This window comes from Pimelobacter sp. 30-1 (genome assembly GCF_018831735.1).
Taxonomy (GTDB): Bacteria; Actinomycetota; Actinomycetes; order Propionibacteriales; family Nocardioidaceae; genus Nocardioides.
In genome coordinates this window covers 470,984-527,443 of sequence record NZ_NHTS01000006.1, presented here as the reverse complement: position 1 = coordinate 527,443, position 56,460 = coordinate 470,984, and the positions used below count along the sequence as shown (strand labels likewise).

General features: G+C 75.3%; 56 protein-coding genes (2 of these 56 only partly in view). 36 read left to right on the top strand and 20 right to left on the bottom strand.

What is annotated here, in order from left to right; translation table 11 throughout:
• Both CCO04_RS17475 and CCO04_RS17470 read right to left on the bottom strand, forming a co-directional pair.
• A protein-coding gene (locus CCO04_RS17475; protein ID WP_215815390.1) for a CBS domain-containing protein crosses the window boundary here: on the bottom strand, positions 1–280 show its 5' portion. Its footprint begins 155 nt before the window's first position; 280 of the gene's 435 nt are visible here — the first part of the coding sequence; the start codon lies at positions 278–280; its stop codon lies off the left edge, out of view.
• A 10-nt stretch (positions 281–290) separates the two neighbouring features.
• A complete protein-coding gene (locus tag CCO04_RS17470; protein WP_215815389.1) occupies positions 291–1,187 on the bottom strand; it encodes an inositol monophosphatase family protein in 897 nt (298 codons plus the stop codon).
• A 79-nt stretch (positions 1,188–1,266) separates the two neighbouring features.
• Between CCO04_RS17470 and CCO04_RS17465 the strand changes: the two genes are divergently transcribed.
• Entirely contained in the window at positions 1,267–1,713 is a 447-nt protein-coding gene (locus tag CCO04_RS17465) for a DUF2231 domain-containing protein (protein WP_215815388.1), read from the top strand.
• A gap of 148 nt (positions 1,714–1,861) precedes the next feature.
• Here CCO04_RS17465 and rsgA read toward each other — a convergent pair whose 3' ends face one another.
• From rsgA to CCO04_RS17450, 3 genes are read right to left on the bottom strand one after another with little or no spacing between them, the layout of a single operon-like run.
• Positions 1,862–2,869, bottom strand: coding sequence for a ribosome small subunit-dependent GTPase A (gene rsgA / locus CCO04_RS17460; protein WP_215815387.1), 1,008 nt, complete (start codon positions 2,867–2,869; stop codon positions 1,862–1,864).
• Positions 2,869–4,167 carry a 3-phosphoshikimate 1-carboxyvinyltransferase gene (gene aroA / locus CCO04_RS17455; RefSeq protein WP_215815386.1) on the bottom strand — a complete coding sequence of 433 codons (1,299 nt, stop codon included), beginning with the start codon at positions 4,165–4,167 and terminating at the stop codon, positions 2,869–2,871. Before aroA ends, rsgA begins: the two co-directional genes overlap by 1 nt.
• A 13-nt stretch (positions 4,168–4,180) precedes the next feature.
• Positions 4,181–4,699, bottom strand: coding sequence for a DoxX family protein (locus tag CCO04_RS17450; RefSeq protein ID WP_215815385.1), 519 nt, complete (start codon positions 4,697–4,699; stop codon positions 4,181–4,183).
• A gap of 50 nt (positions 4,700–4,749) precedes the next feature.
• On the opposite strand from CCO04_RS17450, the gene CCO04_RS17445 reads away from it, so the two are divergent.
• The 28 genes from CCO04_RS17445 (at position 4,750) to CCO04_RS29865 (ending at position 36,248) form a co-directional block, all read left to right on the top strand.
• Positions 4,750–5,529, top strand: coding sequence for an SOS response-associated peptidase (locus CCO04_RS17445; RefSeq protein ID WP_215815384.1), 780 nt, complete (start codon positions 4,750–4,752; stop codon positions 5,527–5,529).
• On the top strand, positions 5,526–6,185 hold the full coding sequence (locus CCO04_RS17440; protein ID WP_215815383.1) for an alpha/beta family hydrolase: 660 nt from the start codon (positions 5,526–5,528) through the stop codon (positions 6,183–6,185). The genes CCO04_RS17445 and CCO04_RS17440 overlap by 4 nt, the downstream gene beginning before the upstream one ends.
• Before the next feature lie 14 nt (positions 6,186–6,199).
• Positions 6,200–6,928, top strand: coding sequence for a sigma-70 family RNA polymerase sigma factor (locus tag CCO04_RS17435; protein ID WP_374197012.1), 729 nt, complete (start codon positions 6,200–6,202; stop codon positions 6,926–6,928).
• Positions 6,928–7,218 (top strand): mycothiol system anti-sigma-R factor, encoded by a 291-nt coding sequence (rsrA, locus tag CCO04_RS17430; protein WP_215815381.1) that lies wholly within the window; start codon positions 6,928–6,930, stop codon positions 7,216–7,218. Before CCO04_RS17435 ends, rsrA begins: the two co-directional genes overlap by 1 nt.
• Positions 7,219–7,397: 179 nt before the next feature.
• Positions 7,398–9,038 carry a GTPase domain-containing protein gene (locus CCO04_RS17425; protein WP_215815380.1) on the top strand — a complete coding sequence of 547 codons (1,641 nt, stop codon included), beginning with the start codon at positions 7,398–7,400 and terminating at the stop codon, positions 9,036–9,038.
• 87 nt (positions 9,039–9,125) lie between these two features.
• Entirely contained in the window at positions 9,126–10,601 is a 1,476-nt protein-coding gene (locus tag CCO04_RS17420) for a dynamin family protein (RefSeq protein ID WP_215815379.1), read from the top strand.
• A 262-nt stretch (positions 10,602–10,863) separates the two neighbouring features.
• Complete coding sequence (locus CCO04_RS17415; protein WP_215815378.1) at positions 10,864–11,427, top strand: RNA polymerase sigma factor; 564 nt, start codon at positions 10,864–10,866, stop codon at positions 11,425–11,427.
• On the top strand, positions 11,421–12,017 hold the full coding sequence (locus CCO04_RS17410) for a hypothetical protein (RefSeq protein ID WP_215815377.1): 597 nt from the start codon (positions 11,421–11,423) through the stop codon (positions 12,015–12,017). Before CCO04_RS17415 ends, CCO04_RS17410 begins: the two co-directional genes overlap by 7 nt.
• A 9-nt stretch (positions 12,018–12,026) precedes the next feature.
• A complete protein-coding gene (locus tag CCO04_RS17405) occupies positions 12,027–14,630 on the top strand; it encodes a CHAT domain-containing protein (RefSeq protein WP_215815376.1) in 2,604 nt (867 codons plus the stop codon).
• A gap of 63 nt (positions 14,631–14,693) precedes the next feature.
• Positions 14,694–15,089: a hypothetical protein gene (locus CCO04_RS17400; protein WP_215815375.1), complete on the top strand. Its 396-nt coding sequence runs from the start codon at positions 14,694–14,696 to the stop codon at positions 15,087–15,089.
• Positions 15,086–15,754, top strand: coding sequence for a sugar transferase (locus CCO04_RS17395; RefSeq protein WP_215815374.1), 669 nt, complete (start codon positions 15,086–15,088; stop codon positions 15,752–15,754). The genes CCO04_RS17400 and CCO04_RS17395 overlap by 4 nt, the downstream gene beginning before the upstream one ends.
• A gap of 23 nt (positions 15,755–15,777) precedes the next feature.
• A complete protein-coding gene (locus CCO04_RS17390) occupies positions 15,778–16,743 on the top strand; it encodes a hypothetical protein (RefSeq protein ID WP_215815373.1) in 966 nt (321 codons plus the stop codon).
• Between the two features lie 6 nt (positions 16,744–16,749).
• On the top strand, positions 16,750–17,790 hold the full coding sequence (locus CCO04_RS17385; RefSeq protein WP_215815372.1) for a glycosyltransferase family 4 protein: 1,041 nt from the start codon (positions 16,750–16,752) through the stop codon (positions 17,788–17,790).
• Positions 17,791–17,801: 11 nt separating this feature from the next.
• Positions 17,802–19,142, top strand: coding sequence for a polysaccharide biosynthesis tyrosine autokinase (locus CCO04_RS17380; protein WP_215815371.1), 1,341 nt, complete (start codon positions 17,802–17,804; stop codon positions 19,140–19,142).
• 11 nt (positions 19,143–19,153) lie between these two features.
• The gene (locus CCO04_RS17375) at positions 19,154–21,244 is read left to right on the top strand and encodes a glycosyltransferase (RefSeq protein ID WP_215815370.1); all 2,091 of its coding nucleotides are present in this window, start codon (positions 19,154–19,156) and stop codon (positions 21,242–21,244) included.
• Entirely contained in the window at positions 21,241–22,620 is a 1,380-nt protein-coding gene (locus tag CCO04_RS17370; protein ID WP_215815369.1) for an O-antigen ligase, read from the top strand. The genes CCO04_RS17375 and CCO04_RS17370 overlap by 4 nt, the downstream gene beginning before the upstream one ends.
• Complete coding sequence (locus tag CCO04_RS17365; protein ID WP_215815368.1) at positions 22,617–23,180, top strand: hypothetical protein; 564 nt, start codon at positions 22,617–22,619, stop codon at positions 23,178–23,180. The genes CCO04_RS17370 and CCO04_RS17365 overlap by 4 nt, the downstream gene beginning before the upstream one ends.
• Complete coding sequence (locus tag CCO04_RS17360; RefSeq protein WP_215815367.1) at positions 23,177–24,004, top strand: polysaccharide deacetylase family protein; 828 nt, start codon at positions 23,177–23,179, stop codon at positions 24,002–24,004. The genes CCO04_RS17365 and CCO04_RS17360 overlap by 4 nt, the downstream gene beginning before the upstream one ends.
• Entirely contained in the window at positions 24,001–25,146 is a 1,146-nt protein-coding gene (locus CCO04_RS17355; protein ID WP_215815366.1) for a cellulase family glycosylhydrolase, read from the top strand. The genes CCO04_RS17360 and CCO04_RS17355 overlap by 4 nt, the downstream gene beginning before the upstream one ends.
• Before the next feature lie 5 nt (positions 25,147–25,151).
• On the top strand, positions 25,152–25,814 hold the full coding sequence (locus CCO04_RS17350; protein ID WP_215815365.1) for a hypothetical protein: 663 nt from the start codon (positions 25,152–25,154) through the stop codon (positions 25,812–25,814).
• A 2-nt stretch (positions 25,815–25,816) separates the two neighbouring features.
• A complete protein-coding gene (locus CCO04_RS29505; protein WP_215815364.1) occupies positions 25,817–28,660 on the top strand; it encodes an oligosaccharide flippase family protein in 2,844 nt (947 codons plus the stop codon).
• A complete protein-coding gene (locus CCO04_RS17340; RefSeq protein ID WP_215815363.1) occupies positions 28,642–29,751 on the top strand; it encodes a glycosyltransferase family 4 protein in 1,110 nt (369 codons plus the stop codon). Before CCO04_RS29505 ends, CCO04_RS17340 begins: the two co-directional genes overlap by 19 nt.
• Positions 29,748–30,818, top strand: coding sequence for a glycosyltransferase (locus CCO04_RS17335; RefSeq protein WP_215815362.1), 1,071 nt, complete (start codon positions 29,748–29,750; stop codon positions 30,816–30,818). The genes CCO04_RS17340 and CCO04_RS17335 overlap by 4 nt, the downstream gene beginning before the upstream one ends.
• Positions 30,815–31,642, top strand: coding sequence for a hypothetical protein (locus CCO04_RS17330; protein ID WP_215815361.1), 828 nt, complete (start codon positions 30,815–30,817; stop codon positions 31,640–31,642). Before CCO04_RS17335 ends, CCO04_RS17330 begins: the two co-directional genes overlap by 4 nt.
• Position 31,643: 1 nt before the next feature.
• Positions 31,644–32,684, top strand: coding sequence for a UDP-glucose 4-epimerase GalE (galE, locus tag CCO04_RS17325; protein ID WP_215815360.1), 1,041 nt, complete (start codon positions 31,644–31,646; stop codon positions 32,682–32,684).
• A 20-nt stretch (positions 32,685–32,704) separates the two neighbouring features.
• Positions 32,705–33,799, top strand: a complete 1,095-nt coding sequence (locus CCO04_RS17320) for a GNAT family N-acetyltransferase (RefSeq protein ID WP_215815359.1) — start codon at positions 32,705–32,707, stop codon at positions 33,797–33,799.
• A complete protein-coding gene (locus tag CCO04_RS17315; RefSeq protein ID WP_215815358.1) occupies positions 33,796–35,253 on the top strand; it encodes an oligosaccharide flippase family protein in 1,458 nt (485 codons plus the stop codon). The genes CCO04_RS17320 and CCO04_RS17315 overlap by 4 nt, the downstream gene beginning before the upstream one ends.
• A gap of 119 nt (positions 35,254–35,372) precedes the next feature.
• A complete protein-coding gene (locus CCO04_RS29865; protein ID WP_215815357.1) occupies positions 35,373–36,248 on the top strand; it encodes a helix-turn-helix transcriptional regulator in 876 nt (291 codons plus the stop codon).
• On the opposite strand, the gene CCO04_RS17305 is transcribed toward CCO04_RS29865, so the two are convergent.
• A complete protein-coding gene (locus CCO04_RS17305) occupies positions 36,245–38,014 on the bottom strand; it encodes a sigma-70 family RNA polymerase sigma factor (RefSeq protein WP_215815356.1) in 1,770 nt (589 codons plus the stop codon). The two genes, CCO04_RS29865 and CCO04_RS17305, sit on opposite strands and share 4 nt — an antisense overlap.
• A 204-nt stretch (positions 38,015–38,218) precedes the next feature.
• On the opposite strand from CCO04_RS17305, the gene CCO04_RS17300 reads away from it, so the two are divergent.
• Positions 38,219–39,184, top strand: coding sequence for a helix-turn-helix domain-containing protein (locus tag CCO04_RS17300; protein ID WP_215815355.1), 966 nt, complete (start codon positions 38,219–38,221; stop codon positions 39,182–39,184).
• Positions 39,185–39,208: 24 nt separating this feature from the next.
• Here the strand turns inward: CCO04_RS17300 and CCO04_RS17295 are convergent, their stop codons facing one another.
• The 6 genes from CCO04_RS17295 to CCO04_RS17275 all read right to left on the bottom strand — a co-directional run bounded on the left by CCO04_RS17295 (position 39,209) and on the right by CCO04_RS17275 (position 44,250).
• Positions 39,209–40,435: a hypothetical protein gene (locus CCO04_RS17295; RefSeq protein ID WP_215815354.1), complete on the bottom strand. Its 1,227-nt coding sequence runs from the start codon at positions 40,433–40,435 to the stop codon at positions 39,209–39,211.
• A complete protein-coding gene (locus CCO04_RS17290; protein ID WP_215815353.1) occupies positions 40,432–40,941 on the bottom strand; it encodes a SigE family RNA polymerase sigma factor in 510 nt (169 codons plus the stop codon). Before CCO04_RS17290 ends, CCO04_RS17295 begins: the two co-directional genes overlap by 4 nt.
• A 175-nt stretch (positions 40,942–41,116) precedes the next feature.
• Positions 41,117–41,191, bottom strand: coding sequence for a 50S ribosomal protein bL37 (locus CCO04_RS30100; RefSeq protein WP_370249596.1), 75 nt, complete (start codon positions 41,189–41,191; stop codon positions 41,117–41,119).
• A 47-nt stretch (positions 41,192–41,238) separates the two neighbouring features.
• Positions 41,239–41,607: a thioesterase family protein gene (locus CCO04_RS17285; protein ID WP_257750321.1), complete on the bottom strand. Its 369-nt coding sequence runs from the start codon at positions 41,605–41,607 to the stop codon at positions 41,239–41,241.
• Between the two features lie 5 nt (positions 41,608–41,612).
• Positions 41,613–43,274, bottom strand: coding sequence for an acetolactate synthase (locus tag CCO04_RS17280; RefSeq protein WP_215815352.1), 1,662 nt, complete (start codon positions 43,272–43,274; stop codon positions 41,613–41,615).
• Positions 43,275–43,467: 193 nt separating this feature from the next.
• Entirely contained in the window at positions 43,468–44,250 is a 783-nt protein-coding gene (locus tag CCO04_RS17275) for a DUF2785 domain-containing protein (protein WP_252373359.1), read from the bottom strand.
• 207 nt (positions 44,251–44,457) lie between these two features.
• Here CCO04_RS17275 and CCO04_RS17270 point away from each other — a divergent pair, with 207 nt between their 5' ends.
• Positions 44,458–45,936: a sensor histidine kinase gene (locus tag CCO04_RS17270; protein ID WP_215815350.1), complete on the top strand. Its 1,479-nt coding sequence runs from the start codon at positions 44,458–44,460 to the stop codon at positions 45,934–45,936.
• A 35-nt stretch (positions 45,937–45,971) separates the two neighbouring features.
• Here the strand turns inward: CCO04_RS17270 and CCO04_RS17265 are convergent, their stop codons facing one another.
• The gene (locus tag CCO04_RS17265; RefSeq protein ID WP_038678054.1) at positions 45,972–46,226 is read right to left on the bottom strand and encodes a WhiB family transcriptional regulator; all 255 of its coding nucleotides are present in this window, start codon (positions 46,224–46,226) and stop codon (positions 45,972–45,974) included.
• 204 nt (positions 46,227–46,430) lie between these two features.
• Here CCO04_RS17265 and CCO04_RS17260 point away from each other — a divergent pair, with 204 nt between their 5' ends.
• On the top strand, positions 46,431–46,865 hold the full coding sequence (locus tag CCO04_RS17260) for a hypothetical protein (RefSeq protein ID WP_215815349.1): 435 nt from the start codon (positions 46,431–46,433) through the stop codon (positions 46,863–46,865).
• Here CCO04_RS17260 and CCO04_RS17255 read toward each other — a convergent pair.
• From CCO04_RS17255 to sodN, 5 genes are all read right to left on the bottom strand, one after another.
• Positions 46,841–47,665: an RNA polymerase sigma factor SigF gene (locus CCO04_RS17255; RefSeq protein WP_215815348.1), complete on the bottom strand. Its 825-nt coding sequence runs from the start codon at positions 47,663–47,665 to the stop codon at positions 46,841–46,843. The two genes, CCO04_RS17260 and CCO04_RS17255, sit on opposite strands and share 25 nt — an antisense overlap.
• Entirely contained in the window at positions 47,662–48,078 is a 417-nt protein-coding gene (locus CCO04_RS17250; RefSeq protein WP_215815347.1) for an anti-sigma factor, read from the bottom strand. The genes CCO04_RS17255 and CCO04_RS17250 overlap by 4 nt, the downstream gene beginning before the upstream one ends.
• Positions 48,079–48,252: 174 nt before the next feature.
• Entirely contained in the window at positions 48,253–48,828 is a 576-nt protein-coding gene (locus CCO04_RS17245; protein ID WP_215815346.1) for a hypothetical protein, read from the bottom strand.
• A 238-nt stretch (positions 48,829–49,066) separates the two neighbouring features.
• Positions 49,067–49,828 carry a hypothetical protein gene (locus CCO04_RS17240; RefSeq protein ID WP_215815345.1) on the bottom strand — a complete coding sequence of 254 codons (762 nt, stop codon included), beginning with the start codon at positions 49,826–49,828 and terminating at the stop codon, positions 49,067–49,069.
• 345 nt (positions 49,829–50,173) lie between these two features.
• The gene (sodN, locus tag CCO04_RS17235) at positions 50,174–50,581 is read right to left on the bottom strand and encodes a superoxide dismutase, Ni (RefSeq protein ID WP_215815344.1); all 408 of its coding nucleotides are present in this window, start codon (positions 50,579–50,581) and stop codon (positions 50,174–50,176) included.
• A gap of 58 nt (positions 50,582–50,639) precedes the next feature.
• Between sodN and sodX the strand changes: the two genes are divergently transcribed.
• From sodX to CCO04_RS17215, 4 genes are all read left to right on the top strand, one after another.
• On the top strand, positions 50,640–51,002 hold the full coding sequence (gene sodX / locus CCO04_RS17230) for a nickel-type superoxide dismutase maturation protease (RefSeq protein WP_215815343.1): 363 nt from the start codon (positions 50,640–50,642) through the stop codon (positions 51,000–51,002).
• 75 nt (positions 51,003–51,077) lie between these two features.
• Complete coding sequence (locus CCO04_RS17225; RefSeq protein ID WP_215815657.1) at positions 51,078–52,193, top strand: NADP-dependent malic enzyme; 1,116 nt, start codon at positions 51,078–51,080, stop codon at positions 52,191–52,193.
• A gap of 21 nt (positions 52,194–52,214) precedes the next feature.
• Positions 52,215–53,189, top strand: coding sequence for a zinc-binding dehydrogenase (locus tag CCO04_RS17220; RefSeq protein ID WP_215815342.1), 975 nt, complete (start codon positions 52,215–52,217; stop codon positions 53,187–53,189).
• A 205-nt stretch (positions 53,190–53,394) separates the two neighbouring features.
• Positions 53,395–54,879: an MDR family MFS transporter gene (locus tag CCO04_RS17215; protein WP_215815341.1), complete on the top strand. Its 1,485-nt coding sequence runs from the start codon at positions 53,395–53,397 to the stop codon at positions 54,877–54,879.
• 62 nt (positions 54,880–54,941) lie between these two features.
• On the opposite strand, the gene CCO04_RS17210 is transcribed toward CCO04_RS17215, so the two are convergent.
• Both CCO04_RS17210 and CCO04_RS17205 read right to left on the bottom strand, forming a co-directional pair.
• Positions 54,942–56,021 (bottom strand): alpha/beta hydrolase, encoded by a 1,080-nt coding sequence (locus tag CCO04_RS17210; RefSeq protein WP_308281301.1) that lies wholly within the window; start codon positions 56,019–56,021, stop codon positions 54,942–54,944.
• Positions 56,022–56,093: 72 nt separating this feature from the next.
• Positions 56,094–56,460, bottom strand: the 3' portion of a protein-coding gene (locus tag CCO04_RS17205; RefSeq protein WP_215815340.1) for a hypothetical protein. The gene runs 236 nt beyond the window's last position; the window shows 367 of its 603 coding nt (coding positions 237–603); its start codon lies off the right edge, out of view — the gene reads right to left on this strand; the stop codon is at positions 56,094–56,096.

The window sequence follows — 56,460 nt, the reverse complement described above, 5'->3', positions numbered from 1 at the left end:
GCATGACCTCGTCGAGGTCGTCCTCGGGGGAGCAGGTGCGGACCTCGGCGGTCATGATCGCCGAGACGACGTTGTTGATCACCGTGCCGTCGCTGTGCAGGTGCCGTACGACGTCGCGCTCGGAGACGATGCCGTCGAGGGCGGTGCCGTCGGCGCTGACCACGACGGCGCCGATGTTGTGCTCGGCGAGGGTGGCGAGCAGCTCGCGCACGCCGGCGTCGGGACGGATGGTCACCACGTCGCGGAGCGACTTGGACTGCAGGACGTCAGCGATGCGCATGTGACGCAGGTTACTTGCTGTCGTCCTCGTCGTCACTGGTCCGCTGGCGGTGCGAGCGCAGGTCGGAGACGCTGCCGGGCCCCGAACGCGGCCAGTCCGGGTCGTCGCCGGCGTCGGTGACGCTGCCGAGGAAGGACAGCGCGGCCTCGTGCAGGTGGCCGTTGGTGGCGAGCGCGTTGCCGCCCCAGGGGCCGTCGCTGCCGTCGAGCGAGGTGAACCGGCCGCCCGCCTCGCGCACGATGATGTCGAGGGCGGCCATGTCGTAGACCTCGAGCTCGGGCTCGGCGGCGAGGTCGACGGCGCCCTCGGCGAGCAGCATGTAGGACCAGAAGTCGCCGTACGCGCGGGTGCGCCAGACGCGGCGCATCAGGGCGAGCAGGTCCTCGCCGAGGCCGCGGTCCTCCCAGCCGCTGATCGAGGAGTACGACAGCGAGGCGTCCTCGAGCCGTCGTACGTCGGAGACGCGGCACTCGGTGGCCTTCATCAGCGACCGCCCGGTCCAGGCGCCCTGGCCGGCCGAGGCCCACCAGCGGCGCTGGAGGGCCGGGGCGGAGACCACGCCGAGGACGACCTCGTCGTCGACGGCGAGCGAGATGAGGGTGGCCCACACGGGGACACCGCGCACGTAGTTCTTGGTGCCGTCGATCGGGTCGACGATCCAGCGGCGCTGGGAGTGGCCGGAGGTGCCCTGCTCCTCGCCGGTGACGGCGTCGCGGCTGCGCGCCTTGGAGAGCGTACGGCGGATCGACTCCTCGACCGCCTGGTCGGCGTCGGTGACCGGGGTGAGGTCGGGCTTGCTCATGACGTGGAGGTCGAGGGCGCGGAAGCGCGCCTGGGTGAGCGAGTCCGCGTCGTCGGCGAGCAGGTGCGCCAGACGCAGGTCGTCGGTGTAGTCGGGGGCAGCCACAGGGGCACCCTAGCCGTCAGGGCGCGCCGCACCGGCGTGGGTCTGGTTCGGAGCCGGGTGGGTAGTGCACTCTTCAACCATGGAGATCAACGGCGTTCCCCTCCACCCGCTCGTGGTCCATGCCGCCGTGGTGCTCACCCCGGTCGCCGGCCTCGTCGCCGTCGGGTACGCCGTCCCCTCCTGGCGCGACCGGCTCCGCTGGCCGCTGGTGGTGCTCGCGGTGCTCGCCGCCGCGGCCGTCTGGGTCGCCTACCTCTCCGGCGAGAACCTGCGCACGGACCGCTTCGGCGCCGTCACCGGCACCCTCGCCGACCGGATCGCCGACCACGAGACCTGGGCCAAGCGGCTGCGGATCGGGGCCTCGGTGTTCGCGGTGGTGGCGCTGGCCGCGGCCTGGTTCCACGGCCGTACCGGGGCGACCCGGGCGGTGCTGACGCTGCTCACCGTGGTCGCGGGGCTCGTCACGCTGGTGCTCGTCGTGCTGACCGGCGACGCCGGTGCGCAGGCGACCTGGCGCATCGACTGACGGGTCGCGCGGGTCGCCGGTCGCCGCGAGAAGCCGAGCTTTCGGCGAGCCGGCCGTCTGGTCGCCCGGAGGCCCGGCGCCACAGCGGCCTCGACCGCGTGCGCGGCAGCGCGGCGCGAGGTACGAGCGACGCGCTCGCGCCGTCGGTTCAGTAGTCCGTCACGGACCGCGCGGCGAGCAGCCGCCGGAACGACGCGACCCGGACCGGGTCGGCCTCGCCGCGGGCGATGGCCTCGTCGAGCCCGCACTCGGGCTCCTCCTCGCCGTGGGTGCAGCCGCGGGGGCAGTCCTCGGTCATCTCGTCGAGGTCGGGGAAGGCCTCGATGAGGTGCTCGGGCTGGACGTGGGCGAGCCCGAACGAGCGGATGCCGGGGGTGTCGACGATCCAGCCGCCCTGGCCCCAGGTGGGCAGGGGGAGCAGGACGGCGGAGGTGGAGGTGTGCCGGCCGCGGCCGGTGACGGCGTTGACGTGGCCGGTCTCGCGGCGGGCGTCGGGGACCAGGGCGTTGACGAGCGTGGACTTGCCGACGCCGCTGTGGCCGACCAGCACGCTCACCTGGCCCGAGAGCCGCTCCTTGACCTCGTCGAGTCCCTGGATGGTGCGGTCGGGGCCACGGTGGGTGACCACCCACGGCACCCCCAGCGAGCGGTACGTCGACAGCAGCACCTCGGGGTCGGCGAGGTCGGACTTGGTCAGGCAGAGCAGCGGCGCCAGCCCCGCGTCGTACGCCGCGACGAGGGCGCGGTCGATCAGCCGGGGGCGCGGCTCGGGGTCGGCGAGGGCGGTGACGACGACGAGCTGGGTGGCGTTGGCGACGAGGACGCGCTCGACCGGGTCGTCGTCGTCCGCGGTACGGCGCAGGATGGTCTGGCGCGGGGTGACCTCGACGATCCGGGCGAGGGAGCCGTCGGCGCCGGAGACGTCGCCGACGACGCGGACCCGGTCGCCGACGACGACGCCCTTGCGGCCGAGGGGGCGGGCCTTCATGGCCATCACGACCTGGTCGCCGACGAGCAGCGTGAACCGGCCGCGGTCGACGGTGACGACGACGCCGTCGACGGCGTCCTCGTGGGCGGGGCGTTCCTTGGTACGGGGACGGGTACGCCGGCGCGGACGGTCGTAGTGCTCGACGTCGTGCTCGTCGTACCGGGGCATCAGAGGAGCCCGGACCAGAAGTCCGCGAAGTCGGGGAAGGTCTTGCTCGTGGTGGCGACGTCCTCGACCAGGACGCCGGGGACGGCGGCGCCGACGATGACGGCGGCGTGGGCCATCCGGTGGTCGGCGTAGGTGTGGAAGACGCCGCCGGTCAGCGCGGCGGGACGGATCGTGAGGCCGTCGGGGTGCTCGTCGAGGTCGGCGCCGAGGCGGCCGAGCTCGGCGGCGAGGGCGGCGAGCCGGTCGGTCTCGTGCCCGCGGATGTGCGCGATCCCGGTGAGGTGCGAGGGGGTCTGGGCGAGCGCGCAGAGCGCGGCCACGGCGGGGGCGAGCTCGCCCACGTCGTGCAGGTCGGCGTCGAGGCCCTGGAGCCCGCGCCACCCGTCGGCGGGTCCGGTGACGCGCAGGCCCTCGGCGGTCCGCTCGACGGTGCAGCCCATCCGGGCCAGCAGGTCGCGCAGGGCGTCGCCGGCCTGGGTGGTCGCCTGTGGCCAGTCGCGCACGGTGACCGAGCCGCCGGACACGGCGGCCAGGGCGAGGAAGGGGGCGGCGTTGGAGAGGTCGGGCTCGATCGCCTCGTCGTGGGCCGCGACCGGACCCGGGGCGACCGTCCACCGGTCGGCGTCGCTGTCGTCGACCGCGACGCCGCGGTCGCGCAGCATCGCGATCGTCATCTCGATGTGGGGCAGCGAGGGGATCGGCTCGCCCTCGTGGCGTACGTCGACGCCTCCGGCGAACCGCGAGCCCGCGAGCAGCAGCGCCGAGACGAACTGCGAGGACGCCGAGGCGTCGACCACGACGGTCCCGCCGGCGACGGTGCCCGCGCCGTGCACGGTGAAGGGCAGCGCGCCGTCGGCGGAGTCGATCCGCATCCCGAGCCCGCCGAGGGCGGTGAGGATCTCGCCGACCGGCCGCTTGCGCATGTGGGCGTCGCCGTCGAAGGCGACCTCGCCGCGGACCAGGCCCGCCACGGGCGGGACGAACCTCATCACGGTGCCGGCCAGCCCGCAGTCGACCTCGGCCCGGTCGCCGGGCACGGAGCCGTCGAGCGGCGTCACCGCCCAGTCGTCGCCGGTGGTGTCGACGTGCGCGCCGAGCGCGGTCAGCGCCTGCGCCATGAGGAGGGTGTCGCGCGAGCGCAGCGCCCGGCGTACGACGGACGGTCCGTCGGCCAGCGCGGCCAGCACCAGGGCCCGGTTGGTCAGCGACTTGCTGCCGGGGAGGGTGACGGTCGCCGCGACCGGAGCGGTCACGGTGGGGGCGGGCCAGAGGTCGGCGTGCTGCGCGGGAGTCGTCATCTCCCGCCTGAGTCTAGTGAAGGTGCGCCTTGGCCTTGGCCTTGGCGCCGAGGAGCGCGGCCTCGCGCCGGGCGTCGTGACCGGCGTGCCGGGTGCGCCAGGCCAGGCCCGGCTTCCCAGCGGTGTCGAGCGCCGCGATGAGCAGTCCGCCGGCCAGCGCCGTGTTCTTGAGGAAGTGGGTCAGCTGCTCGCGCCGCTCGTCCTTGTCCGTGGCCTCCCAGAACCGGTGCCGGGCGGCCGTCGACGGCACGAGCGTCGCGCCCAGCACCGCGGACGAGAGGTGGGGGAGCCGTCCGGTGGCCAGCCCGAAGCCGGCCACCACCTGGATCACGCCGCTGGCCCGCACCCACAGCACCGGGTCGCGGGGGACGTTCACGCTGTCGGGCGTCGCGCCGTCGACCACGGGCACGACCTGCTCGGTCACCGGCGCCGCCTGCTGCGCGAGCGCCGGCGCCTCCTTGAGGTCCTGCACGCCGTTGGCCAGGAAGTACGACGCCAGCAGCGGCCGGGCGATCAGTCTGCTCAGTGCCATGGCCGGTCGGTACCCAGACGTGGTCGGTGCAGACCGCTAGATTGACCGCCATGTGCGGGCGCTATGCCTCCAGCCGGAGCCCCGAGGACCTGGTCGAGGAGTTCGAGGTGCTCGACCCGCGCCTCGAGCAGGCCATCCCCCCGTCGTGGAACGTCGCCCCGACCGATCCGGTCTACGCCGTCCTGGAGCGGCTGGCCAAGGACGGCAGCGAGGAGCCCGTGCGCCAGCTGCGCGCGCTGCGCTGGGGCCTGGTGCCGTCGTGGGCCAAGGACGCGAGCATCGGCAGCCGGATGATCAACGCCCGGATGGAGACGGTCGCCGAGAAGCCCGCCTTCCGCAAGGCGTTCGCCGCCCGGCGCTGCATCCTGCCGGCCGACGGCTACTTCGAGTGGTACGAGACCCAGCAGAAGACGCCCAAGGGGAAACCCAAGAAGCAGCCGTTCTTCATCACCCCCGGCGACGGCTCGGTGCTGGGCATGGCCGGGCTCTACGAGATCTGGCGCGACCCGGCCAAGCCCGAGGACGCCGAGGACCGCTTCCGCTGGACCTGCACGGTGCTGACCACCGAGGCCACCGACGACCTCGGCCGGATCCACGACCGGATGCCGCTGATCGTGACCCGAGAGCGGCGCCACGAGTGGCTCGACCCGCGCACCCCCGCCGGTGAGCTGCCCGCGCTGCTGCGCCCGGCGCAGCAGACCGGCCTGACGGCGTACCCGGTGGGGACGGCGGTGGGCAATGTCGCCAACAACGGGCCCGAGCTGGTCCAGCCCGTCCCGCTCGAGGACGCCGGGCCCGAGGACGACGACGGACAGGGGACCCTGCTGTGAGCGACGAGCGCATCGTCGCGACCGACCTCGGCGAGGGCCGGCTCGTCGTACGCCGGGCGCGCAGGCCGATCGCGACGCTCCTGGTCAGCCACGGTGCCGGCGGCGGCATCGAGGCCCGTGACCTCGTCGCCCTCGCCGCCCAGCTGCCCGGCCAGGGGATCACCGTCGCCCGGTTCGAGCAGCCGTGGCGTCGCGCGGGCCGCAAGGTCGCCACCCCGCCGCCGACCCTGGACGTCGGTCTGCGGGCCGCCGCGGCCGCGCTGCGGGTCCGCACCCCGCTGGTCGTCGGCGGTCGCTCCGCCGGAGCCCGCTCCGCCTGCCGCACCGCCGTCGAGCTCGGCGCCGCCGGCTGCCTGGCGATCTCGTTCCCGCTGCACCCGCCGGGCAAGCCCGAGCGCTCCCGGCTCGACGAGCTGGCCGGCGCGGGCGTGCCGACGTTGGTGGTCCAGGGGGAGCGCGACCCGATGGGCCGCCCCGAGGAGTTCCCCGACCCGTTGCCCGGGCGCACCGACCTTGCCGTCGTCCCCGGTGCCGACCACGGGCTCGCCGTGCCCAAGAAGGGGCCGGTCAGCGAGGACGAGGCGATGGGCATCGTCGTCGAGTCGGCCCTGGAGTGGATCGTGCGCGAGGTCGTGGGGAATGAGGGCACCCCCTGAGGCGTTCTGCCTCCATGATCGCGACGCTGGAGCGCCCCACGACGGGAAGCACCGTAGGCTGGGACGCGATGACCGAGACTTCCGATCTTTCGTCCCTCGACACCGACCTCGACGCCACCCCTGAAGGTGCCGGCGAGGAGGTCGACGTCGCCACGGAGACCCCCGAGGCGCGCGCGGCCCGGTTCGAGCGCGACGCGCTGCCGTTCCTCGACCAGCTCTACGGCGCCGCCATGCGGATGACCCGCAACCCCGCGGACGCCGAGGACCTGGTCCAGGAGACCTTCGCGAAGGCCTTCTCGGCGTTCCACCAGTTCCGGCCGGGCACCAACCTCAAGGCGTGGCTCTACCGGATCCTGACGAACACCTTCATCAACAACTACCGCAAGAAGCAGCGCCAGCCCCAGCAGGCGCTCGCCGGCGACACCGGCGACGTCGAGGACTGGCAGCTCGCCCGTGCGGAGTCGCACACCTCCACCGGCCTCAAGTCGGCGGAGATGGAGGCGCTCGAGCACCTTCCCGACAGCCAGGTGAAGGACGCCCTGCAGCGCCTGCCCGAGGAGTTCCGGCTGGCGGTCTACCTCGCCGACGTCGAGGGCTTCGCGTACAAGGAGATCGCCGAGATCATGGACACGCCGATCGGGACCGTCATGTCCCGCCTGCACCGCGGCCGTCGTCAGCTGCGCGACATGCTGTCCGACTACGTCCGCACGGGCGGCGACGCCCCCCTCGACGGAGGTCTGTGATGTCCGAGCACCTCGACCACGTGCACGTGAGCGACGACCCCAGCAACGCCGAGTGCGCCGACTTCCTCGAGCGCATCGTGCGGCTGATCGACAACGAGCTCGAGGCCGGTGACTGCGCGGTCGTCCGCGCCCACATCGACTCCTGCAGCCCCTGTCTGGAGCGCTACGACCTCCAGCGCACGGTCAAGGCGGTCGTGGCGCGCTCCTGCGGCGAGACCGCGCCGGCCGAGCTGCGCGAGCGGGTGCGGATCCAGATCCAGCAGATCCAGGTCCGGATCACCGACTCCTGAGCCTCCGGGGGCTCGTGAGGACCCTCGCCGGGCCTCGTTCTCGGATCTGGTCACGCCGCTGACCCCGGTCCGTGTCCTCCGGGACCGCACCGGGTTGTGCTGGTGCGGCCCGCGCGCGGCCGCACGGGCACCTCGGCCCCGCGGCGCCGGGTACGACACCGGAAGCGGGCCTTGCGGAAGTGACAGCGGTCGATGCGAACCCGGCACCGGCACGCCTCCGGCCCGCCCCTGCCGACCCGGCCGCCCCTGCTGACCCGGTCGCGCTCGCCACGGCGCTGCGCACGGCCCTGCTCGCGGCGCCGCTGCCCCTCGCGCTGCCGGGCACCTGGGACCTGCGCGGACGGCGTACCCAGCTCCTGGAGCAGCTCGACGACTACCTGCTGCCGCGGCTCAGCGCGCCGGAGCGGCCCATCCTCGTCGTCGTCGGCGGCCCGACCGGGGTCGGCAAGTCGACGCTGGTCAACACCCTCGTCGGCGAGGTGGTCTCGCAGTCGAGCATGATCCGCCCGACCACCCGCTCGCCGGTGCTGGTCCACCACCCCGACGACGCGCGCTGGTTCGGGCGCGACGGCGTGCTGCCGGCCTTCGAGCGGGTCGGCGTCCCGACCCACGACCCGGGCTCGGTCCAGCTCGTCGCGACCCCGGCGGTCCCGCCCGGGGTGGCCCTGCTCGACGCCCCCGACTTCGACTCCATCGACCTCACCAACCGGGCCCTGGCGACCCGGCTGCTGGCGGCGGCGGACATGTGGCTCTTCGTCACCTCCGCGGCCCGGTACGCCGACCAGCTGCCCTGGGAGCAGCTCGACATCGCGCGCGACCGCGGCACCCCGCTCCTGGTGGTGATGAACCGGATCCCGGCCGAGGACCTGGCGACCGTGTCGGCCGACCTCACCGCCCAGCTCGACCAGCGGGGGATCGGCCGCGGCAAGCTGGTCTTCGTCCAGCACGGCCCGGTCGAGCAGGGCCTGCTGCGCTCGCCCCAGGTCGGCGAGATCCGGGGTGCGCTCGACGAGCTCTCCGGATCGCCGGCCACCCGCCGCTCGATCGCCCGGCAGTGCGTGGCGGGCGCGGTGGTCCAGGCCGCGGCGGTGGCGGCCGAGGTGGCCGACGCCGCCGAGCGCCAGGTGGCCGCGATCGGCGCGCTGCTCGGGGCCGTCGACGACGCCTACGCGAGCGCGCGGACCGGGCTGCTGACGGCGCTGACCGACGGCACGGTGCTGCGCGGGGACCTCCGCTCGCAGTGGAGCGACCTGGTCGGCACCGACGACGCGCTGCCGATGGCCGAGATGGTCCGCCGGGTGCGCGAGCGCCTGCTCGCGACGCCGGCCGAGCACCAGGAGGCCCGGCTGGTCCGGCTCGAGCTCGCCCTCGACCTGGCCCTGGAGGGACTCGTCGTCGACCACGCCGAGCGCGCCGCGGGCGAGGCGGCCCGCCGGCTGCGGGCCACCGGCCACGGCGACGCCCTGCTCAGCTGGAGCGACGAGGACCTCACCCGGCCCGGACGGCGCCTGGCGGCGCGCGCTCGTAGCGACATCGCGGCCTGGCGCCGCGGCCTCGGGGCCGGCGACCCGGCCGCGCGCGGCATCGCGGCCGCGCTCGCGGTGTGCGCCGTCGCGGCGCCGGGCGCGGACCAGGGGAGCGGCCCGGTCGCGGCCGCCCGGTCGGGGATCCGGACGACGGTCGCCGACCTGCTCGCCGGTGAGCGCGACCGCTACCTGGCGCCCGTGCGGAGCTGGCGACTGACCCCCGACGCGCCGGGGCGGCTGCGGGCCGCCGGGCACGGGGTGGTCCGGGTCGGCAGAGACGGCCGAGACGGCTGAGGGAGACGCAGCACCATGAGGGAGGGAGTGGGGATGGGAAGCGGAGGACTGGGAGCAGCATTCCGGGAGGCACCGGCCGCGGGAGGTGTGCCGGAGCGACCCGGGGCGCGCGACGGCGCCCTGCGCAGGAGGGTCGACGGGCTCGAACGAGCGGTCGCCGAGGCGCGCGGCCACCTCGACGACGTCCTGCTGGACGACGTCGCGGCGGTCGCGGAGCGCTCGGCGGGACGGCTGCGGCTGTCGTCGGCGCACACCGTCGTCGCGATCGCGGGCGCCACCGGGTCGGGCAAGTCGACGACCTTCAACGCCCTGGCCGGCGCGGAGCTCTCGACAGCGGGGGCCCAGCGGCCGACCACGTCGGTCGCGACCGCGCTGGTCTGGAGCGACGAGGAGCCCGGGGACGGCGAGGGCGAGGGTGACGACGTCGCCGCGCTGCTCGACTGGCTCGGCGTCCCGGCGGCCGGACGGTTCCACCGCCCGTCCCTGGCGACGAGCACGCCGCGGGCCGCGCTGCCCGAGGGACTGGTGCTGCTCGACCTGCCCGACCACGACTCGATCCGCACGGCACACCACGACGAGGCCGAGCGCGTCGTCGCGCTCGCCGACGCGCTGATCTGGGTGGTCGACCCCCAGAAGTACGCCGACGCCGCGATCCACCAGCGCTTCCTGCGGCCCCTGGCCGGGCACCGCGATGTGACGATGGTGGTGCTCAACCACCTCGACACGGTGCCCGAGGAGAACCGCCCCGACCTGTTGCGCGACCTGCGCAAGGTGCTCGTCGCCGACGGGATGCGCGACCCGCGGATCCTCGGCGTCAGCGCCCGCCACGGGACGGGCATCGAGGAGCTGCGCGCCGCGATCCGGCGCCGGGTCGAGGACCACCGCGACGCCGAGCGGCGCGCGCTGGCCGACCTGGCGGCCGCGACCGACCGGCTGCGGGCCGCCGCGGGCGAGGCGCCCGGCGCCGTCCCCGACGTGTGGGTGGCCGACCTCGAGCGCCGGGTCGCCCAGGCCAGCGGCACCCGCCGGCGCGGTCCGGTCGACCGCTCGGCGGTCAACGCCGCGGTGCGTGCGCTCGCCGACGAGGCGACCCGCGACCTGACCGACGCCTGGGGCGCACCCGTCCGGGCGGCCGCGACCGCCCACCTGGACCGCACCGCCGACCGGCTCGACGCCGAGCTCGCCGCGCTCCCCGCCCCGGTGGCACCGCGCCCGGCCGGACCCTGGGCCGGTGCCCGGCTCGCGGGACTGGCCGCGGCGGGCCTCGGGCTGCTGCTGCTCGCCGGCTCGCTCACCGGCCTGCTCGGACTGCCGGCCGGGGTCGGCATCGGCATCGGCTTGCTCGCGGTGGGCCTCGCGCTCGCCGGCGGCGCCCACCGGGTGGTGACCGCGGCGTCGGCCCGGGCCGGCCTGCCCACGGCGGGCGACGACGACGAGAGCGGCCGGGTGATCGCGCGGGTGCTGCGCGCCCAGGTGCTCGATCCGGTGCGCGCCGAGCTGTCGTCGTACGGCCGGTTCCGGGCAGGTCTGGACACGGCTGCCGCGTCGCGGACCGGCCGGTGATCCGGTGCCGTCCGGCGACATATCAGGTATGAGAACGCCGCGGCCGGTTTCCGTGACAGCCGGTCACGCTTCGCGTTCTGTTGACGAGCGGACTCGGGACCTGCTCGCCCCACCCATCGAGAGGGAGCCACGCGCCGATCGCGCCGGTGCTCCCGCGCCCGAAAGTCGACACCCCACGATGACGTCCCGGTCCTCCGAAGCACTGGCCGCGCCCGGTCCCCGGCGCGCGGCAGACCGGCCGAGCCACCCTTCCTCGGCCACCGTGATCCCGCTGCGCGCACCCCGTGCGCAGACCGCCGAGCCCACCGACGCCGAGCTGCTGGAGCGCTGCCGGCGCCGCGACGGCGAGGCGTGGAACCTCCTGGTCGCCCGCTACGAGCGCCTGGTCTACTCCGTCGCCCGCCGCAACGGCCTCTCCGAGGAGGACGCCGCCGACGTCACCCAGGGCACGTTCGTCGCCCTGCTCGACGCGCTCGGCCGGATCCGCGACGAGGAGCGGCTCGCGTCCTGGCTGATGACGGTCACCCGGCGCCAGTCCTGGCGGGTGCGCAACCTCAGCCGGCGCGACATCCAGCTCGACGAGGCGCCCGAGGCGGTCGACGACTCCTCGGAGGACTGGGCTGCCGTCCTGGCCCTGCACGACGCGCTCGCCGAGCTCGGCGGCACCTGCCGCAGCCTGCTCGAAGCGCTCTACCTCGACCCGGAGAGCCCCAGCTACGCTGAGATCGCGGAGCGGTTCGGCCGGTCGATCGGCGGCATCGGCCCGCTCCGCGGGCGCTGCCTGGAGAAGCTGCGCGCGATCCTCACGGAGGGCGAGGCATGGTGACCCGGCGCCCGACGTTCACCGAGATCGTCGACTGGATCGAGGGCCGGCTGCCCGACGAGCGCGCCGACCAGGTCGCCGCCGAGGTCGCCGCCGACGAGGACTCCGCCGGTGCCGCCGCGTGGATGACGCAGTTCCTCGCCGACGCCCGCCGGCTGCCCCTGGAGACCCCGCCGCCCGAGCTGAGCGCGCGCCTGCGCGGGCTCTTCGACGATGCCGCGAACCTGCCGCCCGAGGTGCGCTGGGCCACCGCGCACCTGCTCTACGACACCCGCGAGGCGATGACCGGCACCCGGTCGGCCGACCTGCTCGACCACACCCACCTGGCGTTCGAGACCGAGCACGGGCGGTTCGTCGTCGAGGTACGACGGGCGGGGGCCGGCGAGGTCGACCTGCACGGGCTGCTGCTCCTCGACGAGGGCGCCGCCGCGGCCGACGTCACGCTGCTCGAGGACGGCACCGTCCGGCGCCGGGCCCGGACCACGGCCGACGGCCGGTTCGAGCTGCTCCAGGTGCCGCAGAGTGTGGACGAGCTGCGCATCGCGGTGCGCGACGCGCGGGTCAGCGCTCCGCTCGACCTCACCCGAGCCTGAGCGACGGTCATGGTCACCGAGGTCGTCGAGCCTCGCGAGCATGCGCTCGCGCGGCTGATCGACGAGGCGGAGGAGCTGCGGCACCGCGACGTCGAGCGCTGCGTCGCGCTCCTGGACGAGGCCGCGGCCCGTGCCGACGGGCCGCACGACCACGAGCACCGGGCCCGGCTCGAGGGCGTCCGCGGCGAGCTCTGCCTGCTGCGCGGCGACCTGCTCGGCGCGATCACCGGCTACCAGCGCTCCCGGATGGCCTGGCTCGCGGCCGGGCGCTCGCTCGAGGCGCGCGGGGCGATGCTCGGCCGGACCGCGACGATGCTCGCCGCGGGGGAGTACGCCGACGTGGTGCTCGTCGTCCAGCGGATCCTCACCGGCATCGAGCAGGGCAGCACCGTCGACGAGGAGCTCGCCACCCGGCTCCACCTCACCGCCCACCGCCAGCTCGGCAGCGCGCACGCGGCGCGCGGCGACCTGGCCGCCGCGGTGCGCCACTTCGACCTGTCCGACGACCTCGCCCGCCGGCTCGGCGACCGCTTCGAGGTGGCCCGGATCGCGCTGCAGCGCGGCCAGGTGCTCGTCGCCGACGGGCTGGTGCACCGGGCCATCGAGCTGCTCTGCGACGCGCGCCGCGAGGCGCTGGAGCAGGGGGCGACCCGGCTCGCGGCCGCGGCCGTCGTACCGATCGCGGAGGCGCTGGCCGCGGCCGGCAGCCCGATCGCGGCGATCGAGCTGCTGGAGCGGGTGGGCCCGCTGCTCGCCGAGCTCGGCGCCGGCCTGGCCGAGCGGGACCGGGCACTGGCCGAGGCGCTGCTCAGCGTGGGCCGGGCCGAGGAGGCCTACGACCGGGGCCGCGCGGCCCGCGACGCCTTCTGGGACACCGGGCGGATCGCCGCCTGCGCCCGCGCCGAGCTCGTCTGCGCCGTCGCCGCGCAGCGGGTCGGCCGGGCCGACCTCGCGCACCACGCGCTCACCGCCGCCGAGCAGCTGGCGAGCGAGTGCGGCGACGTCGTGGTCCGGGACGAGGCCCGGATCCTGCTCGCCCGGAGCGCCGCGCCGCGGAGCGCGGCGGTGCTCCAGCTCGTCGGCCTGCTCCAGGACGACACGGCGACCGACACGTCCCGGGTCCGCGCGGCCATCCTGCTGGCCCGCGCGACCCGGGATCCGGACGAGGCCGAGGCGCGCATCGCGGCCGCCTCGGCCGAGGTGGACCGGCTCGGCCGGCCCGAGCTCCGCCTGGAGCTGCGGATGGTCCGGGCCCGGCGGCTCCAGGAGGCGGGCTGCACCAAGCAGGCCGCCGAGGAGCTGCGCGCCGCCTGCGAGATGGGCCACCTGCTCGCCCAGCGCCCGCGCCTGGGCGGCGGCCACGGCGGGCTCGTCGCCGAGGCCAGCGACCAGCTCATCGACGTCCTCCTCGAGGACGGCGGCCACGCCGCGCTGATCGAGGCCTGGCAGCGGGTGCGTTCCGCGAAGGCCTCGGCGTTCGCCACCCTGCGCGGGCACGCCCAGGGCTGGCAGGTCGACGAGGCCGCCGGCTCGGCCACCGACATCGACAGCCTCATCGAGAGCGCCCGGCACCGGGTGGCCGTGGGCCGCACCGCGCCGCTGCCGGACCCGGCCCCCGTGCCCGAGGGACCGGCCCTCGAGCTGTGGGTGAGCGGTCCCGACGTGATCGCGTTCGTGGTCCGCGAGGGCCAGGTCCACGTGCGCCGGCTCCCCGGCGCCGGACGCGAGACCGCCCGGCTGGTGGCTGCCTGGCAGCAGGAGTGCCACCTCGTCTCGGCGGTCGGCGCGACCTCGGCCTCGTCGCCGTCGCTCGACGCGCTGTACGGGCAGCTCGTGCTCCCGCTCGAGGACCTCCTCGCCGACATCGGCGCCGAGCCGGTGCCCGTCGCCGGGCACCGGCACCTGCTGGGCATCCCGTTCGACGCGCTCCTCGACGTCGGCGGTCCCTGGCGCCGGCAGCTGACCCACGCCCACGAGTCCGACCACGAGCCCGCGGGCGACCTCGGCGGGTTCGAGCCCGCGGAGCGGCCGTGGGCCGGACCGGACGGCGTCCGGGTGCTCGTGCTCGCGGTGCCCGACGACGAGGCGCCGGCGATCGCGACCGAGGCGGAGATGATCGCGGCCACGCTGGTCCGCTCGGAGATCCGGGTCGGCGCGGCCGCCACGGCGCGGGCCCTGGCCGGACGGCTGGCCTCGGTCGACCTCGTGCACGTGGCGGCGCACGGCCGCTTCCACCCGGGCAACCCCCTGTTCTCCGCGCTGCGGCTGGGCGACGGCTGGCTCACCGCCGGTGAGCTGGTCGACGGCCGGTTCGACATGCGCGGGCGCGTCGTCGTCCTCAGCGCCTGCGGGTCGGGGCGCGCCGCGCACCACCTGCAGCGCCCGATCGGCCTGGCCTGGGCCTGCCTCAGCGCCGGCGCCGCGGGCGTGGTGGCGTCGCTGTGGCCGGTCGACGACGAGGTCACGGTCACCTTGATGGCCCGCTTCTACGAGCGGATCGCGGCCGGCGACACCCCGCGCACGGCACTCGGGGTCGCCCGCCAGGCCGTGGCGCGGACCCATCCGCACCCCTACTACTGGGCGGCGTTCCGCTACTTCACGCCCGCGTCCTGAGCCGGCTGGAAAAAAGTTCGGATCCGGTGGATCAACCGGGCTCCGCCCCCGCACCAGTGCTGTGTGACGCAGCCTGACAGCGACTCGAACCCGGCCCCGGACTGGCCCGCCTTTCTCCCGCACCGGGAGATCGACCGCCTCCTGGAGCGGCTCGAGCACGCCGCCGTGGTCGGCCCGGCCGAAGCGGCCCGGCTGCTGCGCCTGGTCACCAAGGAGGTCCAGCGGCTGCGCTCGATGGCGCTGCGGCTGACCACCGAGAAGCTCGCCGAGGCCGATCGCGAGGCGCGCGGCATCGTCACCGAGGCCCTCGGCCACGCCGACTCCCTGCGCCACGCCGGGCTGACCGTGCTCAACGCGCGTCTCGACGAGGCGGACCGGTTGATGGCGACCGTGCGCGAGGCCTACCGGGTCGAGCTGCGGGCCGCGGGACTCGGCGCGACCGGCAGGGCCGAACCGTGAGTGCGCTCCCCGAGCCCGGACCGGCCCTCGCCGAGCGGCCCGCGGCCGTCGTCGAGGTGCTGCCGCACGGCCGGCTGCGCCGGGTGCTCGAGTGCACCGTCGCCGCGAGCGCGCTGCTGGTGCTGGCCCCGGTGCTGGTGCTCGTCGCCCTGCTCGTGCTCACGACCAGCCGCGGGCCGGTGCTCTTCCGCCAGGAGCGGGTGGGCCACGGCGGACGCCGGTTCGTCGTCCTCAAGTTCCGCACGATGCGCCGGGACGCCGCCCGGACGGCCGAGGCGCTCTTCGCCGTGGCCAACGACGGCTCCGGCCCCCTGGACAAGCTGCGCCGCGACCCGCGGGTCACCCCGGTCGGGAGCTGGCTGCGGCGCTCGTCGCTCGACGAGCTGCCCCAGCTGTGGAACGTCCTCAACGGGACCATGGCGCTCGTCGGCCCACGGCCGACCACCCCGCGCGAGGTCGCCCGGTTCGCCCGGCGCGAGCACCGGCGCTGCGCCGTACGGCCCGGGGTCACCGGGCTCGCCCAGGTCAGCGGCCGCAGCGACCTGGCGTGGGACGACGCCGTCGACCTGGACCTGCACTACATCGACCACCGCTCGCTCGCGCTGGACCTGCGGATCCTGCTCCGCACGCTCCCAGCGGTGCTCCGCGCGCGCGGCGCCTACTGACCCACCAACCGAGGAGACCCACGATGTTCAACCGACCTCGCCCCGGCGATCGCGCCGCGCAGGAGGCTGCCGCGGCGTTCGACGACGTCCTGGCGGAGCTCCAGGGTGGTGCGGACGCGCCCGAGGCGACCCCGACCTCGGGGCCGCCCACCTCGCCGCCGCCCAGCTCGCCGCCGCCGTCCGCGCCTCCGGCCGAGGCCCCGGCACCGGCGCCGGCACCGCTGTCGGTCACCGAGCACGCCGCGACCCTGCGGGCGACCCGGGACGCGCAGCAGCAGGCCCAGGAGATGCTCACGATGGCCGCCCAGGCGCGCAACGACGCGACCGAGCAGGCCGAGCAGATCGTGGTCGAGGCCCGCGACGTCGCCGACCGGGTCCGCGCGGACGCGGACGCCGAGGCCGAGCGCACCCGCCGCGAGGCGATCGACTGGGTCAAGGCCCAGCGCGCCCGGGTCGAGGTCGCCACGGACACCCTGACCAAGGAGGCCGAGCGGGACGCGGAGAACATCCGCACCGAGGCCATGCGCGCCGCGATGGCCGAGGCCGAGCAGACCGCACGCCTCTACGTCGGCGAGGCGGCCGCCCGCGGCGCCCGCGACGCCGAGGAGATCCGGGGCCGGGCCCGCGAGGTGCTCCACCAGGCCGCGGACCTCGGCGCCGGTGTGCAGACCTCGATGACCGAGGTCGCGCACGCGCTCGACCTGGCCATGGCCGCGGTCAAGGACCAGCTCCGGGCCATCGACGCCCTGCTCGAGGAGACCCGGCGCAACCCGCCGGTCCCGGACGTCGCGGCCGCCGCGGCCGCGGGGGACGCCGAGCCCGAGGCCGAGACCGAGACCGAGCCTGAGACCGAGGGCGACGAGCCCGCGGTGGACGCCGAGGCTGCCGAGCCCGAGCCCGCGACCGAGGCAGCCGAGACCGAGACCGAGGCCGGCCGCAGTGGCCGCCAGCTCGGCGCGATGTTCCGCGGCGCGTCCGACGAGGACTGATCGATCATGCGCGTCGTCCACCTCGTCGAGTCCCTGGGGGGAGGAGTGCTCAGCTCCGTCCTCACCATGGTCGACGCGACCCCGGACATCGAGCACCACCTGGTGACCTGGCCGCGCCGCGACCACGCGGACACCGGCGACGAGCGACGCCCGTTCCACACCACCGGCGCGCTGCCGCGGGGTCCGCTCGCGGCGGCCCGGGCGCTGCGCGCCGAGGTGGGCGAGCTGGCGCCGGACGTGCTCCACGCGCACTCGTCGTACGCCGGGATGCTGGCGCGGGGCGGCGAGCTGGACGTCGACGTGATCTACAGCCCCCACTGCTTCGCCTTCGAGCGGCGCGACATCGGCGCCGTGCACCGGGCCGGCATCCGGCACATCGAGCGCGCCCTCGTACGACGCACCGCCGTCCTCGTCGCCTGCTCGCCCCACGAGGCCGTGCTGGCCCGCAACCTCGGCCACCGCCGCGTGGTGACGGTGCCCAACCGGGCGCTCAACCCGCCCGACGTCCGGGCCCGCTTCGCCACCCCGCTCCGGGTCGTGACCGCCGGCCGGATCAGCTCCCAGAAGGACTGGCGCCACCTGCTGGCGGCCAAGCGATCCTTCGACGACGCCGGCGTCCGGCCGGCCCAGTGGGAGTGGCTCGGCGGCGGCGAACCCGGTGCCGAGGCGGCCCTGCGCGAGGGCGGCATCGCCGTGTCCGGGTGGCTCTCGCGCGACGAGGTGGTGCGCCGCCTGGCCGCCGCCCAGGTCTACGTGCACACGGCCGCCTGGGAGGGCGCGCCGGTGAGCATCATCGAGGCCGCCACGGTGGGCCTCCCGATCGTCGCCCGGCGGATCCCGACGCTGGAGAGCCTCGGCGTCCCCGGCCTCGCCGCCTCGCCGGAGGACCTCGCGCTCCGCGTGGCCGGCCTGCTCGACCCGGGCCAGTGGTCGGCCGAGCAGGTGAGCTCGCTGGCCTTCGCCGCCGACCACTCCGCGTCGGCGCAGCGTCGCCGGCTCGGCACCGCGTACCAGCACACCCCCGCAGCAGCACTGATCCTCAGTTAGGACCGACCACCATGCCCACGACATCCCTGGACCCGATCGAGCACGCCGACGCGCGCTCCCTGACGGTGCGCGGCGGCCTGCGCGCCGCCGGCGCGTTGCTGTGGCGCCGCAAGTGGGTGGTGCTGCTCGTGTTCGCCCTCGTCGCCAATGTCGTCGCCGCCGGCCTCGTGCTCGCCCAGCGCGAGTACACCGCGACCGCCCGGATCGCGGTCACGCCCAAGGCCGAGCTGGCGCCGTCGGCGGTCAGCTACACCGACCTGCTCGGCACCATCGCGGACGTCGCCTCCTCGCGCCCGCTCCTCGACGAGGTGTCCGGCGACGTCGCGGGACGCTCGTCGGCCCGGCTGGCCGACGAGGTGCGCGGCGAGGTCGTCGAGGGCACGGTGATCGTGCAGGTCTCCGTGCGCGACGCCGACCCCAAGAAGGCCGCCGAGATCGCCAACCTGGTCGCCGAGGCGCTGCCGGCCCACGACCCGAGCAACGGGTCCTTCGACTACAAGGTGACCGAGTCGGCGGTCGCCCCCGACACGTTCAGCTCACCCAACATCCCGCTGACCAGCCTGGCCGGCCTGGTCCTGGCGCTGCTGCTCGCCGCGGCCGCCGCGGTCGCGGCGGACCGGATGTTCCGCACCGTCACCGACCCCGACGAGATGGGCGAGGTCTCCGAGACCGCCGTGCTCGGCGTGATCCCCAAGCCGGCCGACCCGGCCGGGGTGCCCGCGCTCGAGCTCGACGCCGAGGAGTTCCAGGCGATCCGCGCGCTGCGCATCGCTGTGGAGTTCGCGAGTGCCGAGGACCCGAGCCGGCTGCTCGTCGTCGCCTCCGCCAGCGGCTCGGACCCGTGGGCGGGCTGGACCGAGATCAACCTGGCCACCGCGCTCGCCGAGGTCGGCCACCGCGTGCTCGTGGTCAACGCCGACCGCGACGGCGCCGTCCACCCCGCGCTGGACTCGCCCGGCGAGCCCGGCCTGTACGACGTGATGGCCGGGACGTGCACCTTCGACGAGGCCGTCATGGTCGGCCCGACCCCGCAGGTCCACGTGCTGCCGGTGGGCCACGCCCACCTCGCCGCGCCGAGCCTGCTCGAGATGCGCTTCCACGGGCTGCTCCAGGACACCGAGGACGCCTACGACGTGGTGATCGCGCACGCGCCGCCGGTGTCCGGCTCCGAGGACGCCCGGATCATGGCGATCCACGGCGCGATGCTCCTCACCGTCCCCTCCGGCCGCGTGCACCCGCGCTACGTACGCCGTGCGGCCGAGCACCTGCGCGGCATCCGGCTGCGGATCCTCGGCAGCGTCCTGCTCGGGGTCCGGCCCGCCCGCCGGCGCCGTCGTACCCGCGCGTTCTGAGAGGACCGACCATGTCCCAGCTCCGGGTCTGCGTGGTGCAGGCCGGCGGCGTCCTCGGTGGTGCGGAGCGCTGGCAGCTCCACCTCGCCGACGCCACCGACCGGCTCGACCTGACCGTGGTGGCGCTCGGGGACGGTCCGGCCGCCGCGCAGTGGACCGCCCGCGGTCACGAGGTCCGGGTGCTGCCCGCCGAGCGCTCGGCGGCCGGCATCGCCCGCTCCCAGGCGCGGCTGCTGCCGCACCTGCGCCGGATCGCGCCCGACGTCGTCGTCGCGCACGGCGTCAAGGCGGGCCTGGTCACCGCGCCGGTGGCCCGGCTGCTCGGTGTCCCGGTCGCGTGGGTGCGCCACGACGCGTCGTTCTCGGGGCGCGTCGTGGCGCTGCTCGACGCGCTCACCGACGGGCAGGTCTCGACGAGCTCCTGGCTGACCGAGGGGCGCAGCCCGGGCAACGCCCTGGTCCTGCCGCCGCCGCGGAGGGAGCTCCCGCTGGCCCGGCCCGCGGCCCGCGCCCGGCTCGGCGTGGACCTGGCCGAGGGCCGGCTGCTGCTGGGCATGGGGACCCGGCTCACCGCCTACAAGGGCGTCGAGGACGCCGTCCGCGCGCTGGCCGAGCCCGGCGCGGCCGGCTGGGAGCTCGCCGTCGCGGGCATCGCCGACCCGGCCGAGCCGGGGGAGCGGGACCGGCTCACGGCACTCGCCACGACGCTCGGTGTCGGGGCGCGGGTGCGGTTCCTGGGCGAGGTGCCCGACTTCGGGCGGATCGTGACCGCCTTCGACGCGGTCGCCGTGCTCACCCGGCCGACGCCGGCCGAGCCGTGGGTGCGCGAGGCGTTCGGGATGGCGGCGCTCGAGGCGGTCACCGGCGGCGTGCCGGTGGTCGCCGTACCGCCGGTCGACGAGGTGGCCGGTGACGGCGCCGTCGTCGTCGCGCCGGGTCGCCCGGACGCGGTGGCCGCGGCCCTCGCCCGGCTGGCCGACGACGAGGCCCGGCGTGGACTGGGCGAGGCCGCGACCCGCCGGGCGGGCGCCTTCGCGGACGCCGCCGAGGCGGCCGGCACGTTCGTGGACTTCCTGGCCGCCCTGGCCCACCGGCCCGGCGCGGGCCACGACCCCGAGGGGCCGCCGATCAGCATCGTCACGACCGTCCTCGACGACCGCGCCGCGCTCGGCTCGCTGCTCGGCGCGCTGCTGCCGCAGCTGGGACCGGACGACGAGCTCGTCGTCGTCGACGGCGGCTCCACCGACGGCACCGCCGAGCTGCTCGCCGACCTGGCGCTCCGCGACCCGCGCGTGCGGCTGCTCGTCGAGCCCGGCGCGGGGATCTCGCAGGGCCGCAACCTCGGCATCGCCGCGGCGACGCACGACGCGATCGCCTGCACCGACGCGGGATGCGCGCCGGTCCCCGACTGGCTGGGCGCGCTGCGCCGGGCCTTCGACCGGCACCCCGAGATCGGGCTGTGGACCGGCACCTACAGCGTCGAGGCCGATCGGGCCTGGGAGCACGCCCTCGCTGCCGTCGGCTACCCGATGATCGAGGAGCTCGCCCGGCCGACCCCGCTCGTGCGCGTCTACGGACGCTTCCTGGGCCGCAGCTTCGACCCGACCATGCCCACCGGCCGCTCGGTGGCGTTCCGCCGCGAGGCCTGGCGCGCGGCCGGCGGCTTCCCCGAGGACCTCGCGACGGGCGAGGACGTGCTGTTCGGGCGCAGCGTCGTCGCCGCGGGAGCGCGCGCCGCGATGGTGCGTGACGCGGAGGTGGTGTGGGCCCAGCGGCCGACCTTCCGGGCCAACCTGACCATGTACCGCCGCTACGGCGAGGGCAGCGGCTACTCGCTCGACCGCCGGCTGCTCAGCCGCGACCTGGCCCGCGTGGCGGCGTACGGCGTCGCGGCGGTGGTCGCCGTGCGCGGCGGGCGCCGGTCCCGGGGGCTCGCCGCCGCCGGTGGTGCCGCCTACCTCTCGCTGCCGGTGGCCCGCGCGCTGCGCGGCCCGGCACCGGTGCGGACCGTGGCCCTGGTGCCCGGCGTCGCCGCGGCCCGCGACCTCGCCAAGGCGTACGGCGCGGTCTCGGCCGCGCTGCGCGGGAGGCCCACGTCGTGAGCCTGCCCACCCTGAGCCCCCTGCCCGGCTACCGCGCCGTCGTCCTCGACCGGGCGCGGCCGCTGGCCGGCGGTGTCGGCGGGCGCCCGCTGGCGCTGGCCGTGGCGCTGGTCATCGTGGTGCTGCCCTTCGGGGACACCGCGGTGCCGGGGGCCGGCCTGAGCCTGACGTACGTCGCGATGGCCGTCCCCGCGCTCCTGGTGCTGCGCCTGCTGGTGCTCGACCGGATCGGGCTCCCGCCGTCCCTGGTCTTCCTGGGCCTGGCGCTCAGCGTCGCCGGCGGCGTCGTGTCGGCCGCGACCGGCGTGGACCCCGACCGGGCGGTGCCCAGCGTCGTGATCTCGCTGCTCACGCTCGGCTACGGCCTGGCGATCGTGGTGGCCTTCCGGCCCGGCAGCGAGGTCGACGCGATCGACCTGCTCGTCGTCGTGGGCGGTGTGGTCGCCGCGATGGCGCTGACCTCGGTGGGCTCGGCCGGGGCGCTCCAGGCCGCGGAGGGAGGCAGCGTCGTCCTGGGCCGGCTGACCGGTCCGTTCGCGCAGCCCAACGAGCTCGGCATCTTCTGCGCGGCACTGCTGCCGCTGACCGTCGTCGCGCTGGTCTCTGCCGGTTCCCGCCGCCGGACCGTCGTGCTCGGGCTGGCCGCGGCCTGCCTGGTCGGGGCCTGGGCGATGAGCATGTCGCGCGGCGCCTGGATCGGCGGCGTCGTCGCCCTCGTCGGTCTCGCGATCTGCGAGCCGGCCACCCGGCGGGCCCTCGCGGGCGTCGGCGCCACGGTGCTCGCGGCGGCCGCTGCTGCGGTGGTGCTGCCGGCCTCGACGCCGGTCCTCGGCGTCGTCGGGGCCCGGCTCCGCTCGCTGGGCGACCCCACCCAGAACCAGTACGACGACCGCCCCCTCATCTGGGCGGAGGCCTGGCGCCAGGCCTCGGAGCACCCGTGGTTCGGCGTCGGCCCGAGCGGCTTCAAGGTCGCCGCGGGCCAGACCGCCAGCGCGATCTCGGCCGAGCCCGCCGACCACCCGCACGACCTGGCGCTGACGATCCTGGCCGACCGCGGCGTGGTCGGGCTGGCGCTCGGCCTCGTGGTCGTGGCCGGGTGCGTCCTCGCCGCCCGGCGCCAGGTGCTCGCCGGTCCCGGACCGGTGCGCCCCGGCGGCCCGTCCCGGGTGCGGAGCATGGCCGTCCTCGCCGCGCTCAGCGCGGTCGCCGTCCACTGCGTCTTCGACATGCCCCTGCGCAACCCGATCGTCGCCGGCCTGGTCTGGACCCTGCTCGGCATGGCGATGACGGTCGAGGCCCGCGGCGCCCCGGACGACGGCGACGCGCCCCGACCCGTACCGAACCACCCCCCGACAGGAGAGAGACGACCATGGTGAGCACCGAGGGACAGGCCCGGCGCCAGCGCGAGCAGTGGCGCTCGATCGGACTGCTGGTCGGTGGTCTCGCGCTGCTGGTCACCTTCGGCGTCCAGCTGATCGTGCTGATGCCGACCACCTACACGGCGACCAGCGCCATCGCGCTGCGCCCGCTGACCGCCGAGCAGAGCGCCGACAGCATCGAGATGCAGGCCCACGAGTACGCCGTCGCGCTGGGCGCGAAGGAGACCGCGGCCATGGTCGCCGGCACCGCCGACCGCTCGGGCGATCGCCCGGACGTCGACGTGACCACCACGCGCGACCCCGGCACCTCGACGATCCGGATCGCCGCCTCCTCGACCGACAAGGACGCCGCGATCGACGTCGCGAACGGGCTCGCCGCCCGTGCCGAGCAGCTCGGCCAGTCCGACGAGACGGCCAAGGTGGTGGTCGTCGTCCAGGCGGGCGGCGCCGGCGTCACCTCGGACCCACCGCGCCGGCTCTACCTCGCCGCCCTGTTCACCCTGGCCGGCCTGCTGCTGGCCGGCGGGATCTACCAGATCAGGCAGCGGGTCCCGTGAGCACGCCGCGAGTCCGGGTCCTCATGTACCACGGCGTCGACCGGGTCAGCGCCGCGCGTGACCCGCACGGGATGTTCGTGACGCCGCGCGCGTTCCGCGACCAGGTCGAGCACCTCCTCGAGGCGGGCTACGTCCCGATCGACGAGGCGACCTACCTGGCGGCCGGCACCGGCACGGGCACCGGCGCCGGGACGCCGCTGCCGCGCCGCGCGGTGCTCCTCACCTTCGACGACGGCTACGTCGGCGTGGGCGAGCACGCCGCGCCGGTGCTGGCGTCCTTCGGCGTGCCGAGCGTCCTCTACGTGCCTGCCGGGCTCGTCGGCGGCAGCTCGGACTGGCTGCCGGCCCGCCACCGCCACCCGCTCATGGGAGCGAGCGAGCTCCGCGAGGTCGCCGCCGGCGGCATGGCGATCGGCGCGCACGGCTTCGACCACGCCGACCTGACCACGCTCGGCGCCGCCGACCTGCACCGCCACGTGGGCGCGGCCCGCACCGAGCTGGAGCGGGTGGTCGGCCGTCCGGTGCGCTCGTACGCCTTCCCCTACGGGACCCACGACGCCCGGGTGCGTGCGGCGGTGCGCGCCGCCGGCTACGACGGCGCCTTCGCCGTCCACGACGCGGCCGGCCCGTTCGCGACCGGCCGGGTCGATGTCAACGCGACCGACACGCTGCGCTCGTTCCGGATCAAGCTGCACCGGCACTACCCGCGCGCCCGCCGCGCGACCGAGCGGTTCCCGCTGCTGCGCCGCGCGGCGCACGACCTCGTCGGCCGCGCGCCGCGCGAGGAGCTCTCCGCACCCGAGGCCACCGGAGGTGGACGATGAGCACGGTCCTGCGACGCAGCCTGGTGGTGCTCGGCATCATCGGGCTCTGGGCGCTCGGCGCCTCGCTGCCCTGGCAGCTCAACGCCCGCTCCCAGACCGACGCGACCCGGGTCGAGGTCCGGACCGAGGCCGCGGCCCCACCGGCCGCCACGCCCGCCGCCCGTCCCCGGCCGCCGCGGCGTCCGCCCGACGGCGCCCTCGGCTTCCAGCTCTCCGCGCACCACGGCACCGACGCCGCCCGCGCCGTGCGCGTGATGAAGCGGCTGCGCGCCGCCGGCAGCCGCTGGGTCCGGGTGGACGTCGGCTGGTCGACCCTGGAGCCGGACGGACCCGGTCCGTTCGCGCCCTGGTACGCCGAGCTCATCGACGACGTCCTCGCCGGCGCCCGGGCCAACGGCCTCCAGGTGATCCTGTCGTTCTGGCAGACGCCCGCGTGGGCCAGCGCGTCCGGCAGCCTCTACGCCCCACCGACCGACCCGCAGGACTACGCGCGGGCGCTCGGCCGGGCCGCCGAGCGCTGGCGCGACCAGGTCGCGGCCTGGGAGATCTGGAACGAGCCGAACTTCGATGGGTTCTTCGCCGGCGCCGACCCGGCGACGTACACGCGGATGCTGTGCGCGGCCTATCCCGCCGTCAAGCGGTACGACGACGCGCCGGTCCTCTTCGGCGGGCTGATGTACAACGACGACGCCTGGCTGGGCCGGGCCTACCGGGCCGGTGCCAAGGGCTGCTTCGACGCGCTCGCCACCCACCCCTACGTCGGGCCGAGCGACGCCGCGCCCGACACCCCCTCGGTGGGCGCGGTCTGGCGGCTCACCCACACCCCGGCGATGCGCGCGGTGATGGACGAGTGGGGCGATCGCCGCAAGGCGATCTGGGTGACCGAGCTCGGCTGGTCGACCGGGACCGACAACGAGGGCAACCCGTGGGACCGGCCGGTCACGCCGCGCCAGCAGGCGCGCTACCTGCGCCAGGCCGTGCAGCTCATCCGGGACCGCTACCCGTACGTCGGGCCGATCATCTGGTACCGCGACGTCGACGGCCGCAGTGCGTCGTACCAGGACGGGTTCGGGCTGCTCACCGCCCGCCTGCAGCCGAAGCCCGCGCTGCGGGCCTTCGAGGCCGAGGCGAAGGGACGGTGAGGCCGGTGTTCCCGCGCCGTCAGCGCCCGCCGTGGACGGGGATCGACGACCTGCTCGCCGGCACGTCCGCCGAGCCGGTGGTCCTGGAGCCGACCGTGCCGGCCGTGCCGTCCGAGGCGTCCGAGCCCGTCGAGCCCCGGTCCGCGACCGCGGACGCCCGCCGCCAGGCCGACGAGCTGCTCGCCCTCGCCCGCCGCGAGCACGCCGACGCCGCCGCCCAGGGGGCGTCGGTGGTGCACGAGGCGAGCCAGGTCGCCGACCGGATCCGCCGGGCCGCCGAGGCCGAGGCAGCCGAGGTCTCTGCCGAGGCGGACGCCTGGGAGCGGGCGTGGAGCGAGCGGGTCGACCAGCTCATCGGGGAGCTGACCGCGCAGGCCGAGGAGAGCGCCGCGAGCGTCCGGGCCGAGGCCCGGCGCACGGCGGTGCCGGTGGCCGAGTCGGCCGCGCGCCGCCGGGTCGCCGAGCAGTCGGCGGCCGCCGAGATCGCCGCCGAGCGCGCCCGCGCCCAGGCCCGCCAGGAGCTCCGTGACGCCCTCGGTGCCGGGATCGCTCTGCACGAGGCCCTCGCCGCCGCGACCGGTGCGCTGGCCGACGGGCTGAGCACCCTGCGCGATCGCTGCGCTGCCCTGGAGCAGCTGCTGACCGAGGTCCGCGGGACGGAGTCCTGACCGTGTCCACCGCCACCGCCACCGCCACCGCCCTCGGCGAGCGTCCCGCCCCGGTCGCCCCGGTCGCCCCGGTCACCCCGGTCACCCCGGTCACCCCGGTCACCCCGGTCTCCCCGGCCGCCCCGGTGACCCAGGGCGCGGGCTGGCTCGCGGTGGGTGCGGTGAGCGCCAAGACGGCCCAGACCCTCGTGCTGCTGGTCTTCGCGGCGGTGCTGGACCCCGGCGCGATGGGCCTGGTCGCACTGGCCTCCGTGGTGCTCAACGTGGTCACCGTGCTCGCCGACCTCGGCACCAGCACCGCCCTCGTGCACCTGCGCGGCGATGCCGAGCGGGCCGCGCGGACCGCCGTGACGCTCGCGCTCGCGACGTCGGCCGTCCTGGTCGCGGCGGTCTGGATCGCCGCCCCGGCGCTGGCCGCCGGGCTCCGGGTCGGGGACGACGGGACCGCCGTGCTGCGCGGCGTCGTCCTGTGCGCACCGCTCCTGGCGGTCGCCGGGGTCAGCGGCGAGCTGCTGCGCCGCGGCCTGGACTTCCGCCGGCGGGTGCTGCCCGACATCGCCGGCAACCTCGTCGGCGCCGGCGTCACCGTCGCCGGGCTCGCCGCCGGGCTCGGCGCGACCGCGCTCGTCCCCGGTCAGCTCGCCCTGGCCGCCGTCACGCTCGTCGGCTTCTGGGTCGTGCGCCCCCCGGTCCGGCCGGGCTGGGTGCGGCCGGACGCCGCCGCCCTGCTGACCTACGGCCGCAGCCTGGCGGCCGGCAGCCTGCTCACGCTGCTCGTGCTCAACGTCGACTACGTGCTCGTCGCCCACCACCTCGGCAGTGCCGACGTCGGCGTCTACTCGATCGCGTTCCGCCTCGCCTACATGCCCTACCTGCTCGTCGCGATGGTCATCGGGGGAGCGGTGTTCGCGCACCTGTGCCGGCTCCGCGGCCCCGCCATCGGTACGGCGACCGTCGACGCCGCCGTCACCGTGCACACCCTCGTCGTCCCGCTGTACGCCGGGATGCTGGTCCTCGCCCCCCACCTCACCCTCCTGGGCGAGCAGTGGGCGCCGGGCGTCCCGGCGCTGCGCTGGCTGGCCGGGTACGGACTGCTGCTCAGTGCCCTGGAGCCGGCGCTCGCCGCGCTCAAGGCGGTCGGGCGCACGCCGGACCTGCTCCGGATCGTCGCCCTGCACCTGGTCACCCTGGTCGGGCTGCTCCTGCTCGTCGTCGACCGCGGCGTCACCGCGGTCGCCGCGGCCCAGGCGGTCTCCGGCCTGCTCACCCTCGGCGCGGCCGTCCTCCTGGTCCGGTGGCGGGTGCCCGGCCTCGACGGTGACGCCCTGCGGGACGCGCTGCGCCGGCTCGCGCCGGTCGCGCTCGCGGGGCTGGCGCTGGCCGCGGCGGCCACGACCGCCGACCGGCTGCTGCCCGGTCCCGCGGTCTCCTTCGTCCGGCTCGGCCTCGCTGCGACCTGCGGTCTCGCCGCCTACGCGGGCGTCCTCCTGCTGGCTCGCCGCTCCCGGCCGGTGCGCGTCCGGCCCGGCTGGCTCGCCGTCGTACCGCTGGGGGCGGCGGTGCTGGGCGGCGGCCACCTCGCCGTGTCCGCGCCCGGCGCCCTCCTGCTCGCGCTGCTGGTGCTCGTCGCCCTGGCGGTCGCGGTGTGCCGGGTCGAGTGGGCCGCGATCGCCTATGTCGTCGTCGAGCCGTTCGGCGACCTGGCCCGCGAGGTGCACCCCGCCGCCGTCAAGGCGCTCGGTGCGGTGCTGCTGCTGGCCTGGCTGGTCCGGGTGGTCGCCGAGCCGGGCCGCCGTCCCCTGCGCGAGCCGGCGTTCGTCGCGCTCGGCTGCCTCGGCCTGCTGCTGCTCGCCTCGTTCGTCGCGGCCGGGGGAGACCTCACGACCGGGGGCGCGCACGCGCTGACCTATGCGTCGTACCTCGTCGTCGTGGTGGTCCTGGTCGACACGATCTCCCGCGGCCGGCCCGACCCCGCCGCCGCGGTACGACGGATCGCCACCGCCTTCGCGCTGTCCTGCACCGCCGCCGGACTGGTCGGGCTCCTCGGCTTCCTGCGCGACGGAGGCCGCGCGGCCGGCCCGCTCGCCGATGCCAACGACCTCGCCTTCTTCCTCGTCGCGGCGCTGCCGTTCGTGCTGGTCCGGACTCGCCGCCCCCTGCTGTGGACGCCGCTCCTGGCCGGGTGCGCGGCGATCCTCGTGCTCGCCTCGCTGGCGACGCTCTCGCGCGGAGCGCTCATCGGCCTGGTCGCGATGGTCGTCGTGGCCCTGGCCGTCGGCGCGGTCCGGCCGGTCACCGCGCTGGCCGTGGCCGCCGCGGCCGGCGTCGCGCTCGTCGCGCTGTGGGCCACCCACGCCGACACCGTCGACCGCAGCCTGGTGGAGAAGCGCCACGTGGCCGCGCAGAACGTCGACCAGCGGGTGACCACCTGGACCGTCGCCGCCGAGATGGTCGCGCACCGCCCCCTGCTCGGCCAGGGGCCCGGTGGGTTCGCCGCGGAGTCGGAGCGCTACCTCCCCGCCGACGTCCCCGCGGTGCGCCAGACCGTCGCCCACCAGATGTACCTCGACGTCGGCGCCGAGCTCGGGCTCCCGGCCCTCGTCGCCTTCCTCGCCGCCCTCGGGTACGGCGTCCGCGGGGCCTGGCGCGCCCGCCGGACACCCGCGCTGCGCCCCCTCGGCGACGCCGTCGTCGTGGCGTTCGCCGGCACGCTCACCGCCGCCTGCTTCCTGAGCGAGCAGTTCTATCTGCCCGTGTGGCTGCTGGTCGCGCTCGGCACGGCGCTCGGCGCCGCGGCCCGCCGGACCGATCCCGAGGAGGTGCGCCGGTGCGCGTCGTCCAGCTGATCACCCAGGAGCGCGGCGGACCGGTCGACCACGCGGTCGACGTCGCGGTCGAGCTCGCCCGGCGCGGTCACGAGAGCCACCTCGTCGGCCCGGCGGGCGCGGTGCTCGACCGGGTCGCCGGCTCCGGCGTGCGCACGCACGCGGCCGCCGTCCGCACCAAGACCGACCTGGCCGGCGCCCGTGCCGTGGCCCGGACCCTGCGCGCGATCGATCCCGACGTCGTCCACCTGCAGGACCGGCGCGCGGGCCTGGTCGGCCGGCTGCTCGGCGGCCGGGCCGCGACGGTCTACACGCTGCACGGCGTCCCCGACGCACTGGCGCCGCTCGTGCCCGGCAACCTGCCGGTGACGACGTCCCGCCGCCGCGACCGCGCGGTCTACCTGGGGCTCGAGCGGCTCCTCGCCGCCCGCCCCCGGACGGCGCTGGCCACGCCCTGCGCGGCCCTCGCGCACTACGCCCGCGAGCACGTCGGGGTCCCGGGCACCCGGGTGCACGTCGTCCCCAACGGGGTCACCGACGCCTGGCTCGGTCCGGCCCCCGCGCCGCGACCGGCCCGGACCGAGGGTCCGGTCCGGGCGGTCTGGGTCGGCCTGATGCAGCCGGTCAAGCGGGTCCCGGACCTGGTCCGTGCCGTCGCCGAGGTCCCCGGCCTCGAGCTGGTCCTCGTGGGCGACGGACCCGAGCGGGCCCGGGTCGAGGCGGCCGTCGCCGCGACCGGGACCGGCGACCGGGTGCGGTTCGCCGGCTACATCGCCGACCCGTCGGCCCTGGTGCGCGAGGCGGACCTCTTCGTGCTCTCGTCGGCGGCCGAGGCCTCCCCGATGGCGCTGCTGCAGGCGATGGCCTGTGGCGTCCCGGCGGTGGCCACGCGCGTCGGCGGCGTCCCCGAGGTGCTGCGCGACGGCGTCGAGGGACTCCTGGTCCGGCCCGGCGACCACGCCCAGTGGGTTGCCGCGCTCGGCGCCCTCACCGACGACCGCGCACGGCGCGAGGCCATGGGCGCGGCCGCCCGGGCCCGGATCGCCGCGCGGCACCGCGTCGCGCACACCGTCGCCGCGCTGGTCCCGATCTACGAAGGAGTGGCCGGATGAGGCTGCTGAGCATCATCTCCGAGCTGGGCATCGGCGGCGCCGAGGTCATCGCCGTGCGCCTGGCGCTCGCGGCCGCCGGCGACGGGCACGACGTCCGGGTCGCGAGCACGCCCGGCTTCCGGGTCGCCGAGCTGGAGGCGGCCGGCGTCGCCCACGTGCCGCTGCGCCTGGCCGGACGCCGGCTGACCGACCTGGCCGGCTCGCTGCGCCGGCTGCGCGCGGTCGAGACGCCGGACCTGGTCCACGCCCACAACCCGAAGCCGGCCACCTTGGCGCGCCTGGCGTTCGGCCGTCGTACGCCGATCGTCACGACGCTCCACGGCGTCAGCGAGGCCGAGGCCGGCCGCGCCGCGGCCCTCCTGGAGCGGACCAGCGACCGGGTCGTCGTCGTCGCCCCGCACCTGGCGGTGCAGCTGGAGCGGCACGGCTACCCGGCCGCACGGATCGACGTCGTCGCCAACACCATCGACCCGCTGCCGGACTACCCGCGCGAGCGCGCCCGGCACGAGCTCGGCCTGGCCCCCGACGAGGTCGTCGGGGTCTGCCTGGCCCGGATGGTCGACCAGAAGCGGCACGACCTGCTCCTCGACGCCTGGGCCCGGCTGCCCCGCCCGGCGACCCTGCTGCTGGCCGGCGACGGCCCGCACCGCGCGCACCTCACCGCGCGCACCGGCATGCTCGGTCTGCGCGACCGGGTGCGCTTCCTCGGCGAGCGCACCGACGTCCCGCGGCTGCTCGCCGCCGCCGACTTCGCGGTCCTCCCCACGGACTGGGAGGGCCTGCCCATCTCGGTGCTCGAGGCGATCGGTGCCGGTGTGCCCGTGGTCGCCTCGGGCGTACCGGGGGTCGTCGACCACTTCGCCGGCGCCGTCCGGATCGTCCGGCCCGGCTCGGTCCCGGCGCTCGTCGAGGCCCTCGACCAGGTCACCGGTACGCCGTCCGTGCGCCGGGCGCTCGCCGAGCGCGGCCGCGAGGTGGCCGCCCGCCGGTTCGGACCCGAACGGATGGTCGAGCAGTACCGCGCGATCTACGCCCGCGGCGCCACGACAACGGAAGGAATCTCATGAGTCCCTGGAACGAGAAGCGCGGCCCGCGGTGGCCCCTGTTCGTGGGCATCGGCTGCGTGGTGGTGGGTCTGGTCGGCGGGTTCCTGCTGATGACCGGCATCACCGACCGCCGCGGCGACGACCCCGACCCGGCGCCGGGCCCCGAGCGCTCGGCCGCGCCCACGACCTCGGCCCCCGCGCCCACCCCGACGTCCCCGACGACCGCGCCGCCCAGCACGCCCGGCGGCTCCGGCCTCACCGTCGTCTCGTGGGGCCAGGCGGCCGGCCAGCTCGCCGTGGTCGTGCGCAACGACACCGACGAGGTGGTCGAGCGGGCCCGGGTGCTGCTCACCGCACGGGACTCCTCGGGCGCCGCGCTCCTCAGCACCAGCGGCACCGAGGACGACGTCTGCTGCACCGTCGTCGGCCTCGCCCCCGGCGCCGAGTTCGGCCTGTTCGCCGAGCTGCGCTCCCCGCTGCGCGGGGTCACCGAGGTCGAGGTGCGCCCGGTCGCGGGCGGGTCGAGCACCGCGGACGGCGACGTGCCCCGCGTCGAGGTCCGCGAGCCCCGCCTGCGCCACCTGTCCGGCGACACCGTCGTCACGGCCCGGCTCACCGCGCGCGGCGACCTCAGCGGCTACCTGGCCGCGCAGGCGCTGCTCGTCGACGCCGAGGGCCGGGTGGTCCAGGTCGTCTCGGGTCGCTTCTACTGCTTCGCCTCCGGCCGGCAGGGCGCGGTCCGGCTGCGGCTGTTCCACGAGGTGCCCCGCGGGCTGCGGCTCGGCCGGGTGCTCGCCCAGGCGGTACCCCGTGGCGTGGCGCCCGGCGTCCCGGGGCGGTGCTGACGTGGACGTCCTCGTCACCGGCGGCGCCGGCTACATCGGCAGCACCGTCGTCTCGGCCCTGGCCGACGCCGGCCACCACCCCGTGGTCCTCGACGACCTCTCGACCGGGCGCGCGGAGTTCGTCCGCGGCCGGACGTTCTACCGCGGCGACATCGCCGACGCAGGCCTGGTCCGCCGGATCCTCGCGCGGCACCCGGGCATCCGGACCGCCGTCCACTGCGCGGCCCGCGTGGTCGTGCCGGAGTCGGTGGCCCGGCCGGCGGACTACTACCGGACCAACGTGACCGGCACGCTCGAGCTCGCCGAGGCGCTCTCCGGCTGCGGCGTCCACGACCTCGTGGTCAGCGGCTCGGCCTCCGTCTACGGCGCCGGCCCCGACCTCGCCGTCGACGAGGACGCGCCCTGGGCCCCGGCCAGTCCCTACGCCCGGACCAAGGCGGTGGCCGAGCAGATGCTCGCCGACCTCGCCGCCGCGGGCCGGCTGCGGGTGCTCTCGCTGCGCTACTTCAACCCGGTCGGCGCGGACCCGTGGCTGCGGACCGGTCCGCAGCAGCCCCGGCCCGGGCACGTCCTCGGCGTGCTCGCGGACTGCCGCCGCACGGGCGCGGTGTTCCCGGTCCGCGGCACCGACTACCCGACCCGGGACGGCAGCGCGCTGCGCGACTACGTCCACGTGTGGGACCTCGCCCGCGCCCACGTCGCCGCCGTGGAGCACTTCGAGCGCGCGCTCGACGGCCGCCGCGCCCAGGCGATCAACCTCGGCACCGGCCGCGGTACGACGGTCCGCGAGCTGGTCGCGACCTTCGCCCGGGTCAGCGGCCACCCGGTCACCGTGGCCGACGCGCCGCGGCGCCCCGGTGACACCGCCGGCGCCTTCGCCCGGACCGACCGCGCCGCCCGGCTGCTCGGCTGGCACGCCGAGCGCGACCTCGCCACCGGCGTCGCCGACCTGCTGGGCTGGCTCGACCGGCGCCCGGCCGTGCTCGCCGGCATCTCCGCCGACCCGGTCGGTTCCCCCGGATTCCCTGGATCAACCAGGTGAGCGCCGTGCACCAGAGGGACATGCCCCTGCGTACCGCCGTCGCCGTGACCACCGAGATCGCCCACGGCTCGGCCGCCGAGCTCGCCCTGGCCGACCTCGCGTCGTACGTCGACGGGCGCAGCAACGCGTTCAGCACCGGAGCGGGCTGGCTCCGCGCCGCCGCGCGCCACCTGCCCGGTCAGCCGCTGACGATCGCCCTGCGGGGCGCCGACGGCCGGGTGCTCGCGCTCGCGCCGCTGGTGGTGCAGCGCCGCGCGGGCGTGGTGCGGATCGAGGTGCTGGGCGGCGAGCTCAACGACTACGCCGAGCTCTTCCACGACGACCCGGTCGCCGCCGACCTGCTCGCCGACGCCGTCGCCTCCTGGGTACGACGCCACCGCCGGTGGTCGCTGCGGCTCAGCCAGCTCGCGCCGGGCGACCCGGTCGTGGCCGGTCTCGTGGCGCGCCTGCCCGGCGCGGTCGTCGTACCGGGGCCGCCGATGCCGCGGATCGAGGGCGCGGGCACCGACTACCGCCTGACCCGGCACCGGCGCCGCAAGATCAACACCGACCTCAACCGCCTGGCCGCCGACGGGTACGACGCCGAGCGCCTCGTCGTCGACGACCCGGTCACCCTGGAGCGGTGGCTGCCGCGCCTGGTCGACGTCCGCCGCGGCCGGGACCACGGCAGCGGCCGGCGCAGCCACCTCGACGACGACGGCACCCGGGCGTTCCACGAGGAGGTCGTGCGCGACGCGATGGCCCGGGGCCGGGCCGTGGTCGACCTGCTGGTCGTCGGCGACGAGGTGCTGGGCTTCACCACGACGCTGCGCGACGGTCCGGTCTCGCGGCTCTTCGACGGCCGCGTCGCCCAGGACTGGATGCGCTACCGCGGCGGGATCGTGTGCGAGATGGCGGCCGTGCAGCGCGCGGTGGCGGACCCGGCTGTCGAGACCTTCGACTGGCTGCGCGGGCGGACCGACGCCAAGTTCGGCAACGCCGAGATCCACCGGGTCGAGCTGCAGGCCGCGTCCCATGCCTGGATCGAGCGGATGGACGAGCACCGGGCACGGGCCCGGGCCGGGCTCAAGGCGCTGCTCCCGGCCGCGCTGGTGCGCCGGATCGTGCAGCGATGACGGCGGCGGGGCAGCCGGACGACGTCCTGCGCCGCACCGGTGCCGTGGTGCTGTCGCTCGCCGTCGCCGAGCTGCTCGGCAAGGTCGCCACGTTCGTGACCTTCCTGCTCCTGGCGCGGATCCTCGGGGTCGCCGAGTTCGGCGTCCTCTCGTTCGGGTGGAGCCTCGGGCTGCTGCTCGCGGTCTTCTCGTCCCTGGGCCTGGAGGCCCGGCTCACCCAGCTCGGCAGCGCCCGTCCCGACCTGCTCGACCGCTGCTACGGCGCGCTGATGGGGATCCGGATGGTGCTGTGCGCCGTCGTGCTGGTGCCGACCACGGGCCTGCTGCTCGGCACGATGAGCACCAGCCACGCGCTCACGGTGAGCCTGCTCGTCGCGGCCGGGCTGGCCGACACGCTGGTCGACGCCTCGCGTGCCGCGTGCGGTGCCCGGCAGCGCCAGCACCTCTCGGCCGTGGTCCTCGTCGTGCAGCGCTTCTCGGCCCTGCTCCTCTCGGTCGGTGTGCTGCTGGTCACCGGGAGCGTGGTGTGCGCGGCGCTCGGCTACCTGGTCGCGACGGGGATCGGCGTGCTCGGCATGCACCTCGCCGCGCGCCGCGCAGGGGCGCGGATGCGGATCCGGGGGAGCGGGGCCGAGGCCCGGATGATCCTCGAGGCGGCGCCCGTGATGGGCCTCGGCGCCGTCGCCGCGATGGGCATGTTCCGCATCGACGCCGCCCTCATCGGCATGATCCTGGGCACCACGGCGGTCGGCGTCTACGGCGCGGGCTACCGCATCTTCGAGACCGTCCTCTTCGTCAGCTGGACCCTGGCCCGCGCGTACGTCCCGGTCATCGCCAGCCGGCCCGACGACACCGAGCACGTGCGGCTCTGGGCGCAGCGGAGCCTGGTCGTCGTGGCCGCCGTCTACGTGCCGTACGGCGTCCTGCTCGCGACCCGCGGCGACGACCTGGTCGGCCTGCTGTTCGGACCCGAGTACGTGCACCGCGGCCTGCTCTGGGGGCTGGCCGTGGCGCCGCTGCTCTTCGGCGTCTCCTACCTCGGTTCGACGGTGCTGCTCGCGCTGCGCCCGGACCCGGTGGTGCTCGTCGGGAGCGTCGCGGCGCTGGTCGCGAACGTCGGCCTCAACCTGTGGCTGATCCCCGTCTGGGGCATCACCGCGGCCGCCGTCGCGACCAGCGTCGCCTTCCTCGTGCAGTCGGTGATCGTGGTCCGGGCGCTGGTCCGCACGGTGGGCAGCATCGCCCCGGTCCCCGAGCTGGTGGCCGTGCTGGTGGCCGCGGTCGTGGTCGGCATCGCGCTCGAGGCGATCGGCCCGCTGCTGCCGGCCCTGGCCGTGGCCGGGCTCGGCTACCTCGCCGTCGCCGGGCTCGCCGTGCACCGGCTGGCCCCGGCCGCGCTCGGGCAGGTCCGAGCCGCGCTGCGGCGGCCGGCGGTGGCTCGATCTCGGATCTGATACCGCTTGGCGCCCAGCCCTCGCCAGGCGCGGCGCGCTGGCTCAGGCTGGTCGGTGGCGACGGACGCTACGGCGACCGGCGCCCCGGGGGGCCGGCGGAGAGTGGGAACGACATCAGCGTGCGGAGGATCGTCGCCTCGTTCGAGCACCGCGCAGGCGGGGCCGGCGGGGCGAGGCGATGGTGGGAGCGGGCGACGGCCGCGCTCGACGGCGCGGGGAGCCGGCCGAGGCCGGCAGCCCGGGCCGTGCTGGCCAACGCGCTCGCACTGGTGCACTTCCCCGAGCGCGGCGACGTCGACGACCTCGCCGTCCTGGTCGAGGAGCACGGACGGCACGAGGTCGCCGAGCTCCAGGAGGCCGTGCTCGGCGCCGTCGACGGCCGCGACCGGCCGCTGACCACCCGCCTGGTCCGGGTCCTCGCGGGCTACGCCTGGGCACGGCCCGGCGCCCCGCTCCCCGCCGACGGCCGCACCGGTCCGGCCCAGGTCGCGGGCGAGGCCGTCGTCCGCCTGCTCATGGTCGGCGACGCGACCGGTGAGCGGCCGGCCATCACCGGGACGGGCGACCTGCTCGCCGTCTTCGAGCGCCAGGGCATCCGGGTCTGGCGCGCGCTGGTCGCCGCGACCGTCGACGACCCGTGGACCGGCAGCGCCGAGCGCCACCTCGAGCTCCTCGACCCCGATGCCCAGCCCTTCGAGGTCGCCAGCATCCGCGCGGTCCTCGACCTCTCCCGCCGCGAGGCCGAGCAGGACGAGCGCCGCGCGGTCGCCGCCCACATCCGCAGCACCATCGACCAGACCGGGCTGACCCAGCGGGAGTTCGCCGCCCTCGTCGGCACCTCGCCCTCGCGGCTCTCCACCTACGTCACGGGCGCGGTCACCCCGTCGGCGGCGATGCTGCTGCGGATCAACCGGGCCGCCCGCCGGGCCCAGCCGGCGGTGGACCCGCAGCCCGAGCAGGTCAAGCAACCCGAGGAGCCCGAGCCGAGCGTCTAGCCGGCGGCCAGGTCGCGCTGGTCGACCACCCGTCCCTCGGAGGACAGCGTGACCTCACCGGCCGGGGTGGTGCGCCCCGACGAGAGGTCCAGCGTCCACACGGTCAGCCCGACCGTCGTGGTCGCCGGTCCGCCGCGCCGGGCGGTGCAGGTGATGGTGAGCAGGGCCGGGTCCGGGTTGAGCACGAGCTCCCCGACGTCCCCGAGGACCACGCCGGCCGAGGAGCGGCAGATCCAGCCGTCCGGTGCGTGCCCGACGGCGACGACCTGGGCCTGGCGCAGCCGCAGCACGAGGCGCAGCGGGCGCGGCCGGTCGTCGCGCAGCCGGGTCGTCACCTCGACCCGCCAGGGCTTGAGCAGGGGACGCGGTCCGCTCAGCGCCCGGACCAGGGCGGTGGTGAGGCCGACGCACGGCAGTGCGGAGCCCAGGTCGCCGTGGAACTCCGTCGGCGCGCCCGGTGCCAGGAGGTAGCCGGGCTCGGGGCTCGCCTCGACCGTCCAGTCGCCGGTGCGCCCGTCGCCCTCGGTCAGGACGTAGCGCACGCCGGTCACCTGGGGGAGCACGAGCCGGCCGACGGCGTCGCAGGTACGCCCGACGGCGGCGACCGGCGCGATCGGGCGGACGAGGGGCGCCGTGGGCGGGGTGCCGGTGGTGGGGCCGGTCGCCGTGGTCGGCGCCGTACCGAGGCCCGGCGAGGGCCGCAGGTCGGCGCCGCGGACCCGGCCCGGTCCCGCACCGGACGCACCGGGGCCACCGGACGGGTCAGGTGCCGCGGGCGCCGGCGCCGTACCGGTCGCCGTGGTCGTGGGCGCGCGGGCAGCCGGGTCGTCGCGATCCGGCAGCACGCCGGTGACCACGACCGCGGTGACGATCGCCGCCGCGGCGGTGGTCGCCGCGATGCCGGCCAGCGCCGCCGAGCCCGCGTGGGTCGTGCCGGCCAGGGCTCCGCCCGCCGCGCCGCCTCCGGCGGTGACGCCGGCCAGCCACGCGGGTGCGCCCCCGGCCGCCGGCAGGGCTCCGAGCAGGATCGCGGGCAGCACCACCGCGGCCAGGCGCCGGTTGGCCTGCTCGAGCTGGAGGGACACGGCGAGGCACTCGGCGCAGGACTCGAGGTGCCGGTCGATGCGCCGCGCGCTCGACCGCGGGGCCTGGCCGCGGACGTAGCGGCCCAGCCGGGCCCGTACCCACGTGCACTCGGCCGTGGGTCCCTCGGCCGCCACGTGCTGGTCGAGGTACGCCGTGCGCAGGCCCTCCCGCGCGCGGTGGGCGAGCGAGGACACGGCCCGGGCGCGCAGGCCCAGCTCGCCGGCGAGGTCGCGCGGGCGCCGTCCCTCGACCTCGACGTGCCAGAGCACCTCCTGCCAGGCGGCCGGCAGGCTCGCGAAGGCCCGGGCCGCGATCTCGGCCTCGTCGTCGGGCACGGTCGCCACGGTGGGCTCGACCTCGTCGTCCAGCAGCCAGGGCTGGTCCGAGACCGGCAGCTCGCTCGTCCGGCGCCGGCGGTCGCGGTGGCAGTTGCGCAGGGTGACGTGGAGGTAGGAGCGGAAGCTCGTGGTCGGCCCCTGCCCGGCGCGCAGCCGGGTCAGCACCCGGGCGAAGGCCTCGGCGACCAGCTCGTCGGCGTCGTTCGGGCCGGCCAGGACCAGGGCCAGCCGGCGGGCGTCGTCGACGTGCTCGCGCCAGAGGAGGTCGAGCTCCTCCTCGCTCCAGCCGACGACCGGAGGGAACCCGTGGGACGGTCCGTCCGGCGTGACATCCCCAGACATGCGTCACTCCTGTTTCCACGAACGCCGGGCGCATCGATCGCGCCGGCTCGGCGGGACGTGACGCCCCCCACATCCCCGCCGCCGAGATCGTAGCGGTTTCCTAGGCATTTCCGCGTGATGTTTCGACTGCTCGTGCGTCTGGTATATGACCGGAGTCTCGGGCCGGTTCCCCCACGAACCCCCAACCTCCAAGGCGGTCACGTCATGCTTCGCCCGTCCAGCCCCACGCCCGCGCACCACGCTCCGCCGGTGCTGCTCACGCACTACCAGCGTCGCGCAGCCCAGCCGATCGGCGCGGTCAAGGCAGGGATCGTGCGCGACGTGCTCGCCCGGCACGCCCAGGTGGGCGAGCACCACCAGGTGCTGTGGAGCCGGATGCTGGTCGTGCTGGAGCAGCGGGGGAGCGACGGCCGCTCGCTGGCCCTGTGCGCGGTGCTGGCCAACTTCGTCGCCCTCGTGGTGTTCGACGACCCCGACGACCTCGCCGCCGCGGCCCGGCTCGGCGAGCGGCTCGACCCGGACCGGGTCGGCCGGCTCCAGCAGCGGGTCTCGCGGATGCTCGACGTCCGCGCCGACCTGCCCCTGACGACCGCCGTGGCCCGGCGCCTCCTCGCGCCCCTGCTTGAGCAGCGCGACCCGTCCGCCGAGGTCCCCGAGGGAGTGGCCGCGGACTGCGTCGAGCTCGGCCGCGAGCTGCTCTTCCAGACCATCGACGTCGTCCCGAGCACGGTGGCCGTCGACGAGGTGATCCCCGTCGACTCCGCCGACGAGCTCGTCCGGCTGCTCGACCACGGCTCCGTGGTCGAGTGGCGCCGGCACCTCCAGCGCCTCGCCACCAGCCCGTGGGGTCCCTATGCCGAGAGCATCGCCGAGCTCGCCGCCGTCGCGGGACGGCCGGCCATCGGCACCGTCCTGGCCTGGTGCCGGGCCTGGGGGCACGAGCGCGAGCGTGAGCAGATCGCGCGCCACGTGCAGCACCTCGTCGCGGTCAGCGGCGCGTCCCAGCGCCAGTTCGCCGCGCGGATCGGTACCTCGCCCTCCCGGCTCTCGAGCTACATCCGGGGCTCGGTGACGCCCTCGGCCGCGCTCTTCCTGCGGATCCAGCGGGCCTCCCGGGCGCTCGAGGCGATGACCGGCGCCGAGCCGGAGAGCTCCTCGCGCGGCGCCTGAGCCGAGCACGAGGGCGCGTCGGCGTCAGCGGGCGATCACGTACGGCGCCTCGCGCGGCTGCCCCGCGCCGGAGCCGTCGATCGGGCCCTCGATGATCTCGAGGTGACCGTCGAGGTCCCCGCGGAGCAGCAGCCAGCGGCCCTCGTGCAGGGCGGTGACCAGGAAGTGGCGGGCGTCCTCCCAGGCGACCGGCTCGAGGGCGCTGGTGTCGTTGTCACCGTTGGCGACGATCCTCGCGGCCAGCTCGCCGGTGCGGGCGTCGCGGATCTCGATCTCCGCGGGCTCGCCGGCGCCCTGCGACGCCTGCTCCGCGGTGAGGGAGCTGTCGGGGGAGAAGCCGGACGGGTCGCCTTGGCAGCGGCGCAGTGCTCGGGCCTCGCGCAGGTCCCACACCGTGGTGCAGGCACTCACCCCGTCGCCGTCACCTCGGTTGCCGGCGACCAGCTCGCCGTCGGGCGACATCGCGACGATGCTCAGGAAGCCACCGCCGAACGGCTCGCTCCCCGCACGGGAGTACGTCAGGGGACCGCGGTCCGGGTCGTTGACCACGACCCGGCAGTCGCCGTCCGGGCCGGCGCAGGTCCGCGAGCCGAAGACGGCCACGGCGCCGCCGGTCGGGCTGACCGGGCCGGTGCCGGCGAGCGTCTGCTCGCCGTCGCGGTCCCACACCTGGACCTTGCCGTCGGGCGTGGTCCAGGCGGCGACCGTCTTGTCCGGCGAGGTCACGACCGACGCCTGGCCGGCGGGGGTGATGAGGCGGGTGCTGGCCACCGCGCCGTCCGGGCCGATCTCGTCGAGGCTGCTGCCGGCGGTGTCGGCGTCCGTCCCGCGGCGTACCGCGAGGTAGGTCTCGCCGCCGACGACGTCGAGCTCCTCGTAGTCGTGCTCGAGCTCGACCGTCGACCCGTCGAGGCGGTGCAGCGTGCGCCCCTCGATCCACCCCGTGGTGGGCGGCGCACCTCCGGGCCGGGCCCGCTCGATGCGCATGTCGCGCGGATCCTGCTGCACGGCGTGCACGTTGACCGACGGGCTCTGTGTCGCCGGCCCCGGCGGGGGCGCGGAGTCGGGAGTGCCGCCGGCGAGCAGCGAGACCGGCAGGACGACGGCCACGACCGCCGCGCCGGCCGCGACCGCGGCAGCCGTACGCCGGCGCCGCTGGATGCGCTGCGCCCGCCGCTGCACGTCGGGCAGGGTGAGCACGGGCCCGGCCGCGCGGGCGGCGTGCGTGGTCATGACGTCTTCGAGGTTCATCGGTTCATCTCCAGACCAAGGGCGGGAACGCGTTGCCGCAGGGTGGTCAGCGCGCGGCTGGCCTGCGACTTCACGGTGCCGGTGGCGACCCCGAGCGCCTCGGCGATCTCTGCTTCACTCAGCTGCTCGTAGTAGCGCAGCACCAGCACGCAGCGCTGGCGCGGCGGCAGCGTGGCGAGGAGCCGCCACACCGCGGCGGCCGACCCCTCGTCGTGGTCGTCGTGGTGCTCCAGCCAGTCGGGCACCTCGTCGCTGGTCACCTCGCGCCGGCGCCAGGCCCGGCGCCACAGCGAGTTGTTCTCGTTGACCAGGATCCGCCGGGCGTACGCGTCGACGGCCTCGTGCCGATCGATGCGGTCCCAGGCGAGGTAGACCTTGGCGAGGGTGGTCGCCACGAGGTCCTCGGCCGTGTGGTGGTCACCGGCCAGCAGGTAGGCGGTGCGTTGCAGTGAGGCCTGGCGCGCGCCCATCCACGCGGCGAAGGCGTCGTCCCGCTGCTGCGGCATGGCCCGTCCCTTCCCGGATCACCGGTGCTGGCGTGTCGGGCACCCGACGGTGCCCTCCACCCCTAGACGCGATCGGGGAGAGGTTGGTTGCAGCGATATCGGAGGTCCCGGGCCCAGGAACGCAGAACCCCCGCACCGTGGTCGGTCGGGGGTTCAGCGGATGATGCGCAACAGCTCAGCTGTTGGGGCGCTTGCCGTGGTTCGCGCCCTTCTTGCGGCGCGCGCGGCGCTTGCGGCCGGTCTTGCCCATGGTTCCTCCTGAAGTCGAGAATCGAGCCATTCTCTCAGTCCGGGCGCTCAGCCCGAAATCCGGGTCAGGAAGCGCTCCGCGTCGACGATGACGCGGGTGACCTCGCCCGAGCCCACGAGCTTGCCCGGCTGCCCGTCCGCGGTGAGGTTGCGGGCCGCCACGGCGAAGCGGCGCAGCCGGCCGTCGGCGTACACCTCGCGGGCGGTGACCTCGACGCTCCCGCCGACCGCGGTGGCGGCCAGGTGCTCCAGCTCGATCCGGGTGCCGACGCTGGTCTCGCCGGGGCCGAGGGCGTCCTCGACGGCGGCGCAGGTCGCCGCCTCGCACCAGGCGAGCAGGCGCGGCGTCCCGAGCACGGGCAGGCTGCCGGAGCCGACCGCGAGCGCGGTGTCGGCCTCGGTCACGGTGAACCGCACGGCGCTCAGATCCCGAAGGTCGCGCGCGGGTAGGCCGCGTCGACGTCGGTGATCACGTTGACCAGGTACGGCGCGTTCGCGGCGAACGCCCGGTCCAGCGCCGGTCCGATCTGGCGCGGGTCGGTGACCGTCTCGCCGGCGCCGCCGAGCGCGCGCACCACGTCGTCGTACGCCGTGCGGGGCGCGAGGTCCGCGGCGACGTCGTAGCCGTAGAGCATCTGCATGGGCCCCTTCTCCAGTCCCCAGGCGGAGTTGTTGCCCATCACCATCACGACCGGCAGGTCGTGGCGCGCGAGCGTGTCGACGTCCATCAGCGAGAAGCCGGCCGCGCCGTCGCCCAGCAGCAGCACCACCTGGGACGAGGGCCGCGCGATGCGCGCGGCGATGGCGGCGCCGAGCCCGGCGCCCAGGCAGCCGTAGGGGCCCGGGTCGAGCCAGCAGCCGGGGCGCCTCGGCTCCACGAACTTGCCGGCGAACGAGACGAAGTCGCCGCCGTCGCCGATCACCACCGCGTCGTCGGCGAGCCGCGGGACGAGCTCGCCGTAGATCCGCGCCGGGTGCACCGGGTCGGCCTCGGCGCCGAGCAGCTCGGCGTCGCGCGCGGCGGCCGCGGCGACCGTGTCCTGGAGCAGGGTGAGCCAGGACGAGCGGTCCGGCTGGGCCGCGCCCGCGAGCGCGGTGAGCAGCCCGTCGAGGACGGCGCTCAGGTCACCGCTGACCGAGGCGGCGAGGTCGGCGTGCCCGGAGAGCTGGCCGGGGGAGTCCGCGATGTGCACGACGGCCGCGGTCGCGCCGCCGTCCTTGCCGCCGAAGACGCCGTACCCGAGCCGGAAGTCGAGGGGCGTCCCGACCACCACGACCAGGTCGGCCCCGTTGAGCGCGGCACCGCGCGCCTTGGTGACCAGCAGCGGGTGCCCGCCGGGGACCACGCCGCGGCCCATGCCGTTGGTGATCGCGGGCAGCCGCATCTCCTCGACCAGCCGCAGCGCAGCCTCCTCGGCCCGGTCGGCCCACACGTCCGTGCCCAGGATCAGCACCGGCCGCTCGGCCTTCGCGACGAGGCCCGCGATCCGCGCGACGGCGTCGCTGTCGGGCTCGGCCCCGCGGTAGGCGCCGAGCACCGGGACCGGCCCGGAGCCGACGTTGAAGAACTCGTCCATCGGCACGTCGACGTACGCCGGCCCGCGGTGCGAGCTGCGTGCCTGGGTGAACGCCGTGTCGAACCCGGCCGCGACGTCATCGGCGCTCATCAGCGTCGTGGCGTGCTTGGTGACCGGCCCGACGATCGGCAGGTGGTCGATCTCCTGGAGCGCGCCCGTGCCCCAGCGGTTGTTCGGCGCGCGCCCGCCCACGACCACCATGGGCGAACCGGCGAACGTCGCCTGGGCCATCGCGCTGACGCCGTTGGTCACCCCGGGCCCGGCGGTCAGCACCGCCAGCCCGGGCACCCGGGTCAGCTTGCCGGTCGCCTCGGCCGCGAACGCCGCCGTCTGCTCGTGGCGTACGTCGAGCAGCCGGACGGGCGGGTCGGACTTGACCGCGCCGTCGTACATCGGGAAGACGTGGGCGCCCGAGAGGGTGAACATCGTCTCGACGCCGTGGGCCTGGGCGACCGCCACGGCGATCTCGCCCGCGTGGCCGGTCAGGGAATCCGGGGGAGTGGTCACCTGGGCACCCTAGGCCGTCTCGCCCAGTCCCGCGCCTGCTCCGCGGTGTTGGCGACTCGATCGGGCGGCGTTGTCGGACGCTCGACGGGCCTCCGGCCCGCCTTCGGTCCTCCGCCTTGCCCGATCGGCCGCCGACATCGCTCGCGACGGCGCGGGTCTGGGCGACACGCCCTAGCCAGCGAACGGGTGAGGGTCAGCGGATGTCGTCGAGGAAGTACGGGTGCACCCGGCGCAGCGACGCGACCAGCGCGAGCAGCAGGTCCGGGCGGACCCCCGGGTGGCGCGGCGAGATCGAGAGCTGGAGGTAGATCGCGCGCAGCACCGCCTGGGCGTTGCCGGTGGCCCGGTAGGGGTCGCGGCCCGCGCGCGGCTTGGCCCGGGCGCCGCGCTCGAGGCGGACGATCCAGGGCTCCAGGACCGAGAGCGGGACCCGGTCGCGGCGCAGCACCTCGAGGACGGCGTGCGCGATCCGGTCGGGCTCGCCGTGCACGAGCGGCGGGGTGTCCGGGCTGAGCACGCGGTCGGCGATCACGTCGAGGAGCACGGTCAGCTCGGTCATCCCGAAGTGCCGGGAGCGGGCCAGCGCGGCGAGCGCGTCGGCGCCGTGGGCCGCGGAGTGGGCCCAGCCCTTGCCGGGCACGAAGCCGCGCAGGTCGCGCTCGCGGACGTACCAGGCCGCGATCCGGTCACCCCAGTGCAGCACCCGGCTCGGGGGGAGCCGGCGGATCCGGGAGTCGCGCTCGATGCACTCGGCCAGGAGCAGCACCGAGAAGCTGCGCCGGAAGACGGTGTCGGTGTCCCGCTCGCCCAGGCCGGTGTTGAGCCCGGCGCACATGCCGTCGCCGAGGCCGGCCAGCAGGTCGTCGTAGACGCCGTGCTCGATCCAGGTCGCCAGGAACGAGTAGGCCAGGCCGTCGCGGACCTGCGGGTCCGGATCGCCCAGCATCTGGGTCAGCTGGGCGGTGAGGTCGCTCAAGGAATGGTCGGACGGCGGGCGTCGCTGCCCGTCGCGGAGGGCCTGCTGGAGGCGCGCCCAATCCACCGACACCATCACCAACCCACACACCCTCCGGACACTGCCGAAATCGTCGAGACCTGATCCCCCGGGCCCATCCTGCCAAACGAGGTGAAGTCCTCCCCAGTCGGGGACGTCTCCACGGGGGAGATGGCCTAGGTTGGCGCCGTGCCCTCCCTGTCCGCGATCGCCCGGCGTCACACCGACCTCGACGAGGGCGACATCGCCTGGATCCAGCTGATCCAGGCCGACTGGCAGGTCATCGCGGACCTCTCGTTCGCCGACCTGGTGCTCTGGCTGCCCGACCGCGGGGGCGAGGGGTTCTGGGTGGGGGACCAGATGCGGCCCACGACCGGCCCGACGTCGTACGTCGACGACATCGTGGGGACCTTCTCGCCCGCGGGGCGTCGCACGCTCGTCGACGCGGCGTTCGAGCTCGGCCGGATCGCGCGCGAGGGCGACCCCGAGTGGCGCGACGAGGTGCCGGTGCGGGTCGAGGCGATCCCGGTGCGGCGCAACGGCCGGGTGATCGCGGTGATCAGCCGCAACACCAACCTGCTCGGCATCCGTACGCCGAGCCACCTCGAGATCAACTACCTCCAGGCCGCCTCGGACCTGGCCAACATGATCGCCTCCGGCTTCTTCCCGACCGAGGCCCAGCGCAGCGACCACGCCGACTCACCGCGGGTGGGCGACGGCTTCCTGCGGGTCGACGGCGAGGGCCGGGTCATCTACGCCAGCCCCAACGCGCTCTCGGTCTACCGCAAGCTCGGCCTCACCGGCGACCTCACCGGCCACCGGCTCACCGACCTGACCCGCGACCTGGTCCCGCCCAAGAAGCGCCCCGACGAGGAGACCCTCAGCGCCGTCCTCGGCGGCCGGGCGCACCGCGACACCGAGCTCGGCGCCTCCAGCGGCCCCGGCGACGGCGCCGCCCTCATCGTGCGCGCCATCCCGCTGCGCCCCAAGGGCGAGCACATCGGCGCCATCATCCTGCTGCGCGACGTCACCGACCTGCGCCGGCGCGACCGCGAGCTGGTCACCAAGGACGCCACCATCCGCGAGATCCACCACCGGGTGAAGAACAACCTCCAGACCGTCGCCGCCCTGCTCCGCCTCCAGGCGCGCCGGATCGGCTCGCCCGAGGCCGCCTCGGCCCTCGAGGAGGCGGTACGCCGGGTCGGCTCGATCGCCATCGTCCACGAGACCCTCAGCCAGGCCGTCGAGGAGACTGTCGCCTTCGACGACATCGCCGACCGCCTCGCCCGCCTGGTCACCGACGTCGGCGCCACCACGGCCCAGGTCCGGGTCCGCCGCGAGGGCAGCTTCGGCGTCCTCGTCTCCGAGGTCGCCACCCCGCTGGCCATGGTCGTCATGGAGCTCATGCAGAACGCCGCCGAGCACGGTTACGACATCGGCGGCTCGGGCGAGATCGTCGTCCGCGCCGCACGCCGGGGTGCCGTGCTCGAGGTCGCCGTCGAGGACGACGGCCGGGGCCTGCCCGCGGACTTCGACCTCGACGCCGCGACCAGCCTGGGTCTCTCGATCGTGCGCACGCTCGTGGAGTCCGAGCTCGGCGGTCACCTGACGCTCGGCCCGGCGCCCGACGGGGGCACCCGGGCGAGCTTCAGCCTGCCGGTGGAGTAGTCAGCGGTCGAGCGCGAGCGGCTCGGAGCGACGGCTCAGACGGGCGTACGTACGCGGGCGCGGGCGTTGCGCCGCTTGAGCGCGCGCCGCTCGTCCTCGCTGAGGCCGCCCCAGACACCGTGGTCCTGTCCCGCCTCCAACGCCCACGCGAGACACTGCTCGCGCACGTCGCAGCGTCGGCAGACCGCCTTGGCCTCCTCGATCTGGAGGATGGCAGGGCCGGTGTTGCCGATCGGGAAGAACAGCTCCGGATCCTCGTCGAGGCAGGCGGAGCGGTGTCGCCAATCCATGGGTGGGAATGCCCTCTTTCCAATGTACGCGCAGTGGGTGCCCGCTTCTTTCGGGCACGCGTGAAGCCGCAAAAGTGAAAGGCTTCACGATCGCTCCGGCAAGGTTTCCAAGGATTCGGCCACGAATCAAGCAATTCTCGTGGTCTCTTGGGTCACAAAGATGCAGACCCGGGTCCGGACGAGGCGTCCTCTACGCTGGCGGCCGTGACCGACCGGCCCGCCGCGCACCCCGCGCCGAACCCGCCTCCGCTCATCGTGGCCGCCTCCGTGGCCGGTGTCCAGGGGGCCGTGCTGCTGCTCCTGGCGATCCTGGAGTTCGCCAGCGTGACCTCGGGACGGCTGGCGTTCGGGCTCTCCACGGCCGGCTTCTTCGCCGCGTACGGCGTGGTGCTGATCGCCGCGGCCGTCGCGCTGTGGCGGCGCCAGGGGTGGTCGCGGGGGCCCGTGCTCATCACCCAGCTGATCTTCCTGGGGATCGCCTGGAACCTGCGCGAGCACGTCCTGCTCGCGATCGTGCTGGCCGTGGTCGCGCTCGTGGTGCTGGCCGGGATGGTCAGCAAGGACACGATGGCCGTGCTCGACGGCACGGCCGACGCCGACGCCGACGACCCGGATCAGCCGTCGGCCTCCAGCGACTGACGCAGCTGGGCGAGGGTCCGGCTGAGCAGCCGGGAGACGTGCATCTGGGAGACGCCGATCTCCTCGGCGATCTGGGACTGGGTCATGTTCTTGAAGAACCGCAGGAGCAGGATCTTCTTCTCGCGCGCCGGGAGGTTCTCGAGCAGCGGCTTGACCGACTCGCGGATCTCGACGTGCTCGAGGCCGGCGTCGTCGACGCCCATGGCGTCGAGCATGCTCTGGCCGGCGCCGCCGTCGGAGTCGTCGTCGGTGGCGTCGAGGGAGAGCGTGGAGTAGGCGTTGCTCGATTCCAGGCCCTCGACGATCTCCTCGACCGAGCAGCCGATCGCCTCGGCCAGCTCGCGCGGCGTGGGGGAGCGGCCCAGGCTCTGGGTGAGCTCGGCGGTGCTGGCGGTGATCTGCATCCGCAGCTCCTGGAGCCGGCGCGGCACCCGGATCGCCCAGCCCTTGTCGCGGAAGTAGCGCTTGATCTCGCCGATGATCGTCGGCGTCGCGTACGTCGAGAACTCCACGCCGCGCTCGGTGTCGAAGCGGTCGACGGACTTGATGAGCCCGATCGTGCCGACCTGGACCAGGTCCTCGTAGGGCTCGCCGCGGTTGCGGAAGCGGCGCGCGCAGTGCTCGACGAGCGGCAGGTGCAGGTGGACCAGGGCGTCGCGGGCGGTGTCGCGCTCGGCGGCGGAGGCGTCCTCGTCGCGGAAGACGACGAAGAGCTCGGCACTGCGGCGCCGGGTCAGCTCGACGCCGGTGAGCGGCGGGGAGCCGCCCTCGGCGCCGTCCCGAGAAGTATCGGCGGTCATGCCGGGAGCGAGGACCGGACGACCAGGCGGACGGCGTAGCGGCCCGGTGCGGCGTCGATGGCGGCCTCGTCGGCGAGCGTCGCCAGCACCTGCCAGCCGAAGCTCTCGTAGTCCGGTGAGGACGGTGCGGCGGCGTCGGCGGCGATGCTCAGCGCGAGCCGGCCGGCGCCGAGCTCGAAGCGGCAGTCGAGGACGGCGCCCGCGTCGGCCTCGTCGAGCACCATCGCGGCGGCCTCGGAGACCGCGATGCGCAGGTCCTCGATGTCGTCCATGGTGAAGTCGACCCGGGCCGCGAGGCCGGCGGTCAGTGTGCGCAGGACCGAGGCGTACGCGCCGTCGGCGGGCAGCCGCAGCTCGACCTCGTCCGGCTCGTCGGTGACGCCACCGGCGGCGAGGGTGCTCGTCTCGGACATGCGGCTCCTCCGGGAAGGGGTGGACCAGGTCGGCTCAGCCTACGACAACGGCCGCGCCCCGAGGGGCGCGGCCGCTGGTCCGCGGTACGACGGGCGTGGGACGCCGCCCGTCGTACGGCGGGTGCTGCGTCGGTGACCAGGGAGGTGGCCACCGGAGGTGGTGCGTGCCGGACGTCAGTCCAGCAGGGCGCCCAGGCCGAGGCCCACGAGGAGCGGGCGCAGGTTGAGCAGGTCGACGACCGTCTTGAGGCCGAGGAGGTCGACCAGCGCGCCGATGCCGAGGCTGTCGAGGATCTCGCCGAGGAAGGCGAGCAGGTTGCCGTCGGTCGGCTCGGTGGGCAGCGTCGGGCCCTCGCCGCGCTCGCAGGCGGCGAACGCGCGGGTGGTGGTGGAGACCGCGGTGGCGGCCTTGGTGCGCACGACCTTGGCCCGGTTGAGCTTCTTGTTGGCCTTCTTGAGGGCCTTCTTGTACTGGACGACCTTGCGCGGGTGGTGGGCGCGCTTCGCCTTCTTGATCTTCTTCTTGAGCTTGGCGACCTTCGCCTTGAGCTTGGTGACATTCGCCTTGGCCGTCGTGTGCGTCGACGTGGCGATCTTGTAGGCCTGGAACTGCACGGTGCAGTTCGGAGCCCGCTCGGCGGTGCGCTCCGCCGTCGGGGCGGGGGCGGCCGAGGCGACCGGGGCGGCGGCCAGGGTGAGGCCGAGTGCGACGGCGATGCCGACGATCATCTTCGAAATGGCACGGAGCATGCCGGGTTCTCCCTCCGGTGAGCCGGGCGCCGTCAGTGTCCCTCCGGACGACGACCGGACATGGTGCCGGGCTCAGGGGGGATGCCCGGCGGGGGTCACCCTAGGGGAACTTTGGCGGGCCGTCACCAGGAAGAACCGGGAAAGTGTCCTGGGTCACACGGGACGATGGTCCCGGACGCGACCGAGCCCCCGGAGCAGGCGGCTCCGGGGGCTCGGCGCGGTTTCGCAGCGGCGTACCTCAGGGGTGCAGCAGGCCGCCCAGTCCGAGCAGGTCGAGCAGGTCGTCGAGCCCGGTGCCGTTGAGCAGGTCGCCCAGCGTGCCGAGGCCGAGGCCGTCCAGCAGGGTGTCGAGCAGGTCGCCCAGGCCGAGGGTCACCAGCAGGCCCTCGACGATGTCCAGCAGGTCGGTCGGGTTGGTCGGGAGACCGCCCGCGACCAGGTCGCACAGCGGCTTGGCCTGCGGGAACTGCGCGCACAGCAGCCCGATCGGGTTGGCGGTCGAGCCGCCGGGGATCAGGTTGGCGAGCGCGTCGCACAGCGGCTGGGGCAGACCCGCGGTGCACAGCGCCTGGATCGGGCTCTCCGCGCCGCTGGCCGGCTGGCCGGCCTGGCAGCGCGCCAGCGACCGTGCGGTGTAGGTCCGGGTGACCCCGACCTGGCGGCGGTACTCCGCCTTGGCCCGCAGCGACTTCTTCGCCTTGCGCAGCTTCTTGGTGAGCTTCTTGGCCTGCTTCTTGTGGTGGGCCTTCTTGGCCTTCTTGACCTTCTTGGTCAGCTTCTTGACCTTGGCCTGTGCGGCCTTGGTCGAGCGGTCCGCGGCGCTGTAGGCCGAGTTGGCCCGGTTGTTGGCGGCGATCTGGCGGCTGCAGTCGGGTGCGTTCGCCGCGGCGGACGCGGTCCCCGCGGCTGCCGGCGCGGCGGACGCCACCGGCGCCGAGGCGAGGGTCAGGCCGAGTGCGACGGCGAGGCCGACGAGCATCTTCACAAGGGCGCGATTCATCGCGGGGTGTCTCCCTCCGGTTGGACCAGGGCGCCGTCGCAGTTCTCCCTCCGGACGACGACCCGGCAGTTCTCCCAGGCGCTGGGGGCCCGGGATGCGCTGACCGTAGGCGAGGGCACGGCCCGAGCGCCGCAAAAACGGGAAACCGCGCACCGGTACGGTGCGCGGTCTCCACAAAGAGGACGAAGGTCGGGGTCGACCTAGTCCCGATGGGCCAGGAAGGTCAGGCCTTCTTGGTCTGCCGGAGCTGCGCTCCGGCGACTCGGCGTTCGCCGCAAGCCGACGAGCGCGCGACGTCCGCGGCGGCCGCGAGGCCCCCGGTTCGGCGCGCTCGCCGGCTCGGGCTCACTTCTTCGTCTCCCAGAAGATCTCGGCGATCTCGTCGATCTTGGCGAGGAGCTCGTCGGCCTTGGCCGCGTCGAGGGTGCCCTTGGTGCCGGTCGCGCCGGCCAGCTTGGTGGCCTCGTTGACCAGCGTGTGGAGCTGGGGGTACTTCTCGAAGTGCGGGGGCTTGAAGTAGTCAGTCCACAGCACCCAGAGGTGGTGCTTGACCAGCTCGGAGCGCTGCTCCTTGATGAGGATCGCGCGGGTGCGGAAGTCGGGGTCGTCGCTGTCGTTGGCCTTGGCGATGACGGCCTTGATCGACTCGGCCTCGATGCGGGCCTGGGCGGGGTCGTAGACGCCGCAGGGCAGGTCGCAGTGGGCGGCGACCTCGACGGTGGGCGCGAAGATGCTGGTGAGACGCGAGAACATGTGGGTCCTCTCTCTGGTCTGGCGGGGGAACGGACGTACGGCTGCGACACTACTCGTCATGGATCCGCAGGCAACGGCAGGCCGGGCGCTGGGACGCCGGATCGGCCTCGCGGTCGTCGCGGGTGACTCGATGCTCCCGACCCTGCGTCCCGGCGACCGCCTCCTCGTCACGTACGGCGTCCGGGTGCGCGCCGGGCGGGTGGTGGTCGCCCGGTTCGCGGACGGCACGCTCGTGGTCAAGCGGGCCACCGGGCGCCGGGGGAGCGGCTGGTGGCTGCGCGGGGACAACCCGGACCCGCAGGTGGGGGTCGACTCGCGCCATCGCGGGCCGGTGCCGGACGCGGCCGTCCTGGGCGTGGTCCGGGGCCGTCTCTGGCCGCGGCCCCGGAGGCTCGGGGCGTTCGCGGATGTGAAAGGATGAACGATCGTGGCTGACACTTCCTCTTCGCACCCGTACGCGGGTGAGCCGGTCTTCGATCTGCACCTCGGCGGGAAGATGGCGACCGTACCCACGGCCGACGTCAGCACGAAGGACCAGCTCTCCCTCGCCTACACCCCCGGCGTCGCCGAGGTGTGCGAGGCCATCGCGGCCGACCCGGCGCTGACCCGGCACTACACCTGGGTCCCCAACACGGTCGCCATCGTCACCGACGGCACCGCTGTGCTGGGCCTGGGCGACATCGGCCCGGCCGCCGCGATGCCGGTGATGGAGGGCAAGGCGGTCCTGTTCAAGCAGTTCGGTGGCGTCGACGGCATCCCGATCTGCCTGGCGACCACCGACGTCGAGGAGATCATCGAGACCGTCGTCCGGCTCGCGCCGAGCTTCGGCGGCATCAACCTCGAGGACATCTCGGCCCCGCGCTGCTTCGAGATCGAGGACCGCCTCAAGGAGGCCCTCGACATCCCGGTCTTCCACGACGACCAGCACGGCACCGCCGTGGTCACGCTGGCCGCCCTGGTCAACGCGCTCAAGCTCACCGGCCGCAACGCCGAGTCGACCCGGGTGGTCATCTCCGGCGCCGGTGCCGCGGGCGTGGCGATCGCCAAGATCCTGCTGGCCGCGGGCATCAAGGACATCGCGGTCACCGACCGCAAGGGCGTGGTCAGCTCCGACCGCACCGACCTCACGCCGTCCAAGAAGGCGCTCGCCGAGCTCACCGCCGACCAGTGCGGACGCCGCGGCACGCTCGCCGAGGCCTTCGACGGCGCCGACGTCTACATCGGCGTCTCCGGCGGCACCGTGCCCGAGGAGGTCGTCGCGACGATGGCCGACGACGCGATCATCTTCGCCATGGCCAACCCGAACCCGGAGGTCCACCCCGACGTGGCCCACCGGCACGCGCGGGTCGTGGCGACCGGACGCTCGGACTTCCCGAACCAGATCAACAACGTGCTGGCCTTCCCGGGCATCTTCCGGGGCGCCTTCGACGTCCACGCGAGCGCGATCACCGAGGGCATGAAGGTCGCCGCCGCCGACGCGCTGGCCGCCCTGGTCGGCGACGACCTGTCCGAGGACCTGGTCATCCCGTCGCCCTTCGACCCCCGGGTCGGACCGGCCGTGGCGGCCGCTGTGGCCGACGCCGCACGCCGAGACGGTGTCGCCCGCATCTGATTCGCGGATAGCGTCGGCGTCATGCTCGCCGTCTACGCCGACTCCTTCGCCAGCTCCGCCGACGACCCGCTGACCGGCCTCGTGGTCGGTGAGCGGCCCGACCCGGTCGTCCCCGACGGGTGGACGACCGTGACGGTCAAGGCCGCCTCGCTCAACCACCACGACCTCTGGTCGTTGCGCGGCGTGGGCCTGCGGGCCGAGGCGCTGCCGATGATCCTGGGCTGCGACGCGGCCGGGTACGACGAGGACGGCAACGAGGTCGTCGTCCACGCGGTCGTCTCCGACCCCGACTGGACCGGCGACGAGACCCTCGACCCGCGCCGCTCGCTGCTCTCGGAGCGCTACCAGGGCACGCTCGCCGAGCGGGTCGTCGTCCCGCGGCGCAATGTCGTGCCCAAGCCGGCCTCGCTGTCCTTCGAGGAGGCCGCGTGCCTCCCGACCGCCTGGCTCACGGCGTACCGGATGCTCTTCACCCAGGGCGCGCTCAAGGCCGGCGACACCGTCCTGGTCCAGGGCGCCGGCGGCGGCGTGGCCACCGCGCTCATCGGGCTCGCCCGGGCCGGCGGCCTGCGGGTGCTCGCCACCAGCCGCGACGAGGCCAAGCGCGCCAAGGCGCTCGAGCTCGGCGCCCACGAGGTCTTCGAGTCCGGCGCCCGGCTCCCGATCAAGGTCGACGCGGTCATGGAGACCGTCGGCCGGGCGACCTGGACCCACTCGGTGCGCGCGCTGCGCCCCGGCGGCAAGATCGTCATCTCCGGCACCACCTCGGGGCCGAACCTCGACGACGCCGAGCTGACCCGGATCTTCTTCACCCAGCTCAGCGTGATCGGCTCGACGATGGGCACCCGCGGCGAGCTCGCCTCGCTGGTCAACCTGCTCGACAGCACCGGCCTGCGCCCGGTCATCGACCGCACCCTGCCGCTGGAGCAGGCGCGCGACGGATTCGCCGCGATGGCGGCCGGCGACGTCTTCGGGAAGATCGTCTTCACGCGCTGAAAAACCGTTGGCGGGAATCACTGTCGGTGCTTCAGGATTGAATCCTGACAGTGCCCCGGCCGCGAGCGATGAATTCTCTCGGCCGGAACTGTCGAAAAGGTGTCGTCTCGTTCGTGGAACAGATGAAGCGACGGCCACACCGATTCGTCCGGCATCACCTGGTCGGCCACCGCTGGACCATGCCACCCAACCGATAGGACCTGTCATGACCGCGCCCACCGGGCCTACCGAGACCGGCGACATCGCCGAGTTCGAGCAGGAGTTCACCAGCGCACCGCCTGGGCGGACCCCCCTCGTGATCAAGCTCTTGGTCGCGGCGACCTTCGTCGTGATCCTCAACGAGACCATCATGGTCAACGCCGTGCCGCGGCTCATGGCCGACTTCCAGATCACCTCGACCACCGCCCAGTGGGCGCTGACGGTCTTCATGCTGACGATGGCCTCGGTCATCCCGGTGACCGGCTGGTTCCTGCAGCGGGTGACCACCCGCACGGCGTACGCCACGGCGATGACGACGTTCAGCATCGGCACCGTGATCGCGGCGGCCGCGCCGACGTTCGGTGTGCTGCTGGTGGGCCGCGTGGTCCAGGCCGGCGGTACGGCGGTCATGATGCCGCTGCTGATGACCACCCTGATGACGGTCGTCTCCGCCCAGGACCGCGGCCGGGTGATGGGTCAGGTCACGCTGGCCATGTCCTGTGCGCCGGCCCTCGGCCCGGCCGTGTCGGGCATCCTGCTCGAGCTCGGCTCGTGGCGCCTGATCTTCGTCGCGGTGCTGCCGATCGCGGTGCTCGTCGGCTTCTTCGGCCACCGCCAGCTCGTGAACGTCGGTGAGACCACCACCAGCCCGGTCAGCTGGCTGAGCGTGGTGCTCGCGGCCGGCGGTTTCAGCAGCTTCGTCTACGGCCTGAGCAAGGTCGGCAACGCCGAGTGGCCCGAGCCGACCGCCCTGATCGGCGCCGGCGTCGTGCTCATCGCGCTGTTCGCGATCTACCAGGTCCGCCTCCAGCGCGACGAGCGCCCGCTGCTCGACCTGCGCACCCTGCTGCACCGCAACTACGCGGTCTCGCTGGTCCTCATGGCCGCCGGCTTCATGGCCTTCCTGGGCTCGATGATCCTGCTGCCGCTCTACCTCCAGGACCTGCGCGGGCTCACCGAGCTCCAGACCGGCCTGATGGTGATGCCCGGTGGCCTCGCCATGGGTCTGCTCGGCCCCCAGGTCGGCAAGGTCTACGACCGGATCGGCGCTCGCCCCCTGGTCATCCCGGGCTCGATCGCCATGGTCGCGCTGCTGTTCGGGCTGAGCCGGATCGGCGCCGAGACGCCGTACGCCGTGATCGTGGTGCTGCACGTCGCGCTGATGGCGAGCCTGGCCACGGTGTTCACCCCGGTGTTCACCATCGGCCTGGGCGACCTCTCGCCGCAGCTCTACTCCCACGGCAGCTCGCTGCTGGGCACGCTCCAGCAGGTCGCCGGCGCGATCGGCACGGCGCTGCTCGTAGTGATCATGACCAACCGCACCGAGCACCTCGCCAAGGCCGGCGAGCACCCGGTCGACGCGTTCATGGGCGGCCTGCAGTGGGCCTTCGCGACCGGCGCCGTGATCGGTGTCGTGGTGGTCGCGATGGCGCTGCTGCTGCTGCCGGGCAAGTCCGACCTGCCCGCGGCCGAGGGCCACGGCGGTCACTGAGCCGGTACGACGAACGAACGGCCCGGTCCCCTCGCGGGGGCCGGGCCGTTCGGCGTCTCGGGCTAGCGCTGCTCGTCGAGGAAGTCGTCGAGCAGCGGCCAGCTGACCTCCGTGGCCCGTGGCCCGGCGACCAGGCCGAGGTGGCTGAGCCCGTCGGCGGCGGCGTAGCGCGCGCTCGGGACCACGCCCGGTCCGGCGGCGACGGCCGGGCCGTCGGCGATGTTGTCGGTGGCGCTGCCGACGAAGAGCACCGGCGTGCGGACGTCGGCCAGGTGGATCTCGCGGCCCGGGGTGAGCCGCACGGTGCCCGAGGCGAGCTCGTTGCGGACCATCAGCCGGGTGTGGATCTGGTGGTAGGCGCGGCCCGGGTAGCCGGGCATCTCGCCGATGAACCCGTCGATCGCCGAGGTCCGCGCGAGCGCCTCGGTGTCGAGGATGTTGCGGGCCAGGTGCACGGCCTTGGTCAGCTCGCGCTTGGGCGCCATCGCCCGGTAGCTGGCCCGGACCAGGTGCCGGGGCACGCCGCCGAGGGCCGCGGTCGGCGCGGTGACGGCACGGGTGCCGAGCAGCCGGTCGGCCACCACGAGCGGCTGGATCGCGGGGATCCGCGTGTAGTCGATGGGCGTGCCGAAGGCGGTCAGCGAGGCGATCGGCAGGTCCGGGTGCGCAGCGGCGGTGAGCAGGCTCATCGTGCCGCCCAGCGACCACCCGACGAGGTCGACGCCGTCGACCGGGTCACCGGCGGCGGCGTGGTCGTGGAGCACCGCGTGGATCGCGGTCGGCAGGATGTCGTCGATCCAGGCCTCGAAGCCCAGGGCCCGGTCGGCGAAGGTGATCTGCCCGTAGTCGACCAGGTACGTCGCCCGCCCGCTCGCGACCAGGTGTGCGGCCAGGCTCTGGCCCGGGCGCAGGTCGAAGCAGCGTGGGGACACCGCCAGCGGCGGCACCAGCAGCACCGGCCGGGGCGCGGTGGCCGAGGCGGTGCGGTCGTAGCGGACCAGGCGGCGGTGCGGCTCGTCGGAGAGCACGGTGGCCGGCAGGCCGTCGTACTGCTCGATGCCGGCGCCGAGCGGCGAGAGCGCCCACGCGTTGCGGGCGGCGGTGGTCGCGGCGGTGGTCAGGGTGTCGACGGAGGCGGGCACCGCGACATGGTGTCGGTCGCGGTGCACGCCCGTCCACCGAACGTGACGCGTCTGACTACTGGCGAGTAGCCCTCAGAAGCAGGGGACGACGTCCTGGGCGCCGAACACGCCGCGGTAGACCCGCTCCTGGGTGCGGGGGATCACCGCGGTCTGCGGGCTGGCCCAGGCCAGCGTGGTCAGCGCCGGGCCGCCGTTGCCGGCGATGCGCTGGCGGCGGGCCTCGACGCGGAAGACGACCCGGTCGGCGCGGGTGCCGGCGTAGCAGGCCGAGCCCTGGCGCTTGGTCCGCGCCACGGCGGGCGTGACCTCGGCGCCGGCCGCGACGCCGCGGTAGCGCAGGGTCACGATCGCCTGGAAGCCCGACGGGTGCGGCGTGCTCGCCTCCCAGGTGCCGGTGATGCCGATCGACAGGCCGCGGGTGCGGTGGGAGGGCACCGAG

Excerpts from the sequence above, each read along its gene's own strand:
- CCO04_RS17465 (WP_215815388.1), top strand. The coding sequence starts at position 1,267 with ATGGAGATCAACGGCGTTCCCCTCCACCCGCTCGTGGTCCATGCCGCC.
- rsgA (WP_215815387.1), bottom strand. The coding sequence starts at position 2,869 with ATGCCCCGGTACGACGAGCACGACGTCGAGCACTACGACCGTCCGCGC.
- aroA (WP_215815386.1), bottom strand. The coding sequence starts at position 4,167 with ATGACGACTCCCGCGCAGCACGCCGACCTCTGGCCCGCCCCCACCGTG.
- CCO04_RS17450 (WP_215815385.1), bottom strand. The coding sequence starts at position 4,699 with ATGGCACTGAGCAGACTGATCGCCCGGCCGCTGCTGGCGTCGTACTTC.
- CCO04_RS17445 (WP_215815384.1), top strand. The coding sequence starts at position 4,750 with ATGTGCGGGCGCTATGCCTCCAGCCGGAGCCCCGAGGACCTGGTCGAG.
- CCO04_RS17435 (WP_374197012.1), top strand. The coding sequence starts at position 6,200 with ATGATCGCGACGCTGGAGCGCCCCACGACGGGAAGCACCGTAGGCTGG.
- rsrA (WP_215815381.1), top strand. The coding sequence starts at position 6,928 with ATGTCCGAGCACCTCGACCACGTGCACGTGAGCGACGACCCCAGCAAC.
- CCO04_RS17410 (WP_215815377.1), top strand. The coding sequence starts at position 11,421 with ATGGTGACCCGGCGCCCGACGTTCACCGAGATCGTCGACTGGATCGAG.
- CCO04_RS17405 (WP_215815376.1), top strand. The coding sequence starts at position 12,027 with ATGGTCACCGAGGTCGTCGAGCCTCGCGAGCATGCGCTCGCGCGGCTG.
- CCO04_RS17390 (WP_215815373.1), top strand. The coding sequence starts at position 15,778 with ATGTTCAACCGACCTCGCCCCGGCGATCGCGCCGCGCAGGAGGCTGCC.
- CCO04_RS17385 (WP_215815372.1), top strand. The coding sequence starts at position 16,750 with ATGCGCGTCGTCCACCTCGTCGAGTCCCTGGGGGGAGGAGTGCTCAGC.
- CCO04_RS17380 (WP_215815371.1), top strand. The coding sequence starts at position 17,802 with ATGCCCACGACATCCCTGGACCCGATCGAGCACGCCGACGCGCGCTCC.
- CCO04_RS17375 (WP_215815370.1), top strand. The coding sequence starts at position 19,154 with ATGTCCCAGCTCCGGGTCTGCGTGGTGCAGGCCGGCGGCGTCCTCGGT.
- CCO04_RS17355 (WP_215815366.1), top strand. The coding sequence starts at position 24,001 with ATGAGCACGGTCCTGCGACGCAGCCTGGTGGTGCTCGGCATCATCGGG.
- CCO04_RS17335 (WP_215815362.1), top strand. The coding sequence starts at position 29,748 with ATGAGGCTGCTGAGCATCATCTCCGAGCTGGGCATCGGCGGCGCCGAG.
- CCO04_RS17330 (WP_215815361.1), top strand. The coding sequence starts at position 30,815 with ATGAGTCCCTGGAACGAGAAGCGCGGCCCGCGGTGGCCCCTGTTCGTG.
- CCO04_RS17320 (WP_215815359.1), top strand. The coding sequence starts at position 32,705 with ATGCCCCTGCGTACCGCCGTCGCCGTGACCACCGAGATCGCCCACGGC.
- CCO04_RS17315 (WP_215815358.1), top strand. The coding sequence starts at position 33,796 with ATGACGGCGGCGGGGCAGCCGGACGACGTCCTGCGCCGCACCGGTGCC.
- CCO04_RS17305 (WP_215815356.1), bottom strand. The coding sequence starts at position 38,014 with ATGTCTGGGGATGTCACGCCGGACGGACCGTCCCACGGGTTCCCTCCG.
- CCO04_RS17300 (WP_215815355.1), top strand. The coding sequence starts at position 38,219 with ATGCTTCGCCCGTCCAGCCCCACGCCCGCGCACCACGCTCCGCCGGTG.
- CCO04_RS17295 (WP_215815354.1), bottom strand. The coding sequence starts at position 40,435 with ATGAACCTCGAAGACGTCATGACCACGCACGCCGCCCGCGCGGCCGGG.
- CCO04_RS17290 (WP_215815353.1), bottom strand. The coding sequence starts at position 40,941 with ATGCCGCAGCAGCGGGACGACGCCTTCGCCGCGTGGATGGGCGCGCGC.
- CCO04_RS17265 (WP_038678054.1), bottom strand. The coding sequence starts at position 46,226 with ATGGATTGGCGACACCGCTCCGCCTGCCTCGACGAGGATCCGGAGCTG.
- CCO04_RS17255 (WP_215815348.1), bottom strand. The coding sequence starts at position 47,665 with ATGACCGCCGATACTTCTCGGGACGGCGCCGAGGGCGGCTCCCCGCCG.
- CCO04_RS17250 (WP_215815347.1), bottom strand. The coding sequence starts at position 48,078 with ATGTCCGAGACGAGCACCCTCGCCGCCGGTGGCGTCACCGACGAGCCG.
- CCO04_RS17245 (WP_215815346.1), bottom strand. The coding sequence starts at position 48,828 with ATGCTCCGTGCCATTTCGAAGATGATCGTCGGCATCGCCGTCGCACTC.
- CCO04_RS17240 (WP_215815345.1), bottom strand. The coding sequence starts at position 49,828 with ATGAATCGCGCCCTTGTGAAGATGCTCGTCGGCCTCGCCGTCGCACTC.
- sodN (WP_215815344.1), bottom strand. The coding sequence starts at position 50,581 with ATGTTCTCGCGTCTCACCAGCATCTTCGCGCCCACCGTCGAGGTCGCC.
- sodX (WP_215815343.1), top strand. The coding sequence starts at position 50,640 with ATGGATCCGCAGGCAACGGCAGGCCGGGCGCTGGGACGCCGGATCGGC.
- CCO04_RS17225 (WP_215815657.1), top strand. The coding sequence starts at position 51,078 with ATGGCGACCGTACCCACGGCCGACGTCAGCACGAAGGACCAGCTCTCC.
- CCO04_RS17220 (WP_215815342.1), top strand. The coding sequence starts at position 52,215 with ATGCTCGCCGTCTACGCCGACTCCTTCGCCAGCTCCGCCGACGACCCG.
- CCO04_RS17215 (WP_215815341.1), top strand. The coding sequence starts at position 53,395 with ATGACCGCGCCCACCGGGCCTACCGAGACCGGCGACATCGCCGAGTTC.